We start from the raw sequence: 57,671 nt of genomic DNA on the forward strand, positions 1-57,671 counted from the left end.
CGTCGGTCGCCAGATCACAGAAGCACTGGCGATCCATCGCGGCCTTCACGGGGAGGCGGCAAAAGCCGAAGCGCTGCGGCTTCTCGACATGGTCGGCATTCCGGATGCACGCCGGCGCATCGATCTCTTTCCCCACGAATTCTCCGGCGGCCAGTGTCAGCGCGTGATGATCGCCATGGCACTTGCCGGCGAGCCGGATCTTCTCGTCGCGGACGAGCCGACAACGGCTCTCGATGCCACGATCCAGGCGCAGATCCTCGATCTTCTGATCGCATTGCGCGCCGAAACCGGCATGGCGACGATTTTTATCAGCCATGATCTGGGCGCCGTCTCGCAGGTCTGCGAGCGCGCCTGCGTCATGTATGCCGGCCGTATCGTGGAGCAGGGGACGATCCAGGCCCTGTTCGACAACCCGCGCCATCCTTATACGCGCGGTCTCTTCGATGCCATTCCGCGTCTGGATGGCCCGCGCGAACGATTGATCCCCATTCCGGGGACCGTTCCCAATCCACGCGACCTCCCGGAAGGCTGCGCCTTCTCGCCACGCTGTTCGCATGCCGCAATCGACTGTCGCACCCGCATGCCGGTTCTTTCGGCAACGGACGACGGGCGGCTTTTGTCCTGTCACCATCCCGTCGGTTCCCATCCTCCGATCGGCGTCACGCATCCGGTTGGGGCTCGCGTTCTGGAGGCGCTGTCATGAGCGAGCACTTCAAAACGCCGCTCATCGAAGCGAAAGGTCTCGTCAGAACCTACGAGGTTCGCCAGGGCATGTTCGGACGGGCGACACCGGTCCGCGCCGTCGATGGGATCGATCTCAGGGTCATGCCCGGAGAGACGCTCGGCATCGTCGGCGAGTCCGGTTCCGGCAAGTCCACGCTCGGCCGCATGCTGCTGGGTATCGATCCGCCGCAGGAAGGGCATGCTCTCTTCGAAGGCAAGCCGATGCCGAAGCTTGCAACGCCAGAATGGCGTGCATTGCGGGCAAAAATGCAGTTCGTCTATCAGGATCCGCTGGCAGCGCTCGACCGCCGTCTGACGATTGCCGAGCAGATCGGCGAGCCGCTCGCCATCCACAACCTCGTGCCGAAGCCCCATCGGGAAACGCGCGTCGCCGAGCTGATGTCGGCTGTGGGACTGAGACCGGATCAGGCCGGGCGCTATCCGCACGAGCTTTCGGGTGGTCAGCGTCAGCGCGCCGTCATTGCGAGGGCGCTTGCGTCGCGGCCGAAGCTTCTGGTTTGCGACGAACCAGTTTCGGCGCTCGACGTGTCGATCCAGGCGCAAGTGGTCAACATGCTGCGCGACCTGCAGGAGAAAAACCACATCGCCATGGTGTTCATCAGCCATGACCTGAAAGTGGTGCGCAATATCGCCGACCGCGTCGCCGTCATGTATCTCGGCCGTATCGTCGAGGAGGCGTCCTCGGACGTCATCTTCAAGACGCCGCTGCATCCCTATACCAAGGCGCTGGTGTCCAGTGTGCCGGTGCCGGGCAAGCTGCTTCAAGGCCGCGTCATCCTGCAGGGAGAGCCGCCGAACCCTGCCAACCGCCCATCCGGCTGTGCCTTCCATCCCCGCTGCCCGCTCGCCGCCGATATCTGCCGCACCAGCGTGCCGCAGCTTCTGTCGGTTGCCGACGGCCGAACCGCGGCCTGTCACATGGTGACCCGCGCCGAGGCGTCGGTCGCGGCCTAAAGGAATTCCCGATGTTTCGTTTCGCTTCCATCCGCCTTCTTCGCGCGCTCATCACCATCCTTGCCGTCATCACCTTTGCCTTCGTCGTGTTGCGGCTGTCGGGTGATCCGGCCCAGGTCATGCTTGGTCCCGATGTTCCGCAAGAATCCGTCGATGCCTTCCGCAAGGCCTGGGGCCTCGATCAGCCGCTGTGGATCCAGTACCTCTCCTATATCCGGGCGATCTTCACCGGCGATTTCGGCGTCTCCATGCGTGACAAGGCCTCGGCCATGCAGCTGGTGATCGAGCGCATTCCGGCAACCCTTCAGCTGACGATCCCGGCGCTGTTCCTGAAGGTCGTGATCGGCATCCCGGCCGGCGTCTATGCGGCCCTGCATCGCCAGAGCGCGATCGATCGCGGCGTTATTCTGGCTGCCATTTTCGGCTTCACCATTCCGTCCTTCGTCATGGGCCTGCTTCTGGTGCTGATCTTTTCGATCACGCTCGGGCTGCTTCCATCCGGTGGGCAGGACACGTGGCAGCACGGCATCCTGCCGACGCTGACGATGAGCATCGGCGGTATCGGCATTCTCGCGCGCTTTTCGAGAAGTGCGATGATCGAGGTGATGGGCCAGCCCTATATCCGCACGGCTTCTGCCAAGGGGATGAAGTGGCAGGATGTCGTCTGGAAGCATGCGCTGCCGAATGCGGCAGTTCCCATCGTCACCATCGTCGGGTTCATGGTCGGCACGTTGATCGCCGGCGCGGTCGTGGTGGAATCGATCTTCTCCTGGCCCGGCATCGGTCGCCTGCTCGTCGTCTCGGTCAGCAACCGGGATCTCGCTGTGGTCCAGTGCATCCTGCTCCTGGTCGCCGCAACCATGGTCGTGTCGAACCTTATCGTCGACCTGCTGTACGGCTTTCTCGATCCACGGCTTCGCGCCCAGAGCGCTCACTAGAGAGGAGGCCGGTCATGACTGTTACTGATATCGCCCGCCCACAATCACCCAACCTGTCTCTCTTCACCCGCTTCATCAAGCAGGTCCGCAAGGTTCCGTTCTCCGTTTCCTTCGGCATCGTCTGGCTGATCGGGATGGTCCTGGTTGCCGTGTTCGCAGATGTCATCCGCCCCTATGGCATTACCGCCATGGATCTGCGCGCCCGTCTGTCGCTGCCGGGCAATCCCGCGCATCTGCTGGGTACGGATGAGCTGGGGCGCGATGTCCTGTCGCGCCTGCTTCAGTCGATCCGTGTGTCGCTGGCGATCGCCTTTGGTGCAACGATCATCTCCGCCGTGTTCGGTACCGTGCTCGGCTTTGCCGCGGCAAAGTTTCGGGGCGCGGTCGAGCATTTCGTCCTGGTTCTTGCCGATTTCCAGGCGGCCCTGCCGTTCCTCATCATGTCGCTCGCCGTGCTTGCCTTCTTCGGTTCGTCGATGCCGCTTTTGATCGGTCTGATGGGCTTTTACGGCTGGGAGCGCTATGCCCGTATCGCCCGCGGCCTCGCGATTTCGGCAAGCGCGCAAGGCTATGCGTCTGCCGTGGTGCAGCTCGGCGCCACGCCTGGACGCGTCTATCTTCACCACATCCTGCCGAACGTTGCTTCGACCCTAATCGTCTCGATGACGCTGACTTTTCCGGAAATCATCCTGATGGAAAGCGGGCTTTCGTTTTTGGGGCTCGGCGTGCAGCCGCCGGAAACGAGCCTTGGCAACATGGTGGGCTTCGGCCGCGAATACCTGACGCGGGCGCCGTGGATCATGCTGGCGCCGGCCTTCGTCATCATGGTGACGACGCTTTCCATCTCGCTCGTCGGCGACTGGCTGCGCGACAAGCTCGATCCGACCCTTCGCTGATCACACTTCAGGAGACCACAATGACGAAGATCACCGGCCACCGGGGAGCCCGCAATCTCTGGCCCGAAAACTCTCTGACCGGCTTTCGCAACGTGCTCGATCTCGGTGTGGATGCGATCGAATTCGACGTGCATCTGACCGATGCCGGCGAACTGGTCGTGATCCACGACGCGACGCTCGATCGCACGACGGACAAGAGCGGTCCCGTCCGCTCGCTGACACCTGACATGCGCGGCGAAACGCATCTCTCCGGTTCTGATGACACGGTGCCGACATTGGCCGACGTTCTCGCCGTCCTGGCGGAATCCGAGGGCAAGCAGTTGCATGTGGAAATCAAGTCCGACGAAGCACAGCAACCCTATCCGGGCATCACCGAAAAAGTCGTGGCCGAAATCGAGCGGTTCGGTCTGGCGGAGCGCTGCCATCTGACCTCCTTCGATCTTTCCGTTCTTGAGGAATGCCGGCGTGTTGCTCCTGATATTGCGCGCCTCGTATCGGTGAATGCGGCATGGGCCGAGAAGCAGGATGGCCTTGAACGCTTCCTTGAGAAGGTCGACGGCCTCGCCGATATCGTTGCCATCCACCACGAGCTGATGGATGCCGAATGGCAGCTTATCACCCGCAAGCTTCCAATCGAAAACCTTTGCGTCTGGACCCTGAACGACGAGGCGCTGATCCGGCGCTGGCTCGAACGGGGCATCGGTCACCTGACCTCCGACAGCCCGGACCTCGCACTCAAGCTGAGACGCGAAACCCAGTTCCAATCCGAACCTGCCTGAAAAGGAATACGACAATGAGCAACATCATCGGCACAGGCTTCAATGCCGGCTCCACCAATGGAGAGCTTGAAAGCCTAGAAAAGGAACTTCGCATCCTGAGCGAGATCGGCGTCGATACCGTCGAACTCGGCCTGACCAGCCTCGATCTCATCGCTGGCGGACGCATCATCGAAGAGCGCGCCGATCGGCTTGTGGCGCTGACAAAGCAGTTCGACTTCCGCTACACGGTTCATGGCCTCGTCTCCTCGAACTTCATGGAGCCGGAAACCTGCCGCTACCAGCTCGACGCCGCCAAGGCGCTTGCGCAGATCTGCGATCGGATCGGTGCCGGCATCCTGGTGCAGCACGGCGGTAACCTGCGCGCCGAGCAGATCATGGAGCGTGCCGAGGCCGACGCCCGCGAACGCGAAGCGCTGTTCGAACTTGCCGAATTCTGCAAGCCTTACGGTGTCCGGGTAGCATTCGAAAACATCTTCACCACGGAGCCCGGCCAGTATCGCCAGACACCGACCCAGATCGCCGAAACGGTCAAAACCATCGGACATCCGAACCTCGTGGCATTGATCGACTTCAGCCACGCCTATATCGAGTCGACCTATCGCGGCCTGAACTTCCGCGAGGAGCTGCGGGCCATGGCGTCTGTCGCCGGCCATCTGCATGTTCATGACAGCTTCGGCCGCCCACAGGCTTTCTACAAGGGTTTCCACGTGCAGGAAAACACTGCGCTCGGCATCGGCGATCTGCACATGCCGCTCGGCTGGGGCGACATCGACTGGGAAGATATCTTCTCCGAACTCACCTTCCTGCCCGGCACCGTGCTGATGATGGAAATCGGACGCCGCTACCATGCCGAACAGCCTGCGAGTCTGGAACGGGCGAAAGGCCTTATGGCCCTAAACGACCGCACCGCAGCTATCGCGGCAGAATAACGTCGAAAGGGGCGGGGGAGGGACACTTCCCCGCTCTGGCCTTTTGAGGTCTGCCCTCAGGGAACGGTAAGTTCCAGATTGAGACGGCCGGACGCGCCATCGAGATGATCGCGCATGGCGCTGCGTGCCCGGGATGCGTCGCGGGCCGCAATCGCATCGCGGATTGCCACATGCTCGGCGATCGTCACTTCCACGATCTCTTCAAGCACGGCCTTCGCCCTCGCGGCGTTGATGGTGAGCTGGATGCGCTCGGCGATGAAGCCGATGAACTGGATGAAATAATCGTTGCGGGTGGCAGCCGCGACCGCACGGTGGAAGGCGAGATCGGCAGCGATGCCTTCCTCGGTCCATTTGGCAGCACCGGTCATCTGAGCCAGAACCTCGTCGAGACGCTTCAGATCATCAGGCGTATGGCTGACGGCCGCAAGCGCTGCCGCCTCGACTTCGAGCGCCAGACGCAGCTGAAACAGGTCTCGGAAATTCTCGGGATCGGACAGGTCGGCCGGCTCGACGCGGATCATCTGTCGACGATCCATTTCCGTTGCAAAGGCACCGACGCCCTGGCGTGTCTCCACCAGTCCTTCATTGCGCAACTGTGCAATGGCTTCGCGCACGACCGATCTGCTGACGCCGAATGTCTGGGCAAGCAGATGTTCGGTCGGCAGCTTTTCTCCGGACGCGATCCGTCCCTCGACGATCTCGCGTCCGATTTCCGCGGCGATCCGGGCCGGTAGATGCGCGTTGCGCCTGATCTGGTTGAAATCCGTCAAAGCCAAGGCCGCCTTCCTGTTCCGGATGGTTTCTACGACTCTGCCGATAAATTCAACTGGCATCCTGGGTTCATCACGAGGTCGGGATCGATCGCCCGTTTGATCGCAGTCAGCAACCTGCGTTTTACCTCGGGCAGTCTGGTTTCGAAATCCATCTGCTTCAGGCGGCCGATGCCGTGTTCGGCGCTGATGCTGCCGGCATATTGGTCCACCACCTCATTGAGCACGGTCTTCGACCGATAGATCCGTTCAGCTTTGTCCGCTGCCGAAAGATCCGAAGGCGGCAAACAGTTGAGATGAACATTGCCATCGCCGACATGTCCGTAGGACACGCAGATGCAATCGGGCAGGGCGGCATGGATCGCGTCTTCCGCATCACGGACGAAGGCCGGCAGTTGCGACAGTGGCACGGAGACATCGCTTCGCATATGTGCGCCCCGCTTTGCCTGTCCCTCGTTCATGCCCTCGCGGATCAGCCAGAGGTTTTTTGCCTGCGCCTGAGAGGATGCGAGTGTCCCGTCGAGGACGAGACCGTCCTCCATCACGCCTTCCAGAAAGCGCTCCATCAGGTCCTGGATGTCGACAAGGCCGCATCCGGATATCTCCATCAGGACATAGGCCGGATAATCGCCCGACATCGGCAACGGCAGGTCGGGGATCGCTTCTCTCGCGAGCGTCAAGGCGAGAGGCGGCATGAATTCAAAGGCCGACATCAGATCGCAGCAATCCCGGCGCGCCCGCCGGAAAAGGGTAATCACGTCCTCGAGTGAGGCAAGGCCGAGCAGCGCAGTCGCAACCTGATCGGGGTAGGGGGTAAGCTTTACCGAGACAGCGGTGATGATCCCGAGCGTGCCCTCGGCGCCGATGAACAGTTGCTTGAGGTCAATGCCGCGGTTGTCCTTGCGCAGGGTCGAGAGCCCGTTGAGGATCGAGCCGTCGGGCAGCACCACCTCAAGCCCGAGCACAAGCTCGCGGGTCATGCCGTAGCGCAGCACGTTGATGCCGCCGGCATTGGTCGAGACGTTGCCGCCAATCCGGCAGCTGCCCTGCGCGCCAAGCGCAAGCGGAAAGAACATCGCCTTGTCGGCGATCGCGTCCTTGAGTTCGGAGAGGATGCACCCGGCCTCGACCACGGCGGAAAAGTCATCTGCGTCGATATTGCGGATCGCGCTCATCCGCTCCAGGCTGATCACGACCTGGCGTACCGGATCATCAGGTATGCCGCCGAGCACGAGGCCGGTATTGCCGCCCTGCGGAACGATCGCCAGGTTCAGCGCGCGACAGGCCTTTACACAGGCGGCGACGTCCTGCGTCGAGCGGGGCCGGAGAACTGCAACGGCGCTGCTGGAAACGTCGCCGTGCCAGTCGCGGCAGTAGCGCGCAATCTCGGTCTCGTCGCGGATCACGATATCGCTGCCCAACGAGGCGGTCAGCGAAAGCGCCGGGCTATCCTCAAGATCCAATGCCATGATGTCTCTCCCTTGGGCTCATCCGTCCGCTCTTTGGAAAGGCGCGGCTTCTTGATAACCTCTTTTTCACCCGGTAAGGCTGGACAAACCATATAAGGTTATCAGACAACCGTACAAGAAAAATCATGCCGGGTTCGCAACGCTCTGCGAACTCTTCGGAAAAGGGAGGTTCCATGCATATCTTGATTATCGGCGCGGCCGGAATGGTCGGGCGCAAACTCATGACGCGGCTGCTTCGGGAGGGAGCGGTCGGTGGCCATGCGATTGAAAAACTGACGCTGGTCGATGTGGTCAGTCCGGAAAAGCCAGAAACGGCCATAGCGGTCGACAGTTTTGCGGTGGACCTGTCGACGCCGAGCGTTGCCGAAACCCTGGTCGAAGGTCGCCCGGATCTGATCTATCACCTCGCGGCCATCGTCTCGGCCGAAGCCGAACTCGATTTCGACAAGGGTTACCGGATCAATCTCGACGGCACGCGCTATCTGTTCGATGCGATCCGCCTGGCCCACCAGGCTGACGGCTACAAGCCGCGCGTGGTCTTTACATCGTCCATCGCCGTGGTCGGCGCGCCCTTGCCGCCGTCGATCCCGGATGATTTCCACCTGACGCCGCTCACCAGCTACGGCACCCAGAAGGCGATATCCGAACTGTTGTTGGCAGACTATTCGCGTCGCGGCTTTTTCGATGGCATCGGCATCCGCCTGCCCACCGTCTGCATCAGACCGGGCAAGCCGAACAAGGCCGCATCCGGCTTCTTTTCCAATATCCTGCGCGAACCGCTGATCGGCGAGGAGGCCATTCTGCCGGTGCCGGAAAGCACCCGTCACTGGCACACGTCGCCGCGCTCGGCGGTGGGGTATCTTGTTCACGCAGCGGATCTCGATCTGGCGCAGCTTGGATCGCAGAGAAGCCTTTCGATGCCAGGCGTCAGCGCCACGGTCGGCGATCAGATCGAAGCACTGCGGCGGATCGCGGGCGACAAGGCGGTTAGCCTCATCCGGCGCGAGCCGAACGAGATGATCATGAAGATGGTCGCAGGCTGGGCACCGGGTTTCGAGGCAAAACGCGCGATCGAACTGGGGTTTACGGCCGAGAAGAACTTCGACGAGATCATCCAGGTTCATATCGAGGATGAACTTGGAGGGAAGCTGCAATGACTGTCGCAAACCCCTCGGAAAAGATTGCCTTCCTCGGAACAGGTCTGATGGGTGCGCCGATGGCGCGCCGGCTGCTTCAGGCGGGATATTCTCTCACCGTCTGGAACCGCAATCCGGATAAGGCCAAGGCGCTCGAGAGCAATGGCGCGACGGTCGCGCCGTCTCCGGCAGAGGCCGTCGATGGCGCCTATATCGTCATCACCATGCTGACGGATGGCAAGGTCGTCGGCGACGTGCTGTTCGAAAGCGGTTGTGCCGAGCGTCTGGCTGCCGGCGCCAAGGTGATCGACATGAGTTCAATTGCCCCTGCCATTGCCAAGGAGCATTCAGCAAAGCTTGAGGAATTGGGCATTGCCCATGTGGATGCGCCGGTGTCCGGTGGTGTCGTCGGTGCCGAGGCTGGCACGCTGGCGATCATGGCGGGCGGCGATGCGGATGTGGTCGCAAGCCTCCACGACATATTTTCGGCAATGGGCCGGGTAACGCATGTGGGTCCCAGCGGCGCGGGACAAATCTGCAAGCTCGCCAACCAGCAGATCGTTGCGGTCACGATCGGCGCGGTGGCCGAAGCCATGATCCTTGTCGAAGCCGGTGGCGCTTCCCGCGAAGCCTTCCGCAACGCAATCCGCGGCGGTTTCGCCGACAGTCGCATCCTCGAAATTCATGGTCGCCGCATGGTCGAGCGGACGTTCGAGCCGGGTGGCACGGCAAAGAACCAGTTGAAGGATCTCAACGCCGTCATGGACGTTGCCGACGCCCTTTCCCTCACGCTGCCTTTGACCAGTGGAGTGAGGGCGGAGTTCACGGATTTCGTCGAGGACGGCGGCGGGCCGCTCGATCACAGCGGATTGCTCCTTCATCTCGAAAAGCTGAACCCGTAGTTCTTTCGAAAGGCTTGACCCGGCTGGCTGAGGCGATACCTGATAGGCTGTCGATTGAAACGAAGCGCTGAGGGGGATGCTTTTGTCAAAAGATACCGGGGAAAAGACCCAGGCCTGGAAAGCTCTTGCCGAGCGGGAGCTGAAGGCTTCACCTGACACGCTGGTCTGGCACACGGCGGAAGGGATCGACATCAAGCCGCTCTATACGGCAGACGATCTCGACGGCATCTCGCATCTCGATACGATGCCTGGGATCAAGCCTTTCGTGCGCGGTCCGCGTGCAACCATGTATGCCGGTCGACCCTGGACGATTCGCCAATATGCCGGTTTTTCGACGGCGCAGGCTTCCAATGCCTTTTACCGGCGTAATCTGGCTGCCGGCCAGAAGGGCTTGTCCGTCGCCTTCGACCTTGCCACCCACCGCGGCTACGACAGCGACCACCCGCGCGTCGAGGGCGATGTCGGCAAGGCCGGCGTCGCGATCGACTCGGTCGAGGACATGAAGATCCTGTTCGACGGCATTCCGCTGAAAGACATGTCCGTGTCGATGACCATGAACGGTGCGGTGATCCCTATCCTTGCCTCTTTCATCGTCGCCGGCGAGGAACAGGGTTGCGAGCGCTCGCAGCTTTCGGGCACCATCCAGAACGACATCCTCAAGGAGTTCATGGTCCGCAACACGTATATCTATCCGCCCGAACCCTCGATGCGGATCGTTGCGGACATCATCGAATACACCGCAAGAGAAATGCCGCGCTTCAACTCGATCTCCATTTCCGGCTATCACATGCAGGAGGCGGGTGCGACGCTGGTCCAGGAACTGGCCTTCACGCTCGCCGACGGTCGCGAATATGTGCGTGCCGCGATCGCCAAGGGCCTCGATGTCGACGAGTTCGCCGGACGTCTTTCCTTCTTCTTCGCCATCGGCATGAACTTCTTCATGGAGGCGGCGAAGCTGCGCGCCGCCCGTCTTCTATGGTCGAGGATTATGGAAGAGTTCGCGCCGAAGAAACCGGGATCGCTGATGCTGCGCACCCACTGCCAGACTTCCGGCGTCTCGCTGGCCGAGCAGGATCCCTACAACAACGTCATCCGCACGGCGTACGAGGCAATGTCGGCCGTGCTTGGCGGCACCCAGTCGCTGCACACCAACGCGCTCGATGAAGCGATGGCGCTGCCGACCGAATTCTCCGCCCGCATCGCGCGCAACACGCAGCTGATCCTCGCCCACGAAACCGGCGTCACCAAAGTCGTCGATCCGCTCGCCGGCTCCTACTATGTAGAAAGCCTGACCAGCGAGCTCGCGGAAAAGGCCTGGGCCCTGATCGAGGAGATCGAGGCGCTCGGCGGCATGACCAAGGCCGTCGCCGACGGCCTTCCGAAGCGTCTGATCGAGGAGGCCGCAACACTGCGCCAGGTCAAGGTCGACCGCGGCGAGGAAATCATCGTCGGCGTCAACAAATACAGGCTTGAAACAGAAGACGATATCGACATCCTCGCCATCGACAATACGGCCGTGCGCAACGGCCAGATCGAGCGGCTGGAAGACGTGCGCCGCAAGCGCGATCCGCAAAAGGTGGCAACGACGCTTGCAGCCCTTGGCGACGTCGCGACGTCGGGCCGCGGCAATCTTCTGGCGGCTGCGGTCGAGGCAGCGCGCGCGCGTGCCACGGTCGGTGAGATGTCGGACGCGATGCGCAAGGCGTTCGGCGATCATGCGGCCGTGCCTGACGTGGTCAGCGATATCTATGGCCCCGCCTATGAGGGCGACCCGGAATACGAGACGCTGACGAAGCGCCTTGCCGAATACACATCGTCCAATTCCAAGCCGCGGATCATGGTCGCAAAGCTTGGCCAGGACGGCCACGATCGTGGCGCAAAGGTCATCGCCTCGGCCTTCGGCGATATCGGCTTCGAGGTTCTGGCCGGCCCGCTGTTCCAGACTCCGGACGAAGCTGCGGATCTGGCGATAAAGCAAAAGGTCCAGGTGGTCGGCATGTCGTCGCTGGCCGCCGGTCACAGGACGCTTGCCCCGCAACTGGTCGAGGCGCTCAGGCGCAAGGGTGCGAAGGATACCATTGTGGTAGTCGGCGGCGTCATTCCGCGACAGGACTACGACTACCTCCTCCAAAACGGCGTCGCTGCCGTGTTCGGGCCCGGTACAAACGTCCTCGATGCCGCCAACGCCGTGATCGATCTCCTTGAAGGGAAGCGCAGAAATGTGTGAGGAACGATGATCGGGAAGCTCAATCACGTGGCAATCGCGGTGCCGGATCTGGTAGCGGCAGCCGATCAGTATCGCGGCCTCGGCGCTTCGGTCTCCGCACCGCAGGATTTGGCCGAGCACGGCGTGACCGTTGTCTTCGTCGAACTGCTCAACACCAAGATCGAGCTTCTCCACCCCTTCGGAGAGACGTCACCGATCACGAGCTTTCTGGACAAGAACCCGTCCGGCGGCATCCACCACCTGTGCTTCGAGGTCGACGACATTAAAGCCGCCTCCGCAAGGATCGTCGAGACGGGCGCACGGATTCTGGGCGATGGTCAGCCGAAGATCGGCGCACACGGCAAACCGGTGATCTTCGTTCACCCCAAGGACTTCCAGGGCGCGCTGATCGAGTTCGAGCAGGCCTGACGGGTAACTGTTGGCTGCCTGCGAGCGCCACCCAACGCAACGAACCAATCGAGATCACGCGCCGAACTTGGCGCAGTCGCTCAGATCGAAGCGGGGATCTCCTGAAGCCATGGGTGGCGTTCTTTGTCCGAGACCATGTAGCGGGCAATATCGTCGGCGTAGCTTGCGGTGAGGTCGAGATCATCCCAGCCGTTGAGGAGCTTGGTGCGCCAGACGGGCTCTATCTCGAAGCGGAAGACACGGTTGGCGAGTCGGATCTCGCAGGTGTCGAGATCGACAAAGGCACGGTTCTGGCCATTTTCGAGCAGGGAAAGAATAGTCTCCGCATCCTCTTCGGTCACCCGCGCCGGCAAGAGGCCGTTGTTGACCGAGTTCGATGCGAAGATGTCGCCGAAGCTCGGTGCGATGACACAGCGAAAACCGTAGTCGACAAGCGCGTAAACGGCCGCCTCTCGCGAGGAACCTGCGCCAAAATTCCGCCGTCCAACAAGGATTTCGGCGCCTGCGCGGGCAGGGTTGTTCAACGGGAAATCCTGGATCGGATTTCCTTCTCCGTCGAAGCGCATGTCGTAGAGAAGATACTGGCCGTATCCCTCCGATCGCGAGCGCTTCATGAAGCGTGCCGGGATCAGCTGATCGGTATCGACGCTTGCAAAAGGCAGTGGCGCTGCTTTTGCGTCGAGGGTCTTGAACGGTCTCAACTGCGGCCTCCCATCAGATCTCGAACATCGGTCAGGCGCCCGGTCACAGCTGCTGCAGCGACCATGGCCGGCGACATCAGGTGCGTGCGCGACTTCGGGCCCTGTCGGCCTTTGAAATTCCGGTTGGTAGTGGAGGCGCAGCGTTCGCCGGGCGGAACAAGATCACCGTTCATGCCGACACACATCGAGCAGCCGGAATCGACCCATTCCAATCCTGCATCGACGAAGATCCGGTCGAGGCCCTCTTGCTCGGCCTGGTGTTTCACAAGCGACGAGCCTGGTGACACGAGGCCTGGAACCGCAGATTTGCGGCCGGAAAGAACGGCAGCGGCGGCTCTGAGGTCTTCGATGCGGCTATTGGTGCAAGAGCCGATGAAGACGCGGTCCACCGGAATATCCGTCAACGGCATGCCGGGTCTCAGTCCCATATAGTCGATCGCTTCGCGTGTATGGGCCGCGCGTGACTCGTCGGTCATCGCGTCCGGCATGGGTACCGCGGATGTGATCGGCAGCGCGTCCTCGGGGCTGATCCCCCAGGTGACGACAGGTGCAATCTCGCTGCCGTCAATCACCAGCTCGCGCTCGAAGGAGGCGTCGCCGTCGCCGCGCAGGGAAAGCCAGGCTTCCGCTGCTCGCTCGAAGAGATCGCCCTTCGGTGCGAGCGGCCGGTGGCGCAGGAAGTTCACGGTCGTCATGTCGGGGGCGATAAGGCCGCAGCGCGCGCCGCTCTCGATCGAAAGGTTGCAGAGTGTCAGGCGACCTTCCATCGACAACCCCTCGACCGCCGAGCCGGTATATTCGATCGCATGGCCCTGGGCGCCATCGGCACCGATCGCGGCGATCATCGCCAGAGCCATGTCCTTGGCGGTGATACCGGGCCCGAGCTTGCCATCGAAGCGGACCCGCATCGATTTCGGTTTTTTCTGCCACAGGGTCTGGGTCATCAAGACATGCGCCACTTCCGATGCGCCGATGCCGAACGCGATTGCGCCGAAAGCGCCATGCGTCGAGGTGTGGCTGTCGCCGCACACGATTGTGGCGCCGGGCAGCGTGATCGCCTGCTCCGGGCCGACCACATGGACGATGCCCTGGCGCGGGTCGTTTAGTCCGAAGATGCGGACATCGTTGGCAAGACAGTTCTCCTCCAGCTGGGTGATCATCCCAGCGATGGCGGCATCGATCTTCGAAATGTCGCGTATCCGCGTCGGCGCGTAATGATCGACGATGCCGAAGGTGAGGTCTGGCCTCGAAACCCGCGCGTTCTTGTCCTTCAGCTTGTTGAAACCGTGGAACGATCCTTCGTGAACCAGGTGCCGATCGATGAACAGCAACTGCTGACCATCGCTCTGCGATGCGATCACGTGGTTCTGCCAGATCCTGTCGAACAGTGTCTGTGGACGGTGTTCCCTCAGCATTATCAACTCCTCAAGGCCCGCGAAGGCCCTCAAAATCTGTATTGAGATTAATACAGATTCAATTTGCAAATCAAGCGATGATGACAGACGATCCGAAGCGTTCGAATTCTCCTGAAGGGTGATGCATGTTTTCTCCTCAATGCCTTGAAGGCCGCGTCGCCATCATCACCGGCGCGGGCGGCGATATCGGGCGGGCGATCGCCAAGAGGTTCGCCTCGGCTGGCGCAAGCGTCGCGATGCTCGATCTCGACGCCGTTCCACCCGATGGCTTTGAGCCGGATCGCTGCCTTGCAATTCCATGCGATGTTGCCGATCCGGCTTCGGTCGAGGCCTGCATCGACGCGGTCGCGAGCCGCTTTGGCCGTATCGACATTCTCGTCAACAACGCCGCAACCGAAACGCCGCTTGGCACCGTCTGCGACATCCCGTTCGAAAGCTGGCGCAAGACACTGGATGTCAATCTCACGGGCGCCTTCCTGATCTGCAAATTCGGCGTGCCGCATCTCGCTAAACAGGGCGGGGTCATCCTCAATATCGCGTCCCAGCTCGGACATGTGACGACGCCCGGGCGAGCCGCCTATTCGGCGAGCAAGGCCGGTCTGCATTCGCTCACCCGCAGTCTCGCGCTCGATCACGCCGACCAGGGCATTCGTGCCGTCAGTCTGTCGCCAGGAGTTGTGCTGACGAGCCGCGTCACCCGACAGGCCGGCAGCGAGGCGGCGGTCATCGAAGCGCTTGCTCCGCTTCATCCGATCGGCCGGATCGGCACACCGCAGGAAATCGCCGCGACGGCGCTTTTTCTCGTTTCGGACGAGGCAAGCTTCATCACCGGCACCGACGTGCTGGCCGACGGCGGCTATACGGCGCGGTAGTTCACGACGCATGGGTCTGATCGGCAAGCCAGCGGACATAGTCTGCGCAGGCCTCGTCCGGCGCCATGAAGCGGAAGCCGAAATCCGTTTCGAATTTTTCGGCCGAGACCGGATGGCGACGTCGGGAGAGATCGTCGTTGAAGGCGATCGCGCTGTCGCTGCCATCTGCCTTTCCGTCAGCATAGCGCCAGCCGGGATAGGCTTCCGCCAAATGCGCACTGAGGCGGCTCACATGCCAGGTTTCGCCAACACTGAGATTGTAGAGATCGGACGGCAGGCTTTCCCGTGTTGCAAGCAGCGCCAGGGCTTTTGCTATGTCTCGGCTGCTCGTCCAGTCGCGGGCACCTCCTGCAGGCAGGAGAACATCCTCACCCGCCACCGCCTTGGCGGCGATCTGGAACGGCGGGCTCATTGTTTCGCGCACCCCCGTTTCATGCTCATGCGGCCCGAACACCGCGGTGATGCGCGCCCGCACGGTGGACATGCCAAAACTCTTCCCCGCCTCGACAACCAGTCTTTCGCTGGCAAGCTTGGTAAAGCCGTAAAGCGTGGCGGGCATCGGGTTCGTCTCTTCGGTCACGGCTGCGCCATAGAAGGGCGCCGTGCCGTAGACGGCGGAGGAGCTCGGGTAGACGAAGCGGCGGATGCCGGCTTTTCGACCCTCCTCCAGCAGGATCGCGACCGAGACCGTATTGACGTCGAAGGCGTCGCTTGCCGATGCGATGGCACTCTTTGGCCCAAGCGTGATCGCCGCGGCATGGATGATGCAGGTAATGTCGTGGCGCGAGAGAATGTCGGCGATCGCCACGCGATCCCGCACGTCCGCCAATTCGACCGTGACACCCGGCTTTGCGGCGAAGGCTGCGGGAAGGGCGCGATCATTGAGGGCAACCACCGGTTCGCCCAAGGCATTCAGCACCTCGATCAGGTTCAACCCGAGGAAGCCACCGGCACCCGTTATCAGAATGCTCATCGAGTGTTACTCCTTCCAGATCTCATAGCTCTCGAGCGGCAAGATGGCCGTGATAGACGGCTTCAAGCGCCGTGCGGGGCGCGAGGTTGTCGCCTATCTGCCGGACGGGCACGGCAAGATGACGGAGCTGCTTAAAGAGAGACTGGTCCGCAAAATTGTGTTCGGCTGCCACGAGACCGGTGAACCCCATATGCAACTCACTCTCGCCGGTCGAAAGATCTTCGACCGCCAGGGTCTTGCCGTCGAAGGCTGTGACCTTCCGGAGCGTTGCGATCCTCACCTTTTTCTCGCGCAGCCGTTTCAGGTTTGCGAGTGTCGAGTAGATGGTCGTGCGCCAGGCGATGCCGCCGGCCGGCGAGAAGAACGTCACCTTTTTGCCGAGGTCGGCGAGATGTTCCGCAAGCGTCAGTGCGGCCCATTCGCCGGTGCGGTCGAACAGCGCCACGTCGCTTCCGAGGGCTGCCGGATCGTCCAGCGCCTCGACGATCGTGAAGGCCTTTCCGCCACCGGCAAATTCTGTGCGAACCGGCGTCGAACCGGTCGCCAGAAACACCGCATCGGCCGCAAAATCGGAAATCGATCCAGCATCGGCATGCTTGCCTGTTATCACCGTCACACCGAACCGATCCAGATCGGCAATCTGCTCTTCCATCAGCGTTCGGAACTCAGCGCGCTTCGGCATCTTCACCGCGTCGCGAAACTGCCCGCCGAGATCGTCCTGCTTTTCCCACAGCGTCACGATATGGCCGCGCTCCGCTGCCGTCCGGGCCGCCTCCAGTCCTGCCGGTCCGCCGCCGACCACGAGCAAGCGTTTGGGTTGTCGCGTGCCGGTCGTGGCAAGCTCCGGCCATACGCCTTCCAGCCCGGCACGCGGATTGACAAGACATCGGATCGGCAGGTTCTTTTCCAGCATCCCGGCGCAACCCTGATTGCAGGCAATGCAGGTGCCGATTTCGTTCATGCGGCCTTCGACCGTCTTGTTGACGATGGCCGGCTCGGCAAGGTGGGCACGCGCCATACCAACCGCATCCGCGCCACCGGCCGCAATGATCGCGTCGGCTTCCGCCAGTGTGTTGAACCGACAGACGGCGAAGACGGGTATGTCGTGGCCACGGCTGCGCAAAGCGATGCGGATCCGCGCCGGCAATGACCGGAATGGTTCCGGATCGATCGCCATGTCGGCCATTTGCGAAGCGAGCGAATAGGAGGCGTGATAGGCGGAGTGCGAGACATTGAAGAAGTCGATCTTCTCGGCCGCCGCAAGTGACACCGCGGTCCTCTCGGCCTGATCGATGGTGATCCCGCCCTCGACATACTCATCGCCACTGAGGCGAATGCCCAGACAGAAATCGCGACCGACTTCCGCGCGGACAGCCTGCAGGACCTCAAGCGGAAACCGCATCCGGTTTTCCGCCGAGCCGCCATACGCGTCGTCACGGTTGTTCGAAAGCGGTGAAAGGAACTGCTGCAGAAGATGGCCATGTGCCATCTGCAGCTCGATCCCCTCGAAGCCCGCCGCCATGAGATGGCGCGCGGTCAGCACATGCCCTTCGATCACCGCATCCATGTCGGCGCGATCCATCGGGCGTGGCGGCAGCGCGGATGTCGCCCACGCAATCGGCGATGGGCCCCAGGAGACCGTTCGCTCAAAATCGCCCTCAACCTGCCGGCCGAGATGGATGATCTGGCCAAGGATCCGCGCGCCTTCCGCTTTGACAGCCTCGGTAATCCTGCGGAACGGTTCGATACAGGCAGGGTCGAAGCCACAGACGGCCTGCGGCCGGCCAAGCGAGTTCGCGTGAACGCGGATGGATTCAAAGATGATCGCACCGACACCGCCCCTCGCACGTTCACGGTGATAGGCAAGGTGGCGCTCGCTCGGCAGGTGGTTTTCGCCGAAGTTCGTCGTATGCGCCGGAACGAGAATGCGGTTGCGAAACGTGAGATTGCCGACGGCAAGCGGCGCCATCGCATGTGAAAACTCGGTTTCCGCAAATCTCTCTTGCATCGCACAATCTCGCATGTTGCACTGCATATAGGCAAATACGTCTGCTGAGTGTTATATGGGCATTGACGAGATCTGTCAGCCGTTTTATACAAAACCTGTATTAAAAATAAGATAGATTGGGAGCTCACGTTGAGGCCGGCGACCGAACCCTTGAAGACTCAGAAGGTCTATCTTCTGCTGCGGGACAAGATCGTTTCGGGCGAGCTGAAGGCCGGCATGCGCCTGCCGAGCGAGCTTGCGCTGGCTGAGCAATACGGGGTTTCGCGGGTCACCGTCCGGCTCGCGCTCGATCTACTTTCCGCGGAAGACCTGGTCGACAAGCGGGTCGGGTCAGGCACCTATGTACGGGGCTCCAACTTTGCCCAGATGGCAACGGCGGACCTGTCGAATGCCTTTGCTCACCTCATTGAAATGGGGCGCACGACGGCGGTCAAGCTGATCTCTTTTGACTATATCGAGGCGCCCGAGAAGGTTGCCGAGGCGCTGCGGCTCGAAGACGACGAGCGGGTTCAGAAGTCGGTGCGTGTGCGCTCCTTCGACGACCTTCCCTTCTCCTATCTGACGGCCTACGTGCCCGAACGTGTCGGTCGAGAATATTCGCGTGAAGACCTTGCCCATATGGCTCTCCTTGAGCTGATGGAGAGAGCCGGCCTGCGTGCCGAAACGGCATGGCAGGAAGTCGGTGCGGTTCTCGCCAATCCGGAAGTGGCCGAGGCGCTTGGTATCGGTGTGGGCTCGCCCCTCATCGCGCTGACCCGCGTCGTCTACGGCAAGGGAGGGCGCGGCATGGAGTATCTCCAGGCTCTCTACCGTCCCGACAGATACAGCCTGCAAATGAACCTCGTACGCAAGGGCACTGAAGGGAGCCGGCACTGGAGCCCTACGTCCGAGGTCTACCGTAACGAGCGGGCATCCGGCCCCCGCAATCCTAAGAGGGTGGTGAAGGAATGAAGAAGCTCACGAACTCGGTCTCCCGGCGCACGGTGCTGAAAGTTGGCGGTGTCTCGGCGATGGTCCTTGCGGCACCCGGTCTCAGCCGGGCACAGGCGCCGACGGTCAAGATCGGCCTGCTGCAGCCGATGACCGGTGGCTTTGCCGGCGACGGCGATCTGGCACGGATCGGCGCGGAATATGCGATCAAGGAAATCAACGATGCCGGCGGAATCAAGTCGCTCGGCGGCGCCAAGCTCGAACTTCTGATCGGCGACAGCCGTTCGAATGCCGAAGCCGGCGCCCAGGCGACCGAACAGCTGAAGGCGGATGGTGCTGCGATCGTCGTCGGCGGTTTTGCCAGTGGCATTTCCATGACCGCAACCCAGGCCGCGGCCCGCTACGAGCTTCCCTTCATCATCGATTGCGCCGTCTCCGATGCACTGATGACCCGCAACCTGAAAAACGTCTTCCGTTTCAACCCGAGCTTCTCGATGGCGGCCGACGTCGCGCTGAAGAACCTCGTGACCATCAACGACGCTTCCGGCAAGGTGGCAAAGACTGTGGCGATCGTTCATGAAGACGGTCTTCTCGGCTCGGGTCTCGCCAAGCTGATGCAGGCTCGCCTGCCGGCCCTCGGCTTCGAAGTGGTCGAGGCGATCTCGCACCCGACACCGGCGCGTGACATGTCGAATGTGGTTCTGCGCCTACGTTCGCTGCAGCCCGACCTCATCATTCCCTCGCATTACTTCAACGAATTCGTGCTCTTCGCCCGCACACTGCAACAGCAGCGGGTCAAGCCGAAGGGGGGTATCTATGCTCTCTTCGGCGGTGCGGCTTCCAGCTACCGGTTCGTCAAGGAGTTCCCGGAAGCGGCTGAAGGCGTGATGGACGTCAACCACTGGGGCGATCCCAAGAACCCGACCAACGACAAGCTGATGCAGGCCGTTCAGGCCGCCGGCAAGTTCTACGCCTACAACGCGCCGATCAATTACTCGGTCGTCAAGGTCGCAGCGCAGGCGCTGGAATTTGCGAAGAGTGCCGAAAGCGGCGCGATCATCGAAGCCTTGCAGAAGAACGAGTTCGACAGCGGTGTGATGCCCTACGGCAAGTCGAAGTTCGATGCTACCGGCCAGAACGTCAACGCGCTTCCGCTCAATACCCAGGTTCAGGGCGGCCAGATCAAGGTCATCTATCCGGACAAGTTCGCCCAGGCCAAGCCCAAGTTCCCGGCCAACGGCTAATCCATACCCAGCGAGTGTGGCAGGCCCGGGGCGGCGTTTTTGTCCCGGGCCATTCCGGCAAGCCCTTCTTCGAAGGAACATCATGTATTCGCCGACAATCATTTTCGAAGCGTTGATGAACGGCCTGATGCTCGGTGCCGTCTATGCGCTGATCGCCCTCGGGCTTACCCTCATCTATGGCGTGCTGCACATCGTCAACTTCGCCCACGGCGCCTTGCTGACGGTCGCGATGTATCTCGTCTGGCTGGCCTCAGACAGGTTCGGCCTTGATCCCTACGTGGCCATCCTCGTCGTCACGCCTATGATGTTCGCGATCGGCTATTGTCTGCAGCGCTTCATTATCGGTCCGGCCAGCCGCGGCTCCGACAACGGCATATTGCTTGCCACCCTTGGTCTTTCGATCGTCATCCAGAACCTGCTTCTCGCCGGGTTCAATTCCGACACCCGCACGATTGCGACAGATTACGCGTTCGAGATCGTGCCGCTCGGTCCGCTCCTTCTCTCGCTGCCGAGAGTGATCGGGCTCGGAGTCTCGGTCGTGACCGCCGTACTTCTGTGGGCGATCCTCAACCGCACCGATATCGGCAAGGCGATCCGCGCCGTTGCCAAGGAAAAACTCGGGGCCAGCCTTGTCGGGATCAATGTCGCGCATGTCTATGCCATGACGTTTGCGATCGGCACCGCCTGCCTGGCGATTGCTGGCGGCCTGCTGATGCCCTCGTTCTATGTCAGCCCCACCACAGGGGCGGCCTTTGTTCTCGTCGCTTTCACCATTGTCGTTCTCGGCGGCATGGGATCGATCCCCGGCGCCCTGATCGGCGGCCTTCTGATCGGCGTCGTCGAAGCCATTTCCAGCCTCTTCCTCGGCGATAGCCTCGGCCAGATCGGTATCTTCCTTATTTTCATTCTCGTGCTTCTGGTGAAGCCCACCGGCCTGTTTGGAGCACGCGCATGAAGAAGAACTTCGAATTTATCGCGGCCCTTGCCTTTCTCGGCGTGGTCGGCATCGCCGCCATTGCCGGGCTGCCGGGCAATATTCTCAACCTCCTGATCTTCATGATGATCATCGCGCTGACGGCGCAGGGCTGGAATGTTCTCGGCGGCTATGGCGGGCTCTCCTCCTTCGGACACGCGGCCTTTTTCGGTACTGGCGCCTATACGACGACGATCCTGCAGACCAGCTTCGGCATCAATGCCTGGGTCGGCCTTGTCTGCGGCGTCATCCTCGGTGCGGCCGTCGGCGCCCTGATCGGCTTTCTGAGCTTCCGGGCAGGCCTAAAAGGATCCTATTTCGCGCTGATCACGCTGGCATTTGCGGAAGTGCTGCGCATCCTCGCCAACAGCTGGGATTTCACCGGTGGCGCTGCCGGCATGCTGGTCTCGATCAACAACGGCTTCGCGTACCTGCAGTTTTCCGACCGCCGCTGGTTCCTGCTGATCCTCATCGGCTTCGTGGCAGGCGGCCTGCTTCTGACCCGCTGGCTGGAACGGTCCGCCTTTGGCGCCTATCTCATCGCGCTTCGTGAAAACGACCAAGCGGCACAGGCGCTCGGTGTCGATATCTTCAAGATCAAGATGCAGGCGATCACGCTGTCTGCCGCGATCACCGCGCTTGCCGGCTGCCTCTACGTGCAGAACTTCCTCTTCATCGATGCCAATGTCGCCTACGGCTCATGGATCTCGATCGAGGCGCTGTTTGCGGCGATCGTCGGTGGCGCAGGCACGATGCTCGGGCCGCTGATCGGCTCGGTTCTGCTTTTGGGCCTTGGCGAAATCACCAAGTCGTTTTCGGGCGGAATCGCCGGCGTCGATCTTGTCGTCTTCGGCATCATTCTCATTCTCTGCGTCGCTTTCGCACCGAACGGGATCAGGGGCTTCGTGTCGGATCTCTGGTATCGGCGCAAGAGCCGCGGCAAGGCGATGTGAGGGGCATGACCATGTTGAAAGCGCACAATCTCACCAAGCGATTTTCCGGGCTTCTCGCCGTCGACGATGCGACGATCGACGTTGCGGAGGGGTCGATCACCGGGCTGATCGGTCCGAACGGGGCAGGCAAGACGACCCTGTTTGCAATGATCGCCGGCTTCCTCAACCCCAATGCGGGAACCGTCACATTTCAGAATGAGGATATCACCGGCGAGAAACCGCATCTGAGAGCGCGCCGCGGATTGGCGCGTACGTTCCAGATCGTCCAGCCTTTTGCGGGTCTCGACGTTCGCGACAACATCGCCGTCGGTGCCTTCCTTCACACCAAGGATCCGGCCGAGGCGAGACGTCTTGCGACCCTGACGGCTGAGAAAGTCGGTCTTGGCCACGAACTCGACAAGCTTGCCTCGGGCCTCACGATTGCCGGCCGCAAGCGGCTCGAACTGGCAAGGGCGCTGGCGACGAAGCCGAAGCTGTTGCTGCTTGACGAGGTGCTGGCGGGTCTCAATCCATCCGAAATCCGCGATGTTTTGCCGATCATCCGGCAGATCCGCGAGGAGGGTGTCACGATCCTGATGATCGAACACATCATGCAGGCGGTGATGAACCTCTGCGACACCGTCTACGTGCTCTCTCAGGGCAAGATGATTGCAAGCGGCGAGCCGCGTTTGGTGTGTACGGATAGGGCTGTCATCGAGGCCTATCTCGGCCACGGCGCTGCAGCGCGTATCAAGGCGGAAGGGGCAGCCCATGCTTGAGATCGCAGACCTGCGCGCCGGCTATGGCGGAACCGAAGTCCTTCGCGGCCTCAGCCTTTCCGTCGGCAAGGGCGAGGTGGTCGCCGTGCTCGGATCGAACGGCGTCGGCAAGACCACGCTCAACAAGGTACTGTCAGGGGTGCAGCCCGCCCGCAGCGGCTCTGTACGTTTTGACGGCCGCGAGATACTGGGCGCCACCGCCCGCGATATCGTTGCATCCGGCCTCATCCATGTCCCGGAAGGTCGCAAGATCTTCCCCAACCTCACCATTCTCGAAAATCTCGAACTCGGCGGCTATTGCCGGCCGAAGCGGGGCCGGGCCGGCAATATCGAAAAGGTGTTCTCGATTTTTCCGCGGCTGAAAGAGCGGACCCGGCAGTTCGCCGGCACGCTGTCGGGCGGCGAGCAGCAGATGCTGGCGATCGGCCGCGGCCTGATGAGCGAGCCCAAGCTGCTGATCCTCGACGAGCCTTCGCTCGGCCTGTCGCCGCTTCTGGTCGAGGAGATGTTCTCGCTCATCCGCCGCCTGAGCGACGATGGCCTGCCGATCATGCTGGTGGAGCAGAACGTCATGCAGTCGCTGGACCTCGCGAGCCGGGCTTACATCCTGGAGAACGGTTCGGTCGCACTATCAGGCGATGCCGCCGAACTTCGCGACAATCCTGAATTGAAACGGGCTTATCTCGGCCTTTGAGCGACAAGAACACGGCCCAGAGAGGCCGGCAAGAACAAGGAAACATACCATGAGTCTCAGCCAGGATTTGAAGAGCGGCATTCCGATTGTCGCGCCTGGAGTGTTTGACGCCCTCACGGCGTCGATCGCAGCGGGCGCCGGCTTTCGCGCAGTGTATCTGAGCGGCGCGGCCATCGCCTACACCCATCTTGGGCGACCCGATATCGGCCTCGTGTCGATGGCGGAAGTGGCCGACCGGATCGCGATGATCTGCGACCGGATGACCGTGCCTGTCATCGTCGATGCTGACACGGGCTACGGCAATGCGCTCAACGTCCAGCGCACGGTGCGGCTGTTTGAAAAGATGGGCGCCCAGGGCATCCAGCTCGAGGATCAGACCACGCCGAAGCGCTGCGGTCACCTGAACGACAAGTCGGTCGTCTCCACCGGAGAGATGGTTGGAAAGATCAAGGCGGCCGTCGACGCCCGCGCCAACGAGCAGACGCTGATCATCGCGCGCACCGATGCACTGCAGATGGAAGGCATCGATCGGGCGCTTGAACGCGCGCATCTTTATGCGCAAGCCGGTGCCGACATCCTGTTCGTCGAGGCGCCGAAGAGTGGCGAGCAGCTGGGCGACATCGCAAGCGCGCTGAAAGGCGTCAAGCCACTGGTCGCCAACATGGTCGAGGGCGGCACGACGCCAATCCACAACGCAGCTGAATTGTCGAACCTCGGCTTCCAGATCGTCATCTTTCCGGGCGGAATCGTCCGGGCAATGTCGAAGACGGCGGTCGATTATTACGCCTCGCTGGCCGCTGCCGGATCCAACGCGCCGTTCGCCGACCGGATGTTCGATTTCAACGGGCTCAATGCGCTGATCGGCACGCCAGACATGCTCGCGCTCGGCAGAACCTACGAAGATGCCGATGGAAAAGACAGACATGGAGAGGATGCGGCATGAGCTCGCAAGCTACCGTCACGACCGATGCCGTGACGCTTGATCCCGTGACTTTGGCGGTCCTGAAGGGCCGGCTGGAGCAGATTGCAGACGAAATGGACGCGACGCTCTATCGCTCGGCTTTCAACCCGACAATTGCCGAAGCCAAGGATGCCTGCCACGGCATCTATCACGCCACGACCGGCGATACGCTGGTGCAGGGCACATCCGGCCTGCCGATCTTCGTCGGAGCCATGGCGTTTGCCGTGCGCGCCGTCATCTCCAAGGTCGAGCGGGAAGGGGGCTTGCAGGAGAACGATACGTTCATCTTCAACGATCCTTACGAAGGCGGGACGCATCTCAACGATTTCCGTCTGGTGCGGCCGATCTTTCGGGATGGAAAGCTGTTCTGCTGGATGGCCTCGGTCGGTCACTGGCTCGACATCGGCGGCAACGTCGCCGGCAGCTACAATCCGAAGGCGGTCGAAAGCTTTCAGGAAGGCGTGCGGATCCCGGTCGTCAAGCTGATCTCCGCAGGCACGATGAACAACGACATCATCGAGATCCTTTCCGCCAATTCCCGTGTTCCGATGTCGAACTGGGGCGATCTCAACGGCCAGCTCAACGCGCTCGATCTCGGCGAGAAACGGCTTGGCGCTCTTCTCGGTGAATATGGTCCAGCGACAGTCGATGCGGCGTTCGAGGCATTCTCGAACCGCGCCGAAGCGCTGATGCGTTCGGCGATCGCTTCGATCCCGGATGGCACCTATTCGTTCGAGGACGTACTCGACAATGACGGCATCATCGACGAGATGCTGACGGTGGCGCTCGACCTGACGATTGCCGGCGACACGATGGCGCTTGATTTTTCGCGTTCCACCCAGTCGGCCCAGGGTCCGATCAATATCTCGCGCTCGACGACGATCGCCGCCTGCTACGTGGCGCTGAAGCATATCTTTACCGAAGTTCCGGCGAATGCGGGTTGCCTTCGCCCGATCTCCTTCACCATCGTCGACAATTCGCTGCTCGGCGCAAATGCTCCAAAGCCGGTTGCCGGCTATACGGAAACCATCCTGCGGCTGATCGGCGTCGTTCTTGGTGCCATTGCACAGGCCGATCCGGCGCGTGCGACTGCTGCCCCGTTCGGCACGATCAACGCATTGTCGCTCGCCGGCTACAGGGCAGACCACAAGCGATGGGTGATGTTCTCGTTCTTCGGTGGCGGTCTCGGCGGCAATCCGATGTCCGACGGCTTGAACCATGCCAACAACCCGATTTCGACGGCCACCATTCCACCGGTCGAGATCCTGGAAGCCGCCTATCCCGTCATGTTCACGCAATGGGCGCTGCGGCCGGATTCGGCCGGTGCCGGCACCCATCGCGGCGGCGTTGGCTCAGTCTATGAATTGGAGCTGCTCACCGGCGGCGACGTGGCGCTGCTCGGCGAACGCGGCAGACGCGCGCCGTTCGGCGTCGTCGGCGGAGAGTCAGCGGCATTAAACAAGTTCTCCTGGCAGACGGAAGACGGCGGCGAAGCCGTTCCGCCGATGGCGTCGAAGATTACCGATCTGAGGCTGAAGCCCGGCAAGCGGATCCGGTTGGAAACGCCGGGAGGCGGCGGCTGGGGCGATCCCCACGGGCGCGATCCGGACAAGGTTCTGCATGACGTGCGCCTCGGCTTCGTCAGCACCGGCCAGGCGGAAGCCCTCTACGGCGTGGTGATCGGCGCAGATGGCGAGATCGACCACGAAGCAACCGACAAGCTGCGCAAGGGAGTGGCCGCGTGAGCGATCTGGGAACAACAAAACAACAAAATGAAAAACTGGGTCAGACGGGATTGGGCCGGATCGTCGGCGTTGATGTCGGCGGCACCTTTACCGATCTCTTCTATTTCGATGAAGCTTCGGCGAAATTCCGCACCAACAAGGTCTCTTCCAACCGGGGTGATGAAGCTGTCGGCTTCCTCGATGGTCTGAAGGGTTTCGGCGCCATCGCAGACCTGTCTTCGATCGTCCACGGCACCACCGTCGGTACCAACGCGCTGCTGGAGCGCAAGGGCGCCAGGGTCGGTCTGATCACCACCGAAGGCTTTCGTGACGTTTTGGAAATGCGCCGCCGGGACCGGCCCAATACCTGGGGCCTGTGGGGCGATTTCATCCCCGTCGTCGAACGCGACATGCGTCTGGAAGTGGCGGAACGCACGCTTGCCGACGGAACGATCCGTCTGGGCGTCGATGTCGATGCCGTCCGCGTCGCTGCCGAAAAGCTGAAGGCGATGGGTGCGGAAGCGCTCGCGATCGTTTTCGTCAACGCCTATGCCAATCCCGAAAACGAGGAGCGTGCGGTGGAAGCCGCCCGTGCCGTCTGGGACAACGAGAACCTCGCCTGCTCGACGCAGATCCTGCCCGAAATCCGTGAATTCGAGCGCACGTCGACGACCGTCCTCAACGCCTATCTGCAGCCGGTGGTCGGCTCCTATCTCGGCAAGCTGGAAACGGCACTGGCAAGCGAAGACTTCGCCGGCCGCTTCCATATCGTCCAGTCGAACGGCGGCGTCATGTCGACGGAGACGGCGCGCAGGCTTCCGGCCCGCACAGCGCTGTCCGGTCCGGCGGCAGGCGTCATTGCCGCAGCCGCGATCGCAAAAGCGGCAGGCTTTCCAAACGTCATCACCGGCGATCTCGGCGGCACGTCCTTCGATGTCTCGCTGATTGCCGACGGCAAGGCAGCGCTCGCGGCCCAGACGACGATCGATTTCGGCCTCGTTATCCGAACACCGATGATCGAGATCACCACGATCGGTGCCGGCGGCGGTTCGATTGCGCATGTGGATGCCGGCGGCCTGCTGCAGGTCGGCCCCGAAAGTGCCGGTTCACGGCCCGGCCCGGTCTGCTACGGTCAGGGCAATACCCGGCCAACGCTGACGGATGCCAACGTCGTGCTCGGCCGTATAAACGCGGACCGGCCGATCGGCGGCAAGCTTGCCCGTCTCGACGTGGAGGCCGCCAAGGCCGCGATCGACCAGCATGTCGCAAAGCCGCTCGGCCTCGGTGTGATGGAAGCGGCCGAAGCGATCGTGAAGATTGCCGACAGCCGCATGGCCGGCGCGATCCGGCTGATGTCGATCGAGCGCGGTCACGATCCGCAGAAGTTCGCGGCCGTTCCCTTCGGTGGCGGCGGGGCATTGCATGTCTCGGCGCTGATTCGCGAAGTCGGGCTGAAGGCGGCGCTTGTGCCGCGTTATCCGGGTGTGACATCTGCGCTGGGTTGCGTCATCGCCGACATCCGCCACGACCAGGTCCAGACCTTGAACCTCTCGCTCGAGGGCATCGACGTTGCGGCGATCGACGCCCGCATGGTCGAGGAGGCGGGCAAGGCGCGCGCGGTCGTTGAGGATGCGCATCTGACGGTCGAGCGGATCGATACGCTGTTCGAGCTCGACATGCACTATGTCGGTCAGACCCATACGGTTCGGGTCACACTGCCGGCAACGATCAGCGGGAGCCAAACCGATGTCAGCGAGGCGATGATCCAGCAGGCTTTCGAGGATGCCTATCAGGCAAGTTTCAGCCGGCTTCTGCCGGGTGTTCCGATGCGGATCGTCAACCTTCGCACCAGCGCGATCGGCATTCGTCCGAGCTTCGATCTGAAGGCGCTGGCCGCACCTGTCGATACGACGGTTGCCTCCGCAACGACAGGCTCGCGACAGGTCTGGTTCGACGGCGCCTGGCATGAAACGACGATCTACGATCGCCTGCAACTGCCGGAGAGTTCCGAAATCCAGGGCCCGGCGATCCTCGAACAGCCGGATGCAACGACAGTCGTCTCGCCGGAATTCAAGGCACGCGTCGATCTCTACGGAAATATCATCGTGGAGCGGAAATCATGAGCGGACATTCGATCCCCATAGAAAAGACCGGCCTGATCATCGTCGATCTGACCAATGATTTTCTGGCCCCCGACGGCGCCTATGGCCGTGCCGGTCAAGGCGCGCCTGAGATCGCGGCATTGCAGGAACGCATCAAGCCACTTGTGGACGTAATGCGCGCAAAAGGCGGCTACATCATCTCGGCCCAGTTCACGCTGGTGCCGGGCAAGGGTGGCGAGCCGATCATCTCACCGCATCTGAAGGAACTCCGGCCCTTTCTCGGCAAGGGCGATTTTGCGCCAGGCACCTGGGGCAACAGCCTGATCGATGATCTGGCGCCGGCCGATCTCATTGTCGAGAAAGTCGCCTATTCGGCGTTCTACATGACCCGGCTCGAATGGGTCCTGCGCAAATGCGGCATCGAGAAGCTGGTGGTCGGCGGCATCGTCACCAATGGCGGTGTCGCCTCCACCGTTCGTGACGCCCATGTCCGCGATTTCGAAACGATCACCCTGTCGGATGGTTCGGCCGCCTTCTCGCAGGAAACGCACGAGACCGCGATCGCAGCATTGAAACCTGTCAGCCGGATCGCGACAATCGAAGACATGATCGCCGAGTTCGACGCCCAATGAGAAAGGTCGAAGTCTCGGACCGGGAATTCGAGGTGATGGTGCCGCTTGTCGTGATCGGCGCCGGTGCCGCCGGTATGGTTGCAGCATTGTCGGCCAAGGCAGAAGGCGTCGATGTGCTTGTGCTGGAGCGCGATCCGCTGCCGCGCGGTTCGACGGCGCTGTCAGCCGGCCTCATCCCGGCAGCAGGCACGCGCTGGCAGCGCGCGATCGGTGTCGAGGACACGCCGGAAGCCTTCGGGGCGGATATCCTGCACAAGGCGGATGACGAGCCGGATGTGGATCTCGTTCGGCTGGTCACCGAAACGGTCGGCCCAACGCTGGAATGGCTGGCCGAGGAGCATGGCCTGGCGTTTTCGCTGGTCGACAACTTCCGGTATCCCGGTCACTCGCACCTTCGAATGCATGGTCTTCCCTCCCGGTCCGGCGAGGAACTGATCGATCGTCTGCGCGACGCCGCGGAAGAAGCCGGCATCGATATCCTGACGGAAGCTCATGTGGACACGCTCGTCGTTGGCTCCGACGGCAAACCGCGCGGCATGACCCTGTCGCGACCGGATGGGTCCCGCGAAGACATCGGCTGTGAGGCGTTGATCCTTGCCTGCAATGGTTATGGCGGCAATCCGGCACTGGTGGCCGACCACATTCCGGAGATGCGGGATGCTCTTTATTTCGGCCACCCGGGCAACCAGGGCGATGCGATCGTCTGGGGTGAGGCGCTGGGTGCTGCGACGCGGCATCTGAGTGGTCATCAGGGCCATGGATCGGTCGCCCATCCTGCCGGGATCCTGATCACCTGGGCGACGGTCATGGAGGGCGGCTTCCAGGTGAATGTCGAAGGCAAGCGCTTTTCCAACGAGGCGAAGGGGTATTCGGAGCAGGCGTCCAACGTGCTTGCTCAGCCGGAAGGCATCGCATGGACCGTGTTCGACACGCGGATCGCCGCGATCGCCGGCCAGTTCGAGGATTTCAGAAGCGCCGAGCGTATGCATGCGATCATCGAGGCCGATACGATCGAGGCGCTTGCGGAGCGGATGCAGGTCTCGCCGGAGAAACTGACGGCAAGCTTCCGTGCTTTCGAGAATTGCAAAGCCGAGGGTGGGGCGGACCCGTTCGGCCGTTCTCTGGCAGACGTGCCGCCACTTCGAGCGCCCTTCAAAGCGGTAAGGGTCACCGGCGCGCTCTTCCACACCCAGGGCGGGCTTGTTGTTGACGGCGAGGCACGCGTGGTTCGACGCGACGGTTCGACCATCGCAAACCTTTTTGCCGCCGGAGGCGCTGCCTGTGGCGTATCGGGCAGCAAAGCGAGCGGCTACCTGTCCGGGAACGGTCTCCTGACTGCAGTGGCGCTCGGACGCATTTCGGGTCTTCGCGCCGCCGCTTACCTGCGCAACTGCTAGAATCGAAGGGCAGCCGGAAACATCTCGTTCGTCACAGTTACCGTACCCAACCCGTCCATCTCTTGTTTCCACGCCAGTTTGCGCTAAGTCAAAAGTCGCAAAAGGAAAAAACATGATCGACGGCTTGAGTACAAAGGCGAGGACAGGCGTTCGGGGACTGGACGATGTATTATCGGGCGGTTTGACTCGCCGCCATGTTTTCCTGCTCGAAGGGACGCCGGGCACGGGCAAAACTACGATCGCCCTGCAATTTCTTTTGGAAGGCGCAACACTCAAGGAGCGCTGTCTTTATATCAGCCTGTCGGAGAGTGAAGAAGAACTGCGGGAAAGCGCGCTTTCGCACGGTATCGAATTCGGGGATTCGATCGAAATCTTCGAGCTCGTCCCCCCGGAAAGCCTGCTTGACGCAGACCAGCAGCAAAGCCTGCTTTACTCCTCAGATCTGGAGCTCGGCGAGACGACCAAGCTGATCTTCGAGGCCTTCGAGCGTCTGAAGCCGCAGCGTGTGGTGATCGACAGTTTGTCGGAAATCCGTCTGTTGGCACAGAGTTCTCTCCGCTACCGCCGCCAGATCCTGGCCATGAAGCATTTCTTTTCTCGATCCGACGCCACAGTCCTTTTGCTCGACGACATGACGTCGGACAATCTCGACAAGACCGTCCACAGCGTCGTTCACGGCGTTCTTCATCTCGAGCAGCTGGCTCCCGACTATGGTTCGGAACGCCGCCGCCTGCGGGTGATCAAATATCGCGGCCAGGCGTTCCGCGGCGGCTATCATGATTTCGTTATCAAGACCGGAGGCGTCTCGGTCTTTCCGCGGCTGCGTGCGATCGAGCACAAGACGGCATTCGACCGAGCTATTTTGAAAAGCGGCATTGCCGAATTCGACGATCTTCTTGGCGGTGGTATAGAGCGCGGGTCGAGCACGCTGCTCATCGGACCTGCCGGTACCGGCAAAAGCCTGTTCGCGCTCCAGTTTGTAGCAGCTGCCGTGAAGCGCGGTGAGAAAGCAGCCGTCTTCATATTCGACGAGGAGCTCGGCCTGTTGTTCTCGCGTACGAAAGCAATGGGGATCGACCTCGAGAAGATGCGCGACGACGGCGCTATTCACATCGAGCAGCTGGATGCGGCCGAGCTTTCGCCGGGGGAATTCTCGCAACGCGTGCGGGATCGCGTGGCGACCTTCAAGGCCGGGACAGTCGTGATCGATAGCGTGAACGGCTACCAGGCGTCGATGCCCGAGGAAAACGCGCTGATCCTGCACGTGCATGAGCTGCTACAATACCTCAATCGGCAAGGCGCCAATACGTTTCTGACAGTTGCCCAGCACGGGCTCGTCGGAGACATGAAATCCCCGGTCGATGTCACCTACCTCGCCGATACAGTTATCCTCCTGCGCTATTTCGAGGCACTGGGCAGGGTTCGGCGTGCTGTCTCGGTCATCAAGAAGCGAACCGGTCGGCACGAAGAAACCATCCGCGAGTTTCGCATCACCGATGCAGGGCTGACACTGGGCGATCCGCTTTCCGGTTTCCAGGGCGTGTTGCGCGGTGTACCGACGCTTGTCGGCGAAAAGCAGCAACTGCTGGAGCTTTCAAACGAGGACGAAAGCCATTCCTAACAGAGATGCCGTCGGCCTCATTCATGCCCCACACGGTCGCGATGCGCAGATTGCGGCATCCCTCCTGAAGGAAGCCGGTATCGCTTCGAAGGCGGCCCCGGACCTGTCCGGTTTCGTCGACAGCCTTGACGACAACATCGCGCTCGCTGTCATCACCGAGGAAGCTCTGCGCTCCGCCGACCTGCGCGCCATCTCCCAGTGGATCGAGAACCAGCCGAGCTGGTCGGATCTACCTTTCGTCATTCTGACAAACCGCGGCGGTGGTCCGGAGCGTAATCCCGCAGCTGCGCGGCTGTCGGAGGTCCTTGGCAATGTCAGCTTCATCGAGCGCCCTTTCCACGCAACGACATTCATCAGCGTTGCCCGTTCTGCCGCACGCGGGCGTCGGCGCCAATATGATGCACGTCTGCGGATGGAAGCTCTCGACGAAGGAGAGCGGCGTTTGCAGACAGCACTCGAGGCCGGTCGGCTCGGCGCTTGGGAACTGGATCTTGCAACCGATGTCCTGAGCACGTCTGCGACCTGCAAGAGCATTTTCGGACGCGGTCCGGAAGAGGCGTTCACCTATCAGGACCTTTTTGCCAGCATCCATCCCGATGACCGGCAACGCGTACAGGATGCTCATACCGCAACAGCCGAGAGCGGTGAGGATTATTCTGTCGAATACCGCACCGTCTGGCGCGACGGCACCGTGCGCTGGGCAGAGGTGCGGGCACAGCTCTACCGCGACCACTCGGGCAAGGCGGTCAAGCTGGTCGGCGTATCCGCCGACATTACCGACCGGGTCATCAACGAGAAGCAGCAGCGGCAGATCAACGAACTGCTTGAAGAGCGTGTCGCCGAGCGGACGCGTGAACTTGAACAGGCCCATTCGGTCGTGATGGACGAGGTGTCGCAGCGTGAGCGGGCGGAAGATCAACTGCGCCAGGCGCAGAAGATGGAGGCGATCGGCCAACTGACCGGCGGCGTCGCCCACGATTTCAACAACCTGTTGATGGCAGTGCTCGGCAATCTCGAACTGCTCCGCAAGCTCGTTGCGGGCGATCCGAAAGCCGAACGGCTGATTGATGGCGCCCTTCAGGGTGCAAGACGCGGGGCGTCGTTGACCCAGCGGCTGCTCGCCTTTGCCCGCCGCCAGGATTTGCAGATCGGTCCGGTTGACCTTGGCGCCCTGATCGGTGGCATGCGCGACCTTCTCGAACGCTCGGTCGGGTCGACCATCCTCGTCGAAACCGCGATACCGGATCATCTGCCGAAGGTTTCGGCAGATGCCAACCAGATCGAACTGGCGCTTCTCAACCTCGCCGTCAACTCGCGTGACGCCATGCCCGACGGTGGCACGCTGCGGATCAGCCTCAGCCAGGAAGAGCAGAGGTTCTCAAACGATACGCTGGCAGCCGGGCGTTACGTCGTGCTCTCGGTCAAGGACGAAGGCCAAGGCATGGACGAGGCGACGCTGCAGAAAGCCATCGAACCGTTTTTCTCAACGAAGGAACTGGGCAAGGGAACGGGCCTCGGATTGTCGATGATCCACGGCCTGGCGTCCCAGTTAAAGGGAGAGTTGAAGTTGTCGAGCAGGATCGGTTCCGGCACCACCGCCGAATTGTGGATTCCGGTCTCTTCCGCTGCCGAGCAGCCGAGGCAGGCCGAGGCACCATCGCCTCCGGCAGAATATCAGGGTGGTCCCAAGCGTATCCTGCTTGTCGACGACGACGTCCTCATCGCCATGAGTTCCGCCGACATGCTGCTGGATCTCGGACACGACGTGGTCGAAGCCCATTCCGGCAAGGAGGCGCTGGAGCATCTGGGTAAGGGACCAAAGTTCGATCTGATGATCACCGACTACTCCATGCCTGGCATGACCGGGGGCGAACTCTCGAAGGCTGCACGAGCCTTGCTGCCCGAATTGCCAATCCTGATCGCCTCCGGCTACGCGGATCTTCCGCCTGGCGTTGATCTTGAGGTTGCGCGGCTCGGAAAGCCGTATACGCAGGCACAGCTGGCGGAACAGATCGGCAAGCTTACGTCGCCGCGCTAGTTGCTCTCGCAACCGGGCGCGACGTCATAAAGCTCAAAGGGTCAGAAACTCGGCGCGGCTATTACGCCTGCCCGTCTCCGCCCATCGGCAGTTCGTCCGTGATCACTTCGAACCTTGCCAGGATCGCCGGGCCGAAGGCCGTAGACAACGCGACATCGGTCGCATCGCGACCGGTCGCCATCAGGATCCGGCCGATACGAGGTTTGTTGTGACGGGCATCGACAGTGTGCCAGCGGCCGCCGAGATAGACTTCGAACCAGGCACTGAAGTCCATCGGATTGTGATCCTTGGGAACACCGATGTCTCCGAGATAACCCGTGCAGTAGCGTGCGGGAATGTTCATGCACCGGCACAGGGTGATCGCCAGATGCGCGTAGTCCCGGCACACGCCCGTCTGGTCGTTGAAGCCGCCGAACGCGGTCCGCAGCGAATCGGCGTTCTGATAGTTGAACGCAATGCGGTTATGCGCGAAATCAAGAATGGCTTTGACGCGCGGCCAGCCCAGATCAGTCGAGGAAAACGTGTTCCAGGCGAAGTCTGACAGACGGTCCGTGTCGCAATAACGGCTGCCCAGCAGGAACACCAGAACGTCGTCGGGTAGATCCTGGATGAGATGCTGCTGCGCATCTTCCGGGATCGGGTCCGGGAGCCCGGTGTCATAGATCTCGAACTCGGTCGAGATCGTCGTCAGGCCGGGCGGTGCAACGATGCGGCTGCAGGCGTTTCCGAAGACATCCTGATAACCCCAGGCTTCGATCGGTCTGTCGAAAGTCAGCACCTGTTCGGTCAATAGATCTACGCGACGGGAGGGGTGGATATTCAACGCCAGAAGCATGGCAGTCGGCTGTTGGCATTCATAGCCCAGATGAAAACCGGCGCGTATCCTCATGAAGCGATGTCTCCTAAATACCGTTGACGAGATGGCAGCAATGCGGCAATGCCCGGGCGTTGATACGGTTCCGTTTAGCCATGAAGTTTGGCCTGGAACTCGTCGGTCGTGACGTTGACCTGCACTGACATGCTTTTGAAATCTTCCGCCTCACCGTCATAGCTGCCACGAAGCGGGATAGCCTGTTTCGGGTCGCGGGCGACGCCGACGCGAATAAGGTCGCGGTTGCCGACAATGCCGTTGGTCGGATCAAATTCCACCCATCCGGCTCCCGGCAGGTAGACCTGGCACCAGGCGTGGGTAGACCCGCCTCCAAGCGTCGTCGATCCGTCGCGATCGGGAACGTAGATATAGCCGGTGACGAAACGTGCAGCGAGGCCGAGGGCCCGTGCGGCTTCCATCATCAAAAGCGCAAAGTCGCGGCAGGTCCCGCGACGCAGCTGCAGCGTCTCGAGCGGAGCCTGGGTGCCGTGTTCGTGGCGACGGGCATAGACGAAGCTTTCACGGATCGCGTAGCAGAGCGTCATCAGCAATCGGCCGGTCTCGGTCGGCTGGCCGGGTTTGACGAACTGCCGCGCCCATTTGCCAACCTCGTCGTTGGCATCCGGGTAATGGCGACGGATGGTGCATTCCAGATCGAACGCTTCCACCGGGTCATAGGTGAAGGGATAGGTGAGGGCTTCCTCGTCGATCTGAAAATCCATCGCGAGCTGCGGCGTATGATCGAGCCTGATGGTCGTTTCGAACTGGAGCTTCTGAGACGCACCCTCAAAACCGACCAGCGCCACGCAGTTCCCAAACACGTCATGGATCCAGCGGACATAGGCAGGCTTTGGAAAGACCTCGAGGCGCGACACGAGCAGCGTCTGGTCGAAACTGTCCCTTGGTCGGAACAGCAGCCTGTGTTCGCCGAACTCGACCGGCTTATGATACTGGTAGGACGTAAGGTGACGAACCGAAAAGATCGTCATGCGATCACCGAGCCGAGTTCGACTGACATTGGGTCAGATCGGATAAATACATCATGTCGGGACGATGAGCGATCACGCTCAGCAGAAGTCTGTTCATTTGAAGTTCTCGAGATCTAGCATGATGGATTGTGCGTTTTTCGCCTTGTAGGCAGCTTGGGCTGCCTTCAGGATCTTCGGTCGTAGCGCATCGAAAGAGGCAAGATAATCATCGCTGACGGCAGTTCTTTCAACAAGGTTGCTGCTGAGAACTTCAGCAGCAACGAAGAACCGAACCTCGAACATGCCGTCATGACCCAGAAAGCGGACGCGTCTTTTCGATTCATCGTAACTGCGCGCGGGATTTGGGAAAGAAAGTGTCATGGCAGCCTCTGTCGTCAGCATGGCTCCGAATGTCGGACTACCACGTTTGCATGTCGGGTATCTTGCTGCCATCCGCTTAGTCGATGATAGCAAGCCCAGTGACGTTTCGCAGGTAACCGGCTTTTTGGTCCCGCAGTCCGTATTGAGGCAGCGCCGCCAATTTTCCAAACGCCGGATCGATGGCATTCTATGCCGACGAACCATATGACTAGGTCACGTTGAGCCCCCGAAGTCCAACGCGAAATGGCGAGCCTGCTGCGACAGACCGCATTTTAAGCCTGAATGGGCGGGGGGAGGCTTGGGGTGGGCAAACCGGTCTCAGCTCGAGGCCGGAGCAAAGCGTGCAGTGATCGCATGGCTGTCGGAAGGGTAGCTGAACCGCACCGACGTAACGGGGCCGGAAACGTCCCAGGTCTTGCGTTCTACCACGAGGCAGGCAGACTGCGGCGGGATTTCCAGCCGCCTTGCCAGCTGTTCGTCCGCAAGCTGGGCCGAGATCCGATGTTCCGCAGCGGTCCATGGTATCTGCGCGATCAGCCACTTGCCCGGTGAAACCGTCGAGAAATCCATGTCCTTTGCCTGCGGCACGGTCTTCAGATTGATCAGTCGTTCCTCGAGACAGAACGGCTTCCCGTCGGCGAAATGCAGGCAGACGACGTAGATGGATTTTTCCTTGCCGGAGACGCTCAGGCGCAGCCGGTCCGTTGCCACAGTCTTCCGCTCCCGGCATTCCTCCATCCGGAAATGGTAGTCCTTGTTCAGGGCGCGGACTTCATCTTCGATGTCGTAGATCTCAAGAATGGCAGCCTGGTTGCGCGGCTGGGCAACAAAGGAGCCCGATTTCTTGCGCCGCTCGATCAGCCCGGCATTGGCAAGCTGGGTCAGAACCTTGTTCGCGGTCATCCGCGAGACATTGTAGTGCTTGGCGAGCTCGACCTCAAAAGGGATCCTGTATCCCGGGGGCCATTCGCCGCTGACGATATTGTTCTCGATGTCGCCCAGGATCTTCTGGTGCAGTGTGCCCACCGCACGCGTCGCCTTGATCTCTTTTTCTCCGGTCAAGGCGAAGTCCTTCGGCTCTCTGCGTCAAAAGGGTTCTCCACCATATCCGGTTAGCCGGCGTCAAGCAGAGCGGCCATCACGGCCTGGAACCCCGGCAGGATCGTCTCTCGGCTCACATGCCGACCGCCCGTCACCAGCTTCTTGCCCGCCGCCCAGACGCAATCCACCTTGATCGTATCAGCGAAGATCCACTGGTCGAGAACCTGATCTGCCGAAAGGTAGGGGGCGGCCTCAAGGTCGAGCGAAACGAAATCCGCCGATGCACCTGATACGATGTCGTCCTGCGACTGCAATGCGCGGGCGCCACCTTTCAGCGCTTCCTGGAACAGGCGCGCACCCGTCGATTGCTGCGGTAGTGCCACGACGTTTCTCGAGCGTAGTCCAAGACGCTGCGAATATTCGAGCTGCCGAAGTTCATGCGCGACCGAAATCGAGATGTTCGAGTCCGAGCCGACGCCGAACTGGCCGCCTTCCTCGAGGAATGCCGGCGCCGGAAATATGCCGTCGCCGAGATTGGCTTCCGTGATGGGGCAGAGACCGGCGATGGCTCCTCGGCGTGCCATGTCGCGCGTTTCCGCCTCGGTCATATGGGTAGCGTGGATCAGGCACCAGCGCTCATCGACCGGCATGTTGGCGAGCAGCCATTCGACGGGACGTGCGCCCGACCACGCGATACAGTCCTCGACCTCTTTCGTTTGCTCGGCGATATGGATGTGGATCGGGCCTCCACCTGCCATCGGCAGAACGTCCCGCAGTTCTTCCGGCGTCGCGGCCCGCAGACTGTGCGGCGCGATGCCGAGTTGGCCGCCGGGAAGCGCAGACGTGATCTTCCGGCATTCCTCCATCAGCGTGGAAAAGCTTTCGACCGAGTTGATGAAGCGTCGCTGGCCCTCCGTCGGTGCCATTCCCCCGAAACCGGAGCGGGCGTAGAAGACCGGCAGAAGGGTGAGAGCGATCCCGGTGGCAGCGCTGGCCGCACCAATCCGCTCCGCGTGCTCGCCGATATTGGCATAGTGGCGCCCATCGCGGTCGTGGTGAAGGTAATGAAACTCGCCGACGCGGGTAAAGCCCGCCTCCAGCATTTCCATATAGAGCTGCGCAGCGACCGCCTCGATATCGTCAGGTGTCATGGACAGGGCGAATTTGTACATCAGCGTGCGCCAGCTCCAGAAGCTGTCGCTTGTCGATCCGCGAACCTCCGTCAGTCCCGCCATGGCGCGCTGGAAAGCGTGGCTGTGAAGATTGGCCATGCCGGGCACGATTAGCCGGTGCCGCTCGTCGGTGGCATCAGGCATCGCGTCACGCTCGATCGACCGCACTGTCCCATGCTCGATCGTCAGGCGAGTGTTGCTCGCCCATTCCCCGCCAATGAGTGCGTTTTCTGCAAAAATGGTGTTCACTGCCAACTCCATTTGTCGGTCCAGTCTGCGGTCAGCAGGCTCTTGCAAATTCTTCTTGCCATGGGTTTTTATGTATATACATTAAAATAAAAAGAGGAAGGCTTCGTGGTCGAGAATAGCGATAATTCACCGGTGGCGCCAACCAGAACGCTGTGGCGCAACGCCCGGCTGCTCACGCTTGCCGACGAGGCGCAAGGCCTTGCACTCATCGAGCACGGTGCCATTGCCGTAGAGGATGGCCGGATCGTCTTCGCCGGCCCCCTGTCCGATCTGCCGACGACCTTTCCGGATGCCGACAAGATCATCGACGTGGAGGGCAGGGTGATCACGCCCGGCCTGATCGACTGCCATACGCATCTGATCTTCGGCGGCGATCGCGCCATGGAATTCGAAATGCGGCTCGAAGGGGCCACCTATGAAGAGGTCGCGCGCGCAGGCGGCGGCATCGTCTCCTCCGTCAAGGCGACCAACGCTCTTTCCGTCGACGGGCTTGTGAAGGCGGCCCTGCCAAGGGTCGATGCGCTTCTCGCGGAAGGTGTTTCGACGCTCGAGATCAAATCCGGTTACGGCCTGTCGATCGAGGGCGAACTGAACATGCTGCGCGCCGCCCGGGCGCTCGAAAAAATCCGCCCGGTGCGGGTCGTCACCTCCTTCCTCGGCGCCCACGCAACGCCCGTCGAGTACCGCGGACGCAACGGCGACTACATTACCGACGTGGTGCTGCCCGCTATGGACCTTGCCCATGCGGAAGGCCTGGTGGATGCAGTCGACGGGTTCTGCGAAGGTATCGCGTTTTCGGTTGCGGAGATGCGCCGCGTCTTCGATCACGCGACGTCGCTCGGCCTGCCCGTGAAGCTGCACGCCGAACAGCTTTCCAATCTCGGCGGTGCCGCCATGGCGGCATCCTACGGTGCCTTGTCCGCCGATCATCTCGAATATCTCGACGCCGAGGGCGCTGCTGCGATGGCGGCGTCGGGCACGGTTGCGGTTCTTCTGCCGGGCGCCTTTTATGCGATCAACGAAACGCAGAAACCGCCGGTGCAGCTGCTGCGCGATGCCGGCGTTAGGATCGCGATTGCGACCGATTGCAATCCCGGCACGTCGCCGCTCACCTCGCTGCTGCTGACGATGAACATGTCGGCGACACTTTTCCGGCTGACCGTCGAAGAATGCATCGCCGGTGCGACGCGCGAGGCGGCGAGGGCGCTCGGTCTTCTCTCCGAAACCGGCACGCTGGAGGCCGGAAAATCGGCGGACTTCGCCATCTGGAACATCCAGCGACCGGCCGAGCTGGTTTACCGCATCGGCTTCAACCCGCTTCATTCGAACGTCTTTAGAGGTCAACAGCTATGACGATCACGCTTCAGCCCGGCAGCGTTACTCTGGCCGAGCTTTCCGATCTCTACTGGAACAATGGTTCGGCGGTTCTCGATCGCTCCTTCGATGCCGGCATCGAAAAGGCGGCGCGACGCATTGCGGAAATCGCTGCCGGAAACGCACCGGTCTACGGCATCAACACCGGCTTCGGTAAGCTTGCCTCGATCAAGATCGACAGTGCCGATCTCGCCACCCTGCAGCGCAATCTCATCCTGTCGCATTGCTGCGGCATCGGCGCGCCGCTGCCGGAAAATGTCGTGCGGCTGATCATGGCGCTGAAGCTCATCTCGCTCGGCCGCGGCGCGTCCGGTGTCCGGATCGAGTTGGTCCGCCTGATCGAGGGCATGCTGGAAAAGGGCGTCATCCCGGTTATTCCGGAAAAGGGCTCGGTCGGCGCATCCGGCGATCTGGCACCACTTGCCCATATGGCCGCGACGATGATGGGCGAAGGAGAAGCCTTCCTGCAGGGAGAACGACTGGCGTCTGCCGATGCGCTCGCCAAGGTGGGTCTGACACCAGTCGTGCTCGCTGCCAAGGAAGGGCTGGCGCTGATCAACGGTACCCAGACCTCCACCGCACTGGCGCTTGCGGGCCTGTTTCGCACGCATCGCGCCGCCCAGACGGCACTTGTTACAGGCGCCCTGTCGACCGACGCGGCTATGGGCTCTTCCGCGCCGTTTCATCCCGACATCCACACCCTGCGCGGCCACAAGGGACAGATCGATGCCGGTGCCGCACTTCGCAACCTGTTGGAAGGCTCCGAAATCCGTGCGAGCCACATCGAAGGCGACGAGCGGGTTCAGGATCCCTATTGTATCCGTTGCCAGCCACAGGTCGACGGCGCCTGCCTCGATCTGTTGCGGTCCGTGGCAAGGACGCTGGAAATCGAGGCGAATGCCGTCACCGACAATCCGCTGGTTCTGTCCGACAATTCCGTCGTCTCCGGCGGCAACTTTCATGCCGAGCCGGTCGCCTTTGCCGCGGATCAGACGGCGCTCGCGATCTGCGAGATCGGTGCGATCGCCCAGCGCCGTATCGCGCTTCTGGTCGATCCTGCTCTCTCCTACGGCCTGCCGGCATTTCTCTCGAAGAAGCCGGGTCTCAACTCGGGCCTGATGATTGCGGAAGTCACGTCGGCTGCGCTGATGAGCGAGAACAAGCAGATGTCGCATCCCGCCTCGGTCGATTCGACGCCGACCTCCGCCAATCAGGAGGATCACGTGTCGATGGCCTGCCACGGCGCGCGACGCCTGCTCGGCATGACTGAAAACCTGTTCGGCATTCTCGGGATCGAAGCGCTGACAGCCGTCCAGGGCGTCGAACTGCGTGGGCCGCTCAAGACCAGCCCTGAACTCGAGAAGGCCGTTGCCGTGTTGCGCGCAGCGGTGCCGGCGCTCGAGGATGACCGCTACATGGCGCCGGATCTAAAGGCCGCAAGTGAACTGGTCGCGTCCGGCGCCTTTGCCAAAGCCATCTCGCCGGGCATCCTGCCAGTGCTTGAAGTTTGATGATCAGAAGAAATTGGGAGCTACGTCATGACCAATCCACGCCATAACATCCGCGATGTCCGCTCGCCGAGGGGCAGCGAGCTCAATGCCAAGAGTTGGATGACCGAAGCGCCGCTTCGGATGCTGATGAACAACCTCGATCCCGATGTGGCGGAAAACCCGCATGAACTCGTGGTCTATGGCGGCATCGGCCGGGCCGCCCGCACCTGGGACGACTTCGACAAGATCGTCGCGACGTTGAAGACGCTAACGGAGGAGGAGACGCTTCTCGTGCAGTCCGGCAAGCCGGTCGGCGTGTTCCGCACCCACAAGGATGCACCGCGCGTGCTGATCGCCAACTCCAACCTTGTGCCGCATTGGGCAACCTGGGACCATTTCAACGAACTGGATAAGAAGGGCCTGGCCATGTACGGCCAGATGACCGCGGGTTCGTGGATCTATATCGGCACGCAGGGCATCGTCCAGGGCACCTACGAGACCTTCGTGGAAGCGGGCCGCCAGCATTATGGCGGCAGCCTCAAGGGCAAGTGGATCCTGACGGGCGGCCTCGGCGGCATGGGCGGCGCCCAGCCGCTCGCAGCCGTCATGGCCGGCGCCTGCTGCCTTGCCGTCGAATGCGACGAGACCCGCATCGATTTTCGTCTGCGCACCCGCTATGTCGATGCCAAGGCGAAGACGCTGGACGAAGCACTGGCGCTGATCGACCAATGGACGAAGGCGGGCGAAGCGAAATCGGTCGGCCTGCTCGGCAACGCTGCCGAAATCTTCCCTGAACTGGTCGCCCGCATGAAGGCCGGCGGCGCTCGCCCGGATATCGTCACCGATCAGACATCCGCCCATGACCCGCGCAACGGCTACCTGCCGATCGGCTGGACCGTTGAGGAAGCCAAGGCCAAGCGCGAAAGCGATCCCAAGTCCGTGGAGGTTGCGGCCCGCGCATCGATGAAGGCGCATGTCGAAGCCATGGTCGCGTTCTGGGATGCCGGCGTGCCGACGCTCGACTATGGCAATAACATTCGCCAGGTCGCCAAGGACGAAGGCCTGGAGAATGCCTTCGCCTTTCCGGGCTTCGTCCCGGCCTATATCCGTCCGCTGTTTTGCCGCGGTATCGGCCCGTTTCGCTGGGCTGCCCTGTCGGGTGATCCTGAGGACATCTACAAGACCGATGCGAAGGTGAAGGAATTGCTGCCCGACAACACTCACCTGCACAACTGGCTGGACATGGCGCGAGAACGCATCGCCTTCCAGGGGCTTCCGGCGCGGATCTGCTGGGTGGGTCTGGGGGATCGCCACAAGCTTGGTCTCGCCTTCAACGAGATGGTGAGGAACGGCGAACTGTCCGCGCCTGTTGTCATCGGCCGCGACCATCTCGATTCTGGTTCCGTCGCCTCGCCGAACCGCGAGACGGAAGCGATGAAGGATGGATCGGACGCGGTCTCCGACTGGCCGCTTCTCAACGCGCTGCTCAACACCGCATCAGGCGCTACCTGGGTGTCGCTGCACCATGGCGGCGGTGTCGGCATGGGATATTCGCAGCATTCCGGCATGGTCATCTGCGCCGACGGAACGGATGATGCAGCCCGGCGGATCGAACGTGTCCTGTGGAACGACCCGGCAACCGGCGTCATGCGCCACGCCGATGCGGGATACGAGATCGCGATCGACTGCGCCGAAGACAAGGGTCTTCGCCTTCCCGGCATCCTCGGGAACTGACGCGTATGCGCATCCTGCCTGCATCGGACCATAAGCGGATGCCCTGGAAGAACGGCAAGGGCGAGACGGTGGAGATCGCCGTCTTTCCCGAGGCTGCGTCGGTCGATGATTTCGACTGGCGTATCAGCATGGCGACGGTGGCCGAGGACGGCCCGTTCTCTGTGTTCGCGGACATAGACCGGACCCTCAGCATTTTGACGGGCGACGGGATCGAGCTTTCGGTTGAGGGCGAGCCCGATCGTGTCCTGCGCCTCGACACGCCGCCCCACGCGTTTCCGGCCGATGCAGTGACCAGCGCAAGGCTACTCTCTGGCCCGATCACCGATCTCAATGTCATGACCCGGCGCGGAAAGTTTATTCACGGCGTGACGATGCTCTCCGTCAGTCAACGCGTCATTACGTCGAACGGTTCGGACGTGACCCTGGTTCTGCCGACGTCGGATTTGGTGCTGAAAGACGGCACATTGCTTGGCGCGTATGATGCGATCCTGCTGCATCCGGGCGATTCGGAGATCGAACTTAGTCAGGCGCCATCAAGCCGGACTTTTCTTGTCCGCATCGCCTCACGGCAAAAAGCCTCGGTTTCGTTACAGGTTTGACGCATTTGTGAAGATGCCGTGAGGCTGGCCGCAGCGATCGCGCTAAAGAACCGGAAACGCGATATTTCGTCTCTTTCGGGTGATCACATCTGCCCGGTTCCAGACCGGGTTTGGCGGAGGCGACGGCGCAGAAGGTGAAAGTTTTAACTTTCCGGTAACCGCCTCCTCCCCCTATGGGATCACTTACGGATGCATTCGTACCCGTATTTCCCTTGCCATTCCCAACAGGAGACGAGATGTCCTTCAAACCTTTCGCCCTTGCGCCTCTCTTTGCAGCCGTGATTGCCCTGCCGGCATTTGCCCAGCCGAGCCCGACGATGCTGAGGCAGTTCGGCGACTGGAACGTCTATTCCTATCAGGCGGGAGCTTCGAAAAGCTGCTACGTCCTGACCATTCCGAAACAGGCGACGCCCGCAAGCGTCAACCACGGCGATAACTTCTTCCTCGTGGCGCCCAAGCCTTCGGGCAGCGGATATTATCCGCAGGCCATCATGGGATATGATCTTCAAAACAGCTCACAGATAACGGTCACGATCGATGGCAAATCCTTTGCCATGACGCCGCGGGGCAACTCCGGCTGGACGCAGCAGGAAAGCAATGATTCCGCGATGATCGACGCCATGCGTACGGGAAGCAATATGACCCTTCAGGCGGTCTCGGGGAGAGGCACCCGCACATCCTATACGTTCTCGCTCAGCGGCGTGACCGCAGCCCTCAACCAGGCCGGTCAGTGCAACTGACGTCGATCTCTTAAGATCTCTGATGGGTGGAGTTCGAAACCGGCATTCGCCCATCGCCGATCTTGACAAGCTCGTCCGGTCAGCGTCGGCGGATGTAGGCGAACAGGCGCTCGGCTGCATCTTCGATCTGCTTCGGGTCGCGCAGAAAGCATGCTCTCATGAAGGGAGCGCCGCCGGGGCCGAATGCGGTGCCCGGCGCCATGCCGACGCCGGTTTCATCGACAATCCTGAAGGCTTCGGCGCGGCTGTCTGTTACGCCGTCGATCTTCAGGAACGCGTAGAGCGCGCCTTCGGGCTTTCGCGTTTCGACACGGTTGGTGGCGACCAGCGCGTCACACAGAATGTCGCGCGAGGTTCGGGCACGCTCGACATTGGAGCGAATGAACTCGTCGCCAAGGTCGAGTGCCGCAATCGCGCCCTTCTGCATGAACTGCGCAACGCCTGACGTGGAATACTGTATGAGATTGGTGAGCGTCTGGCCGATCTCCGCCGGCGCCACCACCCAGCCGATACGCCAGCCGGTCATGCACCAGTTCTTCGAGAACGAGTTGGCAAAGATGATGCGGTCTTCCGCGTCCATGACATCCATGAACGACGGCGCCCGCGTGCCTTCGAAATAGTAGAGCCCGTAGATCTCGTCGGCGATGATCCAGAGACCATGGCGGCGCGCAAGGCCGAGAATCGCCTGGAGATCATCCTTCGTTGCCGTCCAGCCCGTCGGGTTGGATGGGGTATTAATGAACAGCGCCCGGGTTTTCGGCGTGATCGCAGCTTCCAGTCGGCCCGCATCGAGCACCCACCTGCCATCGATGAAATCGAGGACGACAGGTACGGCCTTTGCTTCGGAAACACTCGCGGCATGGGCAGCGTTCGGCCAAGCCGGTGACAAATAGATCACTTCGTCGCCGGCCGATGCGACCGTCTGGATCGCCAGCACGATCGACTGCATGCCCGATCCGGTGACATAGATGTTGTCGACTGAGAGATCGGCCGTGTAGTGGCGCTGGTAGTAGCGCAGGATTGCCTGGCGAAGCTCCGGGATCCCTTGCGTCCAGGTATAGAATGTCTCGCCTGCGAGAAGCGCGTCGCTGGCCGCGCGGGTGATGAAGTCGGGCGTCGCAAGGTCGCCTTCGCCGATCCACAGCGGCATGAGGTTGTCACGACCGCGTGCATAGGTGACGATTTCGCCAATACCGCTACGCGGAGCGGCCGCAGCGCGGGCGCTGATGTCGGGTCGGATGATCGTCATGCGAATCTCGGCTGAGTATGGCGGGGAACTATGCCTAGGCCAAGTTCCGACGTACGGTCAACCGGTTGCAGGCCGCATCGGACACGGAACCTTCGGTCCGAAAGCGTTGATTTGGCGATGGTTTCGACGGCTCTTCGGGCGTGCCCGGTTTCGCCACCGGGGCGAAGGTCAGCACCTCGATCAGGAAATACGCAGATTGGACAAGTTCGTCTTCGCCCATGTCATCCTCGAACTGCGGTTCGTCTTTAAAAAACTGCTCTTCAGGAAGGATTTTCATAAGGATGCGGTGCATTGCTGATTCAAGAACCGCTGCTTTACGCCGATTGGTCGAAAAAGGCCATGCGCGGATTGGCGCATGGCGTTGATTCGGTATCAGCTGCGGCGCATCGCCTCGATAAATAGCTTGGCCTTGGCCGCCACCGACGCAACATCGTCGCCCGGCTTGTAAAGCGATCCGCCGATGCCGAAGCCGTTCGTGCCGGCGTCGATAAAGGATTTCATGTTGTCAGGCGTAATCCCGCCAACGGCCAGAACCGGCATATCCTTCGGCAGAACTGCCCTCCAGGCCTTGATGACCATGGGCGGGATCGCCTCCGCCGGGAAGGCCTTGATGCCGGTCGCACCGGCGCCGATCGCCGCAAAGGCTTCAGACGGCGTCGCGACGCCCGGCAGGCTGATCATGCCGCGCGAGACGCTCGCTTCGATGACCGAGAGGTTCGCGTTCGGCGAGATGATGACAGTTGCGCCCGTCGAGGCGACGTCTGCGACCTGAGCGGTCGTCAGCACCGTTCCCGCACCGATCAGCGCCCTGTCCCCGAACCGCTTTTGCAGTTTCTCGATGCTCTTCAGCGGCTCCGGCGAATTGAGCGGGACTTCGATGATGCGCCAGCCGGCTTCGATCAGCGCCTCGCCGATCGGCTCGGCCTCGTCAGGCGTGATGCCGCGCAGGATGGCAACCAGATTGCAGGCTTGCAGCGCGTCTTGGAACGTCATCGAACTATCCTTCATTCGTCAGTTGCAATTGTCCGGCGATCAACTGGACGCCGCGCTTGGCGGCATCGGTTGGGCCCGGCTCTATATCGAGATCAAACAGCGGAGCGACGCGGCTGTAGCGGCTGTTGAGTACGTTGTTGCCGACAATGCCGATGGCTTCACCTGGCTTCAGCCAGCCCGCGGCACGGGCCTGCCGGAACTCCGAACCGATGACGAGACCGGAAACGTAGTCGCCGATATCGTCAGGCGCGAGAACGCCGGCGAGCACGCCGGTGCGGGCGCTGAAGACCGCAGACAGGAATGCGTCGGCAGAACGCGCGTCGCTTGCGGCAAACCCAGCACCCCGGTCGAATGCCTCCCAGCGCGGCTCGGCGCCCAGTGCAGGCTCCGATGCCTTGGCGATAAAGGAATGCTTGGTCAGCAGTGCGAAGATTTCACCGGTCGCATAGGTCTGGAAACCGGCGATCCGGCCACTCTCGACCCGTGCCCACTTGCTGTGGGTTCCAGGCAGAACCAGGGTGCGGTTCTTCTCCAGCCCGAAGCCGACGATCTGCGTTTCCTCGCCGCGCATCACATCCGGAAACGGTTTTGCCGCGGGATCGCGCATGCCGGGCAGGAAGGTGACTACCGCGCCGTTGCCAAGCGTGGTCTGCCGCGTGCCGGCTGCCAGTTCGGCAAGACCCGCGGGCGCATCGACGTAAGGCACCTCAATCCAGCCATTGCGGCTCGTGATCATGCCGCTCGCGAGGACTGGGATTGCGCCGTGCGCGTCGAACCATGCCCCGACCGTTTCCATCAGGGCGGCCTCGAAGGCCCCATCCTTAACGAACTGGATGCCGCCGCTTGTCGTATCCCGGGTATCGAGCGTTTCGCCCGTTTCAGATACGAGCGCGGCACGGAGCGAACTCGTGCCCCAATCTAGGATGATCGACTTAGGCTCTGGCATCTCTCGGTTTCCTCCCCGAACATTTTGGCCTTCGATAGCGCGGGCAGGCCCGCCTTGTCGAGAGCAAGTGCTGCGAAAAGTCATACTTTTGAGGGGCGGCTTGGCGTCGTAACCGACTAGAATCCCTGGAAGAGAGAATCCGTAGCAGCAGTCATGTCATCGAAGCGAGCCATCAGAATTGCCGGTACTTGGCCAGCGGCAATCCATGCTTTGCGATATATTCTTGTTCAGCCTTGATCGCCTCCGCATGATCGTGCCCCCAGCGTCGCTCTTTCTCCGCCTTGATGGCTGAAGCAATGCCTGTCTCGGCGGCGCGGGAGAGATCGATCGCCAGTTCCTGTGCCTCCATAATAAGCCCGGCATCGAGTGAAAGACTGGCAGCTTTGCGGTTGGTGGAAGACATCGCTCGTCCCTCAATGACGTGCCTGAAAAATAAACGCATGCCGCGAAACGGCAAGCGCGTCTCAGGCTTCGGGATCGAGGATGCAGCATTGTTCCGCGACAGGCACCAGAACGGCGCTCGTACCAGGGTCGTATGGTTCGGACAGCGCTCCATTCGCCGTGATCTCGCCGGCAACGGTCACACACTTGTATTGGTAGGCTCGGCCGAGATAGGTGCGGGTGCCAAGGGTCGCGGGAATACCTTCGCCGGACTGCCGGGCAACAAGGCCGTCGGCGCGGGTGGCCAGAACGAAATCGTCCTTGATCGCACCGAAGACATCCTGCGAGAACGACAGTTTCGCGCCGCCGGCAGCCTCGGCTGTGACGGTTGCGCCGTCGCGGGAGACCACCTTCATCGGAACGAGGTTCTCGAAGCCGACAAAACTGGCGACGAAGGCGTTGGCCGGTTTGCGGTAGAGGACTTCGGGCGTGTCGAGCTGCATGATGCGGCCTGCATTCATGATCGCCACGCGGTCGGAGATCGAGAAGGCTTCTTCCTGATCGTGGGTGACATAAAGCGATGTCGTACCGTTCGCCTTCTGCAACTGGCGGATTTCGACGCGCATGTCCACGCGCAGTTTGGCATCGAGGTTCGAGAGCGGCTCATCGAACATCAGGAGCGGTGGTTCGATGACGAGCGCGCGGGCCAGTGCCACGCGTTGCTTCTGGCCGCCTGACAGCGCCGACGGCAGGCGGTCGGCCAGGTGCGAAAGGCCGACGCGGTCGAGCATGCTCCCTGCCCGCTTGGCCCGATCAGGTTTGGCAATGCCGCGCTGCTTCAGACCGAAGGCGACATTTTCCATCACAGTCAGGTGGGGGAAGAGCGCGTAGTTCTGGAACACGAGCCCGATATCGCGGGCATGCGCCGGAAGGGTGGTGAGGTCGCGATCCCCAAGCCGCACCCGGCCGCTGGTCGGTTCCAGGAAACCGGCGACGATCCGCAGTGTCGTCGTCTTGCCGCAGCCGGATGAGCCAAGCAGCGACACGAGCTCGCCGGCCGCGACCGAGATCGACAGGTCCTTGAGGACCTGTGTCGATCCGTAATGGGCGGAAAGTTTTTCGATGGTGAGCGATACGGTCAAAAGGGTTCTACTCGTCTTACTTGGTCAGGAAGGTGAGGCCGAGCGTGGCTTCGACGATGGCCATCACGCCAACCGTCACCAGCATCAAAAGCACGGAGACGGAGGCGATGGTGGGGTCGAAAAACTGCTCCATATGGGCCAGAATTTGGATCGGCAGCGTGGAAATGCCGGGACCGGTCAGAAACACCGAGATGGACACGTCGTTGATCGAGGTGATGAACGCGAGGATGAAGGCGGCGATGACGCCGGCGCGAATGTTCGGCAGCACGACCGTCATGAAGGTCTTGAGCGGCGGGCAACCAAGGCTGATCGCAGCTTCTTCCACGGAGAAGTCGAAGGCCGCAAGGCTCGCACCGACGACGCGCACGGAATAGGGAAGAACAAGAAGCGCGTGGCCGAGGATCAGGCTCGGATAGACCGGCAGGCCGAAGCCGATGGTAATCGACTTCAGAAGCGAGAAGCCGAACACGATTTCCGGGACCAGGATCGGCAGGACGAACAGCGTGGAAAGCCATTTCGGCAGTTCGACGCGGTACCGGTTTAGCGCATAGGCGGCAGGAATACCCATCAGCAGCGACAGCGCTGTTCCAAGGATCGCCACCTGGAAGCTGGTAATCGCCGTGTTCCGGAAAGCGGAGATCTCAAAGATATTGGCAAACCACCGCAGCGTCAGCCCCTGCGGCGGAAACGTGAGGTAGGACGTGTCTGAAAGCGATGCGCCGACGATGATGACGAGCGGCGCAAGCAGGAAAAGAAAGACGAGGGCGGCGAACACGCCGAGGACGGGATGGATGCGTGTGGTCATCTTGTCATACCGCCATCGGGTTGAGGCGCCGCGCCATGCGGCTCATGATCGTCACCACGGCGATGGTGATGACCACCATGATCGCTGCGATGGTGGACGCACCCACCCAGTCGAAGGTGACCATGGCGCGCTGGTAGAGCAGCGTTCCCATCATCATCATCTGCTCGCCGCCCAGAAGCTGCGGCGTCGCGTAGGAGGTAAAGCTGCCGGTAAAGACGAGGACCGCGCCGACGATCAGGCCCGGCACGGCAAGCGGCAGGATGACCTGGAAGAATGTGGCGATCGGCGTGGCACCCAGAGAGGTTGAGGCTTCGACCACTTCGCGTGGAATGCCCTCGAGCACACCGGTCAGGGTGAGGATCATCAGCGGCACGAACAGATAGACCATCGCAACGATCACCGAACCCTCGGTGTAGAGCATGGACAGCGGCTCGGAGATGATGCCAAGCGAGATCAGCGTGTCGTTGACGATACCGTTCTTGCCGAGGATGATCAGCCAGGCAAATGAACGAACCACGACGCCGGTCAGAAGTGGGAAGACAGCAGCGATGATGGCGACAGACTTCAGCCGCCCCGGCATCCGGGCGATCACGTAAGCCGTCAGAAAGCCGATGACCAGCGAGATCGCGGTGGTGATCAGCGCGATACGCAGCGTGCGGTAGAGGATATTGGTGCGGAAGCCGCTGTTGAAGAAGGCGGTGTAGGTCGAAAAGGCGCCTTTCGGCTCACCGAACGTGGTGGCGATGGTCAAGAGAACCGGAATAACGAGAGCGACGACGACAGCAATCGTCGCCGGCATCGTCAGCCCCCATTTGGCAAAACGCTTCATGTCTGTTCTTTCAAATTCCGGGCTGCCCTGCGCCTTTTAGGCACCGGCGTTCCGGCAGCGGATGTGCTCCGCAATCCCCGCCCGGATCAGGAAAAGCCCTCTCCTTGGATCGAGGAGAGGGCTCGTCGTCTGTGACTGAGATTACTGGCCGAAAACCTCGTTCCACTGGTCGATCCAGTCGGTCTTGGCGTCGTTCAGCTTGGCGTAATCGATGCGGCCCAGCTTCGAGACCTGGTCTGCGCCATAGGTCCACATCTTGGCCTGTTCCGGCGAAAGCTCGACCTTGCTGTTGATCGGCGCATCGACGCCCTGTTCGGCTTCCTTCTGCTGAACTTCCTTCGACAGAACGAAGTTGATGAACTGGTGCGCCAGCTCGACATTTTCGGAGCCCTTGGGAATGTTGACCATGTTGAGGGTGGCGATATCGCCTTCCTTCAGTGTCGCCCAGGTCATCGTCTTGACGGCTGCCTGCATCGAAGCAAGCGTGAAATCCTGCGCCAGGGCAACGCGCACCTCGCCGGTCGAAATCAGGTTCACCAGTTCGGAGCCGGTATTGTAGTTCTTGACCACATTCGGCTTCAGCGCGGTGATGGCCTCGAAGGCTTTTTCGGAATCCTCGTAGGCATCGACGCCCGCATGCTTGCCGGCCTGCAACACGACCATCGGGCCGGCCGTTGTAGTGATGCCCGGCAGCGAGACCGAGCTCTTCATGTCGGCGCGCCACAGATCGGCCCAGGATGTAATCGCCGGATCCACCTTGGCGCTGTCATAGACGAGACCGACGCGGCCGATCGTGTAGGCCGGACCATACTTGCCCTGCGGGTTGCGGCCGAGTTCGTAGATTTCCGAAAGGTTCGGGATCTTGGATGCGTCGACTTCCTGAAACAGGCCCTGTGCGACGCCGAGCTGGGAGAAGCTGTCCGAGAGGTAGATCACGTCCACGCCCTTGCCGTCGCGCAGCTTCAGCTTGTTCAAGCGGTCGGCATTGTTGCCGGTTTCAAACACTATGTCGCAGCCGCAGATCTTCTTGAACGGCTCGATGATGTTGGCTTTCATCTTGTCGCCGTTATAGCCCCACCAGGAAATGGTGAAGGTCTTCGTCTGGGCACTGGCCGAGGCGACGCCGGAAAACGTGGCAAGAATTGCAAGCGCTGCAAACTTGGTGAGGCGATGAGCCTTCATGAGGTGATCCTTTGTCGAACAATCGGTGTTGAATTGGCTGCTCGGACAGCGCCGAGCGTAGAACGACAGTATTTTTTCATCGCTTTCCCCGCAAGCTCAATAATTGTGCACGCGCAATATCCATGTGGATATGCACTGCAATAGGAACGCACGTGTGGGCGTTTTCCCTCTTGCAGCTCTAGTGGCTAGAGGTTGTAGACACGAGAGGTGATCTGAGACGAACGGCAGGGAACCAGCACGATGACGGCAGTAAATCAGGCGCGATACAAGGTCGGCGGTATGGACTGCGCCAGCTGCGCCACCAAGATCGACACGGCTGTACGCCGCATGCCCGGCGTCGAGGATGTTTCGGTATCGGTTGCCGCGGGCACGATGACGGTCAGCCACAATGACAGCGTCGATCTTAGCGCCGTCGAAAAGCGTGTTTCCGGTCTCGGTTATCCGCTGAGACAGCTTTCGCAGCGGAATCGTTCGGCTGAGCCGGTCATTCCCGTTGCGGATCACGCCGACCATCATGATCACGATCATGGAAGCAGTCATGACCATTCCCATCATGAGCGCGACACAGCCGCCACTGAAGGCCTGCATGGGCATGACCACGGCCCGATGGAGGGCCCATGGTGGAAATCCGCCAAGGGCCGACTGACCATTATAGCCGGCCTGGCATTTGGAGTTGCCTATGGGCTCGGCCACCTGTTTCCCGCTTACGAGACCTATATTTTCACAGCCGCGATGCTGATCGGTCTGGTGCCGATCGCGCGCCGCGCCATCATGGCAGCGCTGGCCGGCACGCCGTTCTCGATCGAAATGCTGATGACGATCGCCGCTGTCGGCGCGGTGGTGATCGATGCGTCGGAAGAAGCGGCGGCCGTCGTCTTCCTGTTTCTCGTTGGCGAATTGCTGGAAGGCGTTGCCGCCGGAAAGGCACGCGACAGCATCAGGAGCCTCTCCGCTCTGGTGCCGAAGGAAGCACTTCTGGAGGAGGGCGGCCAGACGCGAACCGTGCCGGCCGAAAGCCTTGCGATCGGTTCGATCATCCTTGTGAGGCCCGGCGACCGGATATCAGCCGATGGCGTCATCATGTCAGGCCAGAGCGCGGTGGATCAGGCGCCCGTGACGGGCGAAAGCACGCCGGTTGCCAAGGGTGTCGACGATGTCGTGTTTGCCGGCACCATCAACACCGATGGCGCGCTTCGGGTGCGTGTCACCGCTGCTGCCGAAGACAACACGATCGCCCGCGTCGTTCGCCTCGTCGAGGAGGCGCAGGAAAAGAAGGCGCCGACCGAACGCTTTATTGACCGCTTCTCGCGCTACTACACGCCCGGCGTCGTTGCGGTTGCCGCTCTGGTCGCCATCCTGCCGCCCCTCTCTGCCGGCGGTGACTGGAACGAATGGATCTACAAGGGGCTTGCCATCCTGCTGATCGGTTGCCCCTGCGCACTGGTGATCTCGACGCCTGCGGCGATCGCTGCGTCGCTTTCATCCGGTGCCCGTCGTGGCCTGCTGATCAAGGGCGGTGCGGTGCTCGAGACACTCGGAAAGCTCACCGCCGTCGCCCTCGACAAGACCGGCACGCTGACCGAGGGACGGCCGCAGGTCACCGATGTCATTGCTTTCGGCCACAGCGCTGATGAGGTGCTGCGGATTGCTGCCGCGCTGGAAACCGGCTCCAGCCATCCACTTGCAAAAGCCATCCTCGCGAAAGCTGAAGAAGACGAAGTTTTCATTCCGCAGTCGAGTGATGGCAAGGCGCTCGGCGGAAAAGGTTTGACAGCAGAGGTCGAGGGACAGGACGTCTTCTTCGGCTCTCCCAAGGCTGCCGCCGAGCGGGTGTCGATGTCGATGGCGCACAGCCGCCGCATCGCAGCGCTCAATGACGAGGGCAAAACGGTTTCCGTGCTCATCGTCGGCAGCGTGCTGGCCGGTGCGATCGCCATGCGCGACGAGCCGCGCGCCGATGCCAAGGCTGGGCTCCTCGCTCTGACCGAAGTGGGCGTCAAAACAGTCATGCTGACCGGCGACAATGCGCGCACGGCAAGTGCAATCGGACAGGAGCTCGGCATCGAGGTCCGCGCCGACCTGCTGCCGGAAGACAAGAGCCGGATCGTTGGCGAACTGAAGCGTGACGGTTTCGTCGTCGGCAAGGTCGGGGACGGGATCAACGACGCGCCGGCGCTGGCTGCGGCGGATGTCGGAATCGCCATGGGCGGCGGCACGGATGTTGCGCTCGAAACAGCCGACGCCGCTGTGCTGCATGGCCGGGTGGCAGATATCGCAGCAATGATTGCCTTGTCGAAGAAGACGATGCGCAACATTCACCAGAACATCACCATCGCGCTCGGGCTGAAGGCGGTGTTTCTGGTCACGACGGTGATCGGCGTGACCGGGCTCTGGCCGGCGATCCTCGCCGACACCGGCGCAACGGTGCTGGTTACGATCAACGCGCTCAGACTGTTGCGGAAATAGGTGTGTGGCCTGCGCTTACGGGCGCAGGGCTCTCTAAGACTGAAGACTTCTCCTCATGGCATCCGGTGCAGGATGGCGAAGGCCTCATACGGCTTCAGAACCACCGTCTCACCCAGCACTTCTATCGGCTGGTAGTTGGAGATGAGGCAATTGCCGGAGATCTTCAGTTCTTTCGGCAGGTCCAGACTGACCTCATGCGCTGAAAAACTGCCGATGACGACCAGTAGGTCTCTGTCCTGTCTGCGGTTGTAGACGAAGACGTCCTTGTTGTCGTCGAGCCACGACTGGTATTTGCCGTAGACGATGACCGGATGGGATTTCCGCAAGGCAATCAGCTGGCGATAATGGTTCCAGACCGAACGCTCGTCGCTCATCGCCACGTCCGCATTGATCGACGCATAGTTCGGATTGACGCCGATCCAGGGTTCTACGGTGGAAAAACCGCCATAAGCTGCGCTGTTCCACTGCATCGGCGTGCGGGCGTTATCGCGGCCGTTCGCGTTGGCGCCCATGATGAAATCCTCCGGCGAACGGCCGGCACCCACATGCAGCTGATACATGTTGAGCGTCTCGATATCGCGATACTGCTCGATCGCGGTGAACGGCATGTTGGTCATGCCGATCTCTTCGCCCTGATAGATAAAGGGCGTGCCTTTCAGCAGATGCATCACCGTCGCCAGCATCTTGGCCGATTCCACGGGATAACCTGTGGCATCACCGTATTTCGAGACGGCGCGCGGCAGGTCGTGATTGCCCCAGAACAAGGAATTCCAGCCGTCGTCGGCCAGCGCGTTCTGCCATTTGCTCAGCACCGACTTCAGTTCGACGAGGTCGAAGCTTTTCGGCTGCCATTTGCCGTAGGTTTCATCCCATTGGCGGGTCACGTGTTCGAACTGGAACACCATCGAGAGTTCCTGCCGCTCGCGACCGGAATAGAGAAGTGCCGATGCAGGTGTGGCACTCCACGCCTCGCCGACGGTCAGGACGTTGCGGCCACCGAAGGTCTCGCGGTTCATCGCCTGCAGATATTCGTGCAGGTGCGCACCGTCGGTCACCACGCCCTGGTCCACCTGTTTGCCGATATAATCGATGACATCCATCCGGAAACCGGAAATGCCGCGTTCCAGCCACCAGTTCATCATGTCATGAACTTCGGCACGGACCTTTGGGTTTTCCCAATTCAGATCGGGCTGGCGGCGCGAGAAGAGATGCAGGTAGTATTCGCCGGTCGTCTCGTCGAGCGTCCAGGCGGGGCCGCCGAATGTCGACTGGAGATCGTTGGGAGGTCCGCCGTCAGGACCCGGCTTGCGCCAGACGTAGAAGTCACGAAACGGATTGTCGAGAGAGGCTCGTGAGTTCTGAAACCACGGGTGTTCGTCGGACGTGTGATTCACAACCAGATCGACCAAGATGCCGATGCCTCGGCGTCGAGCCTCGGCAACCAGCAGATCGAAGTCGGCAAGCGTTCCGAATTCCGACGCTATATCGCGATAGTCCGAAATGTCGTAACCGTTGTCATCCATCGGCGATTTGAAGATCGGGGAGAGCCATATGACGTCGATGCCGAGAGATGCGATATAATCCAGTTTCGAGATAATGCCCGGAATATCGCCGATGCCGTCACCGTTCAGATCGCAAAAGCTGCGCGGATAGATCTGGTAGACGGTCGAGCTATGCCACCACTGCCGTTCGAGGGGTGGCGCCGCTTCCTGGACAAGTGCTGCCAGCTGATCCTCGAGCTGATCCCGTAACTGGTCCATCCACGTCTCCTTGAGATATATTCGACAACCGAACGCCAACGCCGCATGGAGAGTTCCAAACGAGCGTATTCCGGATTAAATCAAGACTACCTGACCGATCGTGTGGTGCCCCTCGCGGGCTCATTGCGCTCACCTGACGACCTCGTGACTGAAGTGTTATCGATTTCGCCTCTCTAGACGTCATCCTGCAGGGCTTGGAGCACCTCCGTAAAGATTGCATTCAGTATTTCCCGGTAAGGTCCCGTTAGTAAACGTGCGGCGCTGATCGTCTGCTGCACGGATTCCGTTTTGTATCGAGTACGGGTTCCTTATGCGTCTTACGGCTGTATCACTGCTCGTTCTTGCCCTCGCTGCGACTGGATGTACCTCCAGCAGCGATCTGGAATCCGCTGTGCCCGCTTCATCCGGGTCTGCAAAGACGTCCCGTCTGGCTGCAAGAACGGCTCCGCTGGTTCCCGCCGTCGACGTCGGGACGACCGCCGGAATTCCGTCACCACCGCAGAAGCCATTGGCCTGGGGCGGGCCTGTGCCGCAGTCGCCGGCGTTCCGCAACATCGCGCCGGGTCCTTCGGTCGAAGCGCCAGGCAATCCGATGGTCACGACCGTCGGCATGCCGATGCCGGCTCAGCGGCCCGTATCGGCGCTCACTCCGGTTTCCCTGCCCGACATGAGGCAAGGCCTCGGGGTTTCGCCGGGTGGCCGCTCGCGGATCTACAGCCACAGCTTCCGCGATGCCAAACCGATCAATTTCGGCAAGGTCTCGCCACGCAAGATGTCCGTTCACGGCGTCGACGTCTCTCGCTGGCAGGGCGATATCGATTGGGCAAAGCTGCGGACGCAGGGCGCCAACTTTGCCTATATCAAGGCGACCGACGGCGGCGATCATCTCGATCCGATGTTCAAGACCAACTGGCGCAAGGCCAAGGAGGCCGGCGTCAAGCGTGGCGCCTACCACTTCTTCTACTGGTGCCGCGTTGCGAGCGACCAGGCCGAATGGTTCATCCGCAATGTTCCGAAAGATCCCGACGCGCTGCCGCCTGTGATCGACGTCGAATATAACGGCGAGTCGAGCTGCAAAATGCGTCTATCGCGCGCCAAGGTGCTCGAAAAGATGCAGGTCTTCATGGACATGCTGGAGCGTCATTACGGCA

52 protein-coding genes (2 of these 52 running past the window's edge) are annotated in these 57,671 nt (G+C 61.4%); 31 read left to right on the plus strand and 21 right to left on the minus strand.

From position 1 onward, the window contains the following. The 6 genes in view from ACQY1J_RS03960 to ACQY1J_RS03985 are tightly spaced (at most 20 nt apart) and all read left to right on the plus strand, a layout consistent with a single transcriptional unit that may run on beyond the window. Positions 1-703, plus strand: the 3' portion of a protein-coding gene (locus ACQY1J_RS03960; protein ID WP_092664640.1) for an ABC transporter ATP-binding protein. Its footprint begins 311 nt before the window's first position; 703 of the gene's 1,014 nt are visible here — the last part of the coding sequence; the start codon falls outside the window, past its left edge; its stop codon occupies positions 701-703. Beyond that, positions 700-1,698, plus strand: a complete 999-nt coding sequence (locus ACQY1J_RS03965; RefSeq protein WP_430249462.1) for an ABC transporter ATP-binding protein — start codon at positions 700-702, stop codon at positions 1,696-1,698. The genes ACQY1J_RS03960 and ACQY1J_RS03965 overlap by 4 nt, the downstream gene beginning before the upstream one ends. An 11-nt stretch (positions 1,699-1,709) precedes the next feature. Beyond that, positions 1,710-2,636: an ABC transporter permease gene (locus ACQY1J_RS03970; protein ID WP_062458560.1), complete on the plus strand. Its 927-nt coding sequence runs from the start codon at positions 1,710-1,712 to the stop codon at positions 2,634-2,636. 14 nt (positions 2,637-2,650) lie between these two features. After that, entirely contained in the window at positions 2,651-3,532 is an 882-nt protein-coding gene (locus ACQY1J_RS03975) for an ABC transporter permease (RefSeq protein WP_430249464.1), read from the plus strand. Between the two features lie 20 nt (positions 3,533-3,552). Continuing rightward, positions 3,553-4,311, plus strand: a complete 759-nt coding sequence (locus ACQY1J_RS03980; protein ID WP_430249465.1) for a glycerophosphodiester phosphodiesterase family protein — start codon at positions 3,553-3,555, stop codon at positions 4,309-4,311. Between the two features lie 14 nt (positions 4,312-4,325). Beyond that, positions 4,326-5,240 (plus strand): TIM barrel protein, encoded by a 915-nt coding sequence (locus ACQY1J_RS03985; protein ID WP_430249466.1) that lies wholly within the window; start codon positions 4,326-4,328, stop codon positions 5,238-5,240. A gap of 56 nt (positions 5,241-5,296) precedes the next feature. On the opposite strand, the gene ACQY1J_RS03990 is transcribed toward ACQY1J_RS03985, so the two are convergent. Both ACQY1J_RS03990 and ACQY1J_RS03995 read right to left on the minus strand, forming a co-directional pair. Beyond that, entirely contained in the window at positions 5,297-6,016 is a 720-nt protein-coding gene (locus ACQY1J_RS03990; protein ID WP_325264323.1) for a FadR/GntR family transcriptional regulator, read from the minus strand. A 26-nt stretch (positions 6,017-6,042) separates the two neighbouring features. After that, positions 6,043-7,479: an FAD-binding oxidoreductase gene (locus ACQY1J_RS03995; RefSeq protein ID WP_430249467.1), complete on the minus strand. Its 1,437-nt coding sequence runs from the start codon at positions 7,477-7,479 to the stop codon at positions 6,043-6,045. Between the two features lie 173 nt (positions 7,480-7,652). Between ACQY1J_RS03995 and denD the strand changes: the two genes are divergently transcribed. The 4 genes from denD to mce all read left to right on the plus strand — a co-directional run bounded on the left by denD (position 7,653) and on the right by mce (position 12,152). Then, positions 7,653-8,636, plus strand: a complete 984-nt coding sequence (denD, locus tag ACQY1J_RS04000; RefSeq protein ID WP_430249469.1) for a D-erythronate dehydrogenase — start codon at positions 7,653-7,655, stop codon at positions 8,634-8,636. Then, positions 8,633-9,517 carry an NAD(P)-dependent oxidoreductase gene (locus tag ACQY1J_RS04005; RefSeq protein ID WP_430249471.1) on the plus strand — a complete coding sequence of 295 codons (885 nt, stop codon included), beginning with the start codon at positions 8,633-8,635 and terminating at the stop codon, positions 9,515-9,517. The genes denD and ACQY1J_RS04005 overlap by 4 nt, the downstream gene beginning before the upstream one ends. Positions 9,518-9,599: 82 nt before the next feature. After that, positions 9,600-11,744, plus strand: a complete 2,145-nt coding sequence (scpA, locus tag ACQY1J_RS04010; RefSeq protein WP_430249473.1) for a methylmalonyl-CoA mutase — start codon at positions 9,600-9,602, stop codon at positions 11,742-11,744. Positions 11,745-11,750: 6 nt separating this feature from the next. Further along, on the plus strand, positions 11,751-12,152 hold the full coding sequence (gene mce, locus ACQY1J_RS04015) for a methylmalonyl-CoA epimerase (protein ID WP_430249475.1): 402 nt from the start codon (positions 11,751-11,753) through the stop codon (positions 12,150-12,152). 80 nt (positions 12,153-12,232) lie between these two features. On the opposite strand, the gene leuD is transcribed toward mce, so the two are convergent. Both leuD and leuC read right to left on the minus strand, forming a co-directional pair. After that, entirely contained in the window at positions 12,233-12,853 is a 621-nt protein-coding gene (gene leuD, locus ACQY1J_RS04020) for a 3-isopropylmalate dehydratase small subunit (RefSeq protein WP_430249477.1), read from the minus strand. Then, the gene (leuC, locus tag ACQY1J_RS04025; protein WP_430249479.1) at positions 12,850-14,268 is read right to left on the minus strand and encodes a 3-isopropylmalate dehydratase large subunit; all 1,419 of its coding nucleotides are present in this window, start codon (positions 14,266-14,268) and stop codon (positions 12,850-12,852) included. The genes leuD and leuC overlap by 4 nt, the downstream gene beginning before the upstream one ends. 125 nt (positions 14,269-14,393) lie before the next feature. On the opposite strand from leuC, the gene ACQY1J_RS04030 reads away from it, so the two are divergent. Continuing rightward, positions 14,394-15,140 carry an SDR family NAD(P)-dependent oxidoreductase gene (locus ACQY1J_RS04030; RefSeq protein WP_430249481.1) on the plus strand — a complete coding sequence of 249 codons (747 nt, stop codon included), beginning with the start codon at positions 14,394-14,396 and terminating at the stop codon, positions 15,138-15,140. Between the two features lies 1 nt (position 15,141). Here the strand turns inward: ACQY1J_RS04030 and ACQY1J_RS04035 are convergent, their stop codons facing one another. Beyond that, positions 15,142-16,113, minus strand: a complete 972-nt coding sequence (locus tag ACQY1J_RS04035) for an NAD-dependent epimerase/dehydratase family protein (RefSeq protein WP_430249483.1) — start codon at positions 16,111-16,113, stop codon at positions 15,142-15,144. A gap of 22 nt (positions 16,114-16,135) precedes the next feature. Further along, positions 16,136-18,121: an FAD-dependent oxidoreductase gene (locus ACQY1J_RS04040; RefSeq protein ID WP_430249485.1), complete on the minus strand. Its 1,986-nt coding sequence runs from the start codon at positions 18,119-18,121 to the stop codon at positions 16,136-16,138. 150 nt (positions 18,122-18,271) lie between these two features. Here ACQY1J_RS04040 and ACQY1J_RS04045 point away from each other — a divergent pair, with 150 nt between their 5' ends. The 13 genes from ACQY1J_RS04045 to ACQY1J_RS04105 all read left to right on the plus strand — a co-directional run bounded on the left by ACQY1J_RS04045 (position 18,272) and on the right by ACQY1J_RS04105 (position 34,148). After that, on the plus strand, positions 18,272-19,072 hold the full coding sequence (locus ACQY1J_RS04045; protein WP_430249487.1) for a GntR family transcriptional regulator: 801 nt from the start codon (positions 18,272-18,274) through the stop codon (positions 19,070-19,072). Further along, a complete protein-coding gene (locus tag ACQY1J_RS04050; protein WP_430249489.1) occupies positions 19,069-20,295 on the plus strand; it encodes an ABC transporter substrate-binding protein in 1,227 nt (408 codons plus the stop codon). Before ACQY1J_RS04045 ends, ACQY1J_RS04050 begins: the two co-directional genes overlap by 4 nt. An 82-nt stretch (positions 20,296-20,377) precedes the next feature. Continuing rightward, positions 20,378-21,250, plus strand: a complete 873-nt coding sequence (locus tag ACQY1J_RS04055) for a branched-chain amino acid ABC transporter permease (protein ID WP_092664425.1) — start codon at positions 20,378-20,380, stop codon at positions 21,248-21,250. Continuing rightward, positions 21,247-22,221 carry a branched-chain amino acid ABC transporter permease gene (locus ACQY1J_RS04060; protein WP_430249491.1) on the plus strand — a complete coding sequence of 325 codons (975 nt, stop codon included), beginning with the start codon at positions 21,247-21,249 and terminating at the stop codon, positions 22,219-22,221. Before ACQY1J_RS04055 ends, ACQY1J_RS04060 begins: the two co-directional genes overlap by 4 nt. A gap of 11 nt (positions 22,222-22,232) precedes the next feature. After that, positions 22,233-22,979 (plus strand): ABC transporter ATP-binding protein, encoded by a 747-nt coding sequence (locus ACQY1J_RS04065; protein ID WP_430250026.1) that lies wholly within the window; start codon positions 22,233-22,235, stop codon positions 22,977-22,979. After that, on the plus strand, positions 22,972-23,673 hold the full coding sequence (locus tag ACQY1J_RS04070; RefSeq protein WP_430249493.1) for an ABC transporter ATP-binding protein: 702 nt from the start codon (positions 22,972-22,974) through the stop codon (positions 23,671-23,673). The genes ACQY1J_RS04065 and ACQY1J_RS04070 overlap by 8 nt, the downstream gene beginning before the upstream one ends. A gap of 49 nt (positions 23,674-23,722) precedes the next feature. Then, complete coding sequence (locus ACQY1J_RS04075) at positions 23,723-24,616, plus strand: isocitrate lyase/PEP mutase family protein (protein ID WP_430249495.1); 894 nt, start codon at positions 23,723-23,725, stop codon at positions 24,614-24,616. After that, the gene (locus ACQY1J_RS04080) at positions 24,613-26,379 is read left to right on the plus strand and encodes a hydantoinase B/oxoprolinase family protein (protein WP_430249497.1); all 1,767 of its coding nucleotides are present in this window, start codon (positions 24,613-24,615) and stop codon (positions 26,377-26,379) included. Before ACQY1J_RS04075 ends, ACQY1J_RS04080 begins: the two co-directional genes overlap by 4 nt. Positions 26,380-26,384: 5 nt before the next feature. Continuing rightward, the gene (locus ACQY1J_RS04085; RefSeq protein WP_430250028.1) at positions 26,385-28,481 is read left to right on the plus strand and encodes a hydantoinase/oxoprolinase family protein; all 2,097 of its coding nucleotides are present in this window, start codon (positions 26,385-26,387) and stop codon (positions 28,479-28,481) included. Next, on the plus strand, positions 28,478-29,092 hold the full coding sequence (locus ACQY1J_RS04090) for a cysteine hydrolase family protein (RefSeq protein WP_062458496.1): 615 nt from the start codon (positions 28,478-28,480) through the stop codon (positions 29,090-29,092). The genes ACQY1J_RS04085 and ACQY1J_RS04090 overlap by 4 nt, the downstream gene beginning before the upstream one ends. Then, the gene (locus tag ACQY1J_RS04095; protein ID WP_430249499.1) at positions 29,089-30,489 is read left to right on the plus strand and encodes an FAD-dependent oxidoreductase; all 1,401 of its coding nucleotides are present in this window, start codon (positions 29,089-29,091) and stop codon (positions 30,487-30,489) included. Before ACQY1J_RS04090 ends, ACQY1J_RS04095 begins: the two co-directional genes overlap by 4 nt. A 112-nt stretch (positions 30,490-30,601) precedes the next feature. Next, complete coding sequence (locus ACQY1J_RS04100; protein WP_062458489.1) at positions 30,602-32,110, plus strand: ATPase domain-containing protein; 1,509 nt, start codon at positions 30,602-30,604, stop codon at positions 32,108-32,110. Beyond that, positions 32,052-34,148: a PAS domain-containing protein gene (locus ACQY1J_RS04105; RefSeq protein WP_430249501.1), complete on the plus strand. Its 2,097-nt coding sequence runs from the start codon at positions 32,052-32,054 to the stop codon at positions 34,146-34,148. Before ACQY1J_RS04100 ends, ACQY1J_RS04105 begins: the two co-directional genes overlap by 59 nt. Before the next feature lie 61 nt (positions 34,149-34,209). Here the strand turns inward: ACQY1J_RS04105 and ACQY1J_RS04110 are convergent, their stop codons facing one another. The 5 genes from ACQY1J_RS04110 to ACQY1J_RS04130 all read right to left on the minus strand — a co-directional run bounded on the left by ACQY1J_RS04110 (position 34,210) and on the right by ACQY1J_RS04130 (position 38,830). Next, positions 34,210-35,037: a transglutaminase-like domain-containing protein gene (locus ACQY1J_RS04110; protein ID WP_062458483.1), complete on the minus strand. Its 828-nt coding sequence runs from the start codon at positions 35,035-35,037 to the stop codon at positions 34,210-34,212. Positions 35,038-35,111: 74 nt separating this feature from the next. Further along, the gene (locus ACQY1J_RS04115) at positions 35,112-36,008 is read right to left on the minus strand and encodes a transglutaminase family protein (protein WP_062458480.1); all 897 of its coding nucleotides are present in this window, start codon (positions 36,006-36,008) and stop codon (positions 35,112-35,114) included. A gap of 93 nt (positions 36,009-36,101) precedes the next feature. Further along, the gene (locus ACQY1J_RS04120; RefSeq protein ID WP_371816237.1) at positions 36,102-36,389 is read right to left on the minus strand and encodes a DUF1488 domain-containing protein; all 288 of its coding nucleotides are present in this window, start codon (positions 36,387-36,389) and stop codon (positions 36,102-36,104) included. A 297-nt stretch (positions 36,390-36,686) separates the two neighbouring features. Beyond that, complete coding sequence (hutC, locus tag ACQY1J_RS04125) at positions 36,687-37,430, minus strand: histidine utilization repressor (RefSeq protein WP_430249503.1); 744 nt, start codon at positions 37,428-37,430, stop codon at positions 36,687-36,689. 50 nt (positions 37,431-37,480) lie between these two features. Continuing rightward, positions 37,481-38,830 (minus strand): formimidoylglutamate deiminase, encoded by a 1,350-nt coding sequence (locus tag ACQY1J_RS04130; protein WP_430249505.1) that lies wholly within the window; start codon positions 38,828-38,830, stop codon positions 37,481-37,483. A 105-nt stretch (positions 38,831-38,935) separates the two neighbouring features. On the opposite strand from ACQY1J_RS04130, the gene hutI reads away from it, so the two are divergent. The 5 genes from hutI to ACQY1J_RS04155 all read left to right on the plus strand — a co-directional run bounded on the left by hutI (position 38,936) and on the right by ACQY1J_RS04155 (position 44,767). Continuing rightward, the gene (gene hutI / locus ACQY1J_RS04135) at positions 38,936-40,183 is read left to right on the plus strand and encodes an imidazolonepropionase (protein ID WP_430249507.1); all 1,248 of its coding nucleotides are present in this window, start codon (positions 38,936-38,938) and stop codon (positions 40,181-40,183) included. After that, positions 40,180-41,715, plus strand: coding sequence for a histidine ammonia-lyase (hutH, locus tag ACQY1J_RS04140; RefSeq protein WP_430249509.1), 1,536 nt, complete (start codon positions 40,180-40,182; stop codon positions 41,713-41,715). The genes hutI and hutH overlap by 4 nt, the downstream gene beginning before the upstream one ends. Positions 41,716-41,742: 27 nt before the next feature. Continuing rightward, complete coding sequence (gene hutU / locus ACQY1J_RS04145; RefSeq protein ID WP_430249511.1) at positions 41,743-43,428, plus strand: urocanate hydratase; 1,686 nt, start codon at positions 41,743-41,745, stop codon at positions 43,426-43,428. A 5-nt stretch (positions 43,429-43,433) separates the two neighbouring features. Next, positions 43,434-44,027 (plus strand): HutD/Ves family protein, encoded by a 594-nt coding sequence (locus ACQY1J_RS04150; protein ID WP_113165004.1) that lies wholly within the window; start codon positions 43,434-43,436, stop codon positions 44,025-44,027. 236 nt (positions 44,028-44,263) lie between these two features. Further along, positions 44,264-44,767: an invasion associated locus B family protein gene (locus tag ACQY1J_RS04155; RefSeq protein ID WP_062576716.1), complete on the plus strand. Its 504-nt coding sequence runs from the start codon at positions 44,264-44,266 to the stop codon at positions 44,765-44,767. A gap of 79 nt (positions 44,768-44,846) precedes the next feature. Here ACQY1J_RS04155 and ACQY1J_RS04160 read toward each other — a convergent pair whose 3' ends face one another. From ACQY1J_RS04160 to ACQY1J_RS04200, 9 genes are all read right to left on the minus strand, one after another. Then, positions 44,847-46,016: a pyridoxal phosphate-dependent aminotransferase gene (locus ACQY1J_RS04160; RefSeq protein ID WP_430249513.1), complete on the minus strand. Its 1,170-nt coding sequence runs from the start codon at positions 46,014-46,016 to the stop codon at positions 44,847-44,849. 34 nt (positions 46,017-46,050) lie between these two features. Continuing rightward, positions 46,051-46,308, minus strand: a complete 258-nt coding sequence (locus tag ACQY1J_RS04165) for a hypothetical protein (RefSeq protein WP_430249515.1) — start codon at positions 46,306-46,308, stop codon at positions 46,051-46,053. 80 nt (positions 46,309-46,388) lie between these two features. Next, positions 46,389-47,009 (minus strand): 2-dehydro-3-deoxy-6-phosphogalactonate aldolase, encoded by a 621-nt coding sequence (locus ACQY1J_RS04170; RefSeq protein ID WP_092664457.1) that lies wholly within the window; start codon positions 47,007-47,009, stop codon positions 46,389-46,391. A gap of 4 nt (positions 47,010-47,013) precedes the next feature. Further along, positions 47,014-47,955: a 2-dehydro-3-deoxygalactonokinase gene (locus tag ACQY1J_RS04175; RefSeq protein WP_430249517.1), complete on the minus strand. Its 942-nt coding sequence runs from the start codon at positions 47,953-47,955 to the stop codon at positions 47,014-47,016. 172 nt (positions 47,956-48,127) lie between these two features. Further along, positions 48,128-48,358, minus strand: a complete 231-nt coding sequence (locus ACQY1J_RS04180) for a type II toxin-antitoxin system CcdA family antitoxin (protein WP_192078723.1) — start codon at positions 48,356-48,358, stop codon at positions 48,128-48,130. 61 nt (positions 48,359-48,419) lie between these two features. Beyond that, positions 48,420-49,478, minus strand: coding sequence for an ABC transporter ATP-binding protein (locus tag ACQY1J_RS04185; RefSeq protein ID WP_430249519.1), 1,059 nt, complete (start codon positions 49,476-49,478; stop codon positions 48,420-48,422). A gap of 16 nt (positions 49,479-49,494) precedes the next feature. Further along, positions 49,495-50,283: an ABC transporter permease gene (locus tag ACQY1J_RS04190; protein WP_113110172.1), complete on the minus strand. Its 789-nt coding sequence runs from the start codon at positions 50,281-50,283 to the stop codon at positions 49,495-49,497. A gap of 4 nt (positions 50,284-50,287) precedes the next feature. Next, positions 50,288-51,112, minus strand: coding sequence for an ABC transporter permease (locus tag ACQY1J_RS04195; RefSeq protein ID WP_062576731.1), 825 nt, complete (start codon positions 51,110-51,112; stop codon positions 50,288-50,290). Positions 51,113-51,253: 141 nt separating this feature from the next. Then, the gene (locus tag ACQY1J_RS04200) at positions 51,254-52,294 is read right to left on the minus strand and encodes an ABC transporter substrate-binding protein (RefSeq protein WP_092664467.1); all 1,041 of its coding nucleotides are present in this window, start codon (positions 52,292-52,294) and stop codon (positions 51,254-51,256) included. Between the two features lie 240 nt (positions 52,295-52,534). On the opposite strand from ACQY1J_RS04200, the gene ACQY1J_RS04205 reads away from it, so the two are divergent. Then, positions 52,535-54,760, plus strand: coding sequence for a heavy metal translocating P-type ATPase (locus ACQY1J_RS04205; protein ID WP_430249522.1), 2,226 nt, complete (start codon positions 52,535-52,537; stop codon positions 54,758-54,760). Positions 54,761-54,813: 53 nt separating this feature from the next. Here the strand turns inward: ACQY1J_RS04205 and ACQY1J_RS04210 are convergent, their stop codons facing one another. Next, entirely contained in the window at positions 54,814-56,520 is a 1,707-nt protein-coding gene (locus ACQY1J_RS04210) for a glycoside hydrolase family 13 protein (RefSeq protein WP_430249524.1), read from the minus strand. 310 nt (positions 56,521-56,830) lie between these two features. Here ACQY1J_RS04210 and ACQY1J_RS04215 point away from each other — a divergent pair, with 310 nt between their 5' ends. Continuing rightward, positions 56,831-57,671, plus strand: partial view of a GH25 family lysozyme gene (locus ACQY1J_RS04215; RefSeq protein ID WP_430249526.1) — the 5' portion only. The gene runs 242 nt beyond the window's last position; only the first 841 of its 1,083 coding nucleotides appear in the window; its start codon is at positions 56,831-56,833; its stop codon lies off the right edge, out of view.

Origin of the sequence: Neorhizobium sp. DAR64860/K0K1, from assembly GCF_050500205.1 — a bacterium.
GTDB classification, from domain to species: Bacteria; Pseudomonadota; Alphaproteobacteria; order Rhizobiales; family Rhizobiaceae; genus Neorhizobium; species Neorhizobium soli.

Excerpts from the sequence above, each read along its gene's own strand:
- hutU (WP_430249511.1), top strand. The coding sequence starts at position 41,743 with ATGACCAATCCACGCCATAACATCCGCGATGTCCGCTCGCCGAGGGGC.
- ACQY1J_RS03995 (WP_430249467.1), bottom strand. The coding sequence starts at position 7,479 with ATGGCATTGGATCTTGAGGATAGCCCGGCGCTTTCGCTGACCGCCTCG.
- ACQY1J_RS04035 (WP_430249483.1), bottom strand. The coding sequence starts at position 16,113 with ATGAGCATTCTGATAACGGGTGCCGGTGGCTTCCTCGGGTTGAACCTG.
- ACQY1J_RS04170 (WP_092664457.1), bottom strand. The coding sequence starts at position 47,009 with ATGACGTTCCAAGACGCGCTGCAAGCCTGCAATCTGGTTGCCATCCTG.
- ACQY1J_RS04100 (WP_062458489.1), top strand. The coding sequence starts at position 30,602 with ATGATCGACGGCTTGAGTACAAAGGCGAGGACAGGCGTTCGGGGACTG.
- mce (WP_430249475.1), top strand. The coding sequence starts at position 11,751 with ATGATCGGGAAGCTCAATCACGTGGCAATCGCGGTGCCGGATCTGGTA.
- ACQY1J_RS04090 (WP_062458496.1), top strand. The coding sequence starts at position 28,478 with ATGAGCGGACATTCGATCCCCATAGAAAAGACCGGCCTGATCATCGTC.
- ACQY1J_RS04005 (WP_430249471.1), top strand. The coding sequence starts at position 8,633 with ATGACTGTCGCAAACCCCTCGGAAAAGATTGCCTTCCTCGGAACAGGT.
- ACQY1J_RS04160 (WP_430249513.1), bottom strand. The coding sequence starts at position 46,016 with ATGACGATCATCCGACCCGACATCAGCGCCCGCGCTGCGGCCGCTCCG.
- ACQY1J_RS04075 (WP_430249495.1), top strand. The coding sequence starts at position 23,723 with ATGAGTCTCAGCCAGGATTTGAAGAGCGGCATTCCGATTGTCGCGCCT.
- ACQY1J_RS04110 (WP_062458483.1), bottom strand. The coding sequence starts at position 35,037 with ATGAGGATACGCGCCGGTTTTCATCTGGGCTATGAATGCCAACAGCCG.
- ACQY1J_RS04065 (WP_430250026.1), top strand. The coding sequence starts at position 22,233 with ATGTTGAAAGCGCACAATCTCACCAAGCGATTTTCCGGGCTTCTCGCC.
- hutH (WP_430249509.1), top strand. The coding sequence starts at position 40,180 with ATGACGATCACGCTTCAGCCCGGCAGCGTTACTCTGGCCGAGCTTTCC.
- denD (WP_430249469.1), top strand. The coding sequence starts at position 7,653 with ATGCATATCTTGATTATCGGCGCGGCCGGAATGGTCGGGCGCAAACTC.
- ACQY1J_RS04180 (WP_192078723.1), bottom strand. The coding sequence starts at position 48,358 with ATGTCTTCCACCAACCGCAAAGCTGCCAGTCTTTCACTCGATGCCGGG.
- ACQY1J_RS04210 (WP_430249524.1), bottom strand. The coding sequence starts at position 56,520 with ATGGACCAGTTACGGGATCAGCTCGAGGATCAGCTGGCAGCACTTGTC.
- ACQY1J_RS03975 (WP_430249464.1), top strand. The coding sequence starts at position 2,651 with ATGACTGTTACTGATATCGCCCGCCCACAATCACCCAACCTGTCTCTC.
- ACQY1J_RS03985 (WP_430249466.1), top strand. The coding sequence starts at position 4,326 with ATGAGCAACATCATCGGCACAGGCTTCAATGCCGGCTCCACCAATGGA.
- ACQY1J_RS04095 (WP_430249499.1), top strand. The coding sequence starts at position 29,089 with ATGAGAAAGGTCGAAGTCTCGGACCGGGAATTCGAGGTGATGGTGCCG.
- ACQY1J_RS04115 (WP_062458480.1), bottom strand. The coding sequence starts at position 36,008 with ATGACGATCTTTTCGGTTCGTCACCTTACGTCCTACCAGTATCATAAG.
- ACQY1J_RS04030 (WP_430249481.1), top strand. The coding sequence starts at position 14,394 with ATGTTTTCTCCTCAATGCCTTGAAGGCCGCGTCGCCATCATCACCGGC.
- ACQY1J_RS04080 (WP_430249497.1), top strand. The coding sequence starts at position 24,613 with ATGAGCTCGCAAGCTACCGTCACGACCGATGCCGTGACGCTTGATCCC.
- ACQY1J_RS04195 (WP_062576731.1), bottom strand. The coding sequence starts at position 51,112 with ATGAAGCGTTTTGCCAAATGGGGGCTGACGATGCCGGCGACGATTGCT.
- ACQY1J_RS04205 (WP_430249522.1), top strand. The coding sequence starts at position 52,535 with ATGACGGCAGTAAATCAGGCGCGATACAAGGTCGGCGGTATGGACTGC.
- ACQY1J_RS04040 (WP_430249485.1), bottom strand. The coding sequence starts at position 18,121 with ATGCAAGAGAGATTTGCGGAAACCGAGTTTTCACATGCGATGGCGCCG.
- ACQY1J_RS04190 (WP_113110172.1), bottom strand. The coding sequence starts at position 50,283 with ATGACCACACGCATCCATCCCGTCCTCGGCGTGTTCGCCGCCCTCGTC.
- ACQY1J_RS04175 (WP_430249517.1), bottom strand. The coding sequence starts at position 47,955 with ATGCCAGAGCCTAAGTCGATCATCCTAGATTGGGGCACGAGTTCGCTC.
- ACQY1J_RS04055 (WP_092664425.1), top strand. The coding sequence starts at position 20,378 with ATGTATTCGCCGACAATCATTTTCGAAGCGTTGATGAACGGCCTGATG.
- ACQY1J_RS04060 (WP_430249491.1), top strand. The coding sequence starts at position 21,247 with ATGAAGAAGAACTTCGAATTTATCGCGGCCCTTGCCTTTCTCGGCGTG.
- ACQY1J_RS04050 (WP_430249489.1), top strand. The coding sequence starts at position 19,069 with ATGAAGAAGCTCACGAACTCGGTCTCCCGGCGCACGGTGCTGAAAGTT.
- ACQY1J_RS04165 (WP_430249515.1), bottom strand. The coding sequence starts at position 46,308 with ATGCACCGCATCCTTATGAAAATCCTTCCTGAAGAGCAGTTTTTTAAA.
- ACQY1J_RS04070 (WP_430249493.1), top strand. The coding sequence starts at position 22,972 with ATGCTTGAGATCGCAGACCTGCGCGCCGGCTATGGCGGAACCGAAGTC.
- ACQY1J_RS04120 (WP_371816237.1), bottom strand. The coding sequence starts at position 36,389 with ATGCTGACGACAGAGGCTGCCATGACACTTTCTTTCCCAAATCCCGCG.
- ACQY1J_RS03965 (WP_430249462.1), top strand. The coding sequence starts at position 700 with ATGAGCGAGCACTTCAAAACGCCGCTCATCGAAGCGAAAGGTCTCGTC.
- ACQY1J_RS03980 (WP_430249465.1), top strand. The coding sequence starts at position 3,553 with ATGACGAAGATCACCGGCCACCGGGGAGCCCGCAATCTCTGGCCCGAA.
- ACQY1J_RS04150 (WP_113165004.1), top strand. The coding sequence starts at position 43,434 with ATGCGCATCCTGCCTGCATCGGACCATAAGCGGATGCCCTGGAAGAAC.
- ACQY1J_RS04155 (WP_062576716.1), top strand. The coding sequence starts at position 44,264 with ATGTCCTTCAAACCTTTCGCCCTTGCGCCTCTCTTTGCAGCCGTGATT.
- leuC (WP_430249479.1), bottom strand. The coding sequence starts at position 14,268 with ATGCTGAGGGAACACCGTCCACAGACACTGTTCGACAGGATCTGGCAG.
- ACQY1J_RS03970 (WP_062458560.1), top strand. The coding sequence starts at position 1,710 with ATGTTTCGTTTCGCTTCCATCCGCCTTCTTCGCGCGCTCATCACCATC.
- ACQY1J_RS04200 (WP_092664467.1), bottom strand. The coding sequence starts at position 52,294 with ATGAAGGCTCATCGCCTCACCAAGTTTGCAGCGCTTGCAATTCTTGCC.